The organism is Bacillus cereus group sp. MYBK216-1 (assembly GCF_051916495.1).
In the GTDB taxonomy this organism is placed as follows: Bacteria; Bacillota; Bacilli; order Bacillales; family Bacillaceae_G; genus Bacillus_A; species Bacillus_A thuringiensis_K.
Genome location: NZ_JBQAGT010000001.1, coordinates 748,298 through 805,968, shown reverse-complemented (window position 1 = coordinate 805,968; position 57,671 = coordinate 748,298). Strand labels below are relative to the sequence as shown.

The following is a 57,671-nucleotide window of genomic DNA, read 5'->3' as shown; positions in this document are numbered from 1 at the left end:
ATCGGATATGTTTGGCGATATAAAACGTCAATCTTCGCCCCATCTTTATCGATTAGAGCATCTTTTGTAATTCTAAGTTCTGACATTGGCACTACTTTATTTTCAACATGGCATAACTGACTCAAATACATAGTCGTATTCCAATCCTCAATATGTTCATGATGTGCTGTAAAAACAACATTTGGATTGTCTAATCCCTTTGTCGCTTCCATTACAGCTTTCGTAACACCAGAAGATAGTAATCGTTCTTGATCCGAGTTTGGATCATCATAACCTAGATTTTCACATACTTTCCCATTCATTTGAAAACATTCCACAATAAAAGTTGGTGTATCACTATTAAACTCAAGCATTTTGATTTGGTTATCCTCTGTTACAGCAAAATCAAATCGCGAAATTACAGATTCAGGATAAAGCCCTTTCATTCTAATGAAAGATAAGCTCACAGGAGGAAAACCAAGCTCAAGAAGCTGTTCGTCACTTAAATTACGCAAAAGTCTAGCAGTCTTAAAAAATATTTTTCCCATTCGTTCAGTCGCCAATTGTAATTGTTCCAAAGTCTGATTTGTTATAGAAAAAACATGAAACAAACTATACTCACATTCATATAAATCCGACCAAAAATTTGGATATTTCAAATAAAACTCTTTTCGATCCCTTATGTATTGCGACATATTTTAGCCCCCAAATCCTCCCTTTGAACCGCTCCCAATTCCACCTTTAAATTCAGCAGACGATTGATACGATTTAAACGCCGATGAATTTTTAAAAGAGGATTTATTTTGATAGTATCGCCCACCATAGAAATAATGCCCACGATAACCTGAACTACTATCATCACACTGCCATACCCCAAGTTCATCATCCCAATCCCAATCAGAACAACTATTATCATTCGGTTTTGGGGGAAGATCTTGTGCGCAACCAAATAAAGTGCCAGTCATTAAAGACGTTACGACACCACCTACTAGCCATTTCGTTTTTGTCACTTTCGCACTCCCCTTTTTAATTTCTATTCCTATTATATAGGATAGCATGATAAAGTAGAAGAAAAAGGAAGAAGAGGGATAAAATGCGCTTAGAATATCGACTTAATGATGAAACGAAAGGGTATCCTGCTTTATGGAACTACGCCAATATTTCTAATTCTGAAATTATCGCACGCATGACTTGTGAATATTTTATTAAAGAGAAAAATACTTATGTTGTTACTGCAACTTCGGTTGATCCAGACGGAACAGCAGTTATTTATATTCAAAAAGAAGTTTTCGCCAATGACCCTTCAGACCCTACATACTCCCACATCGGATTTGAAATTAGAGAACTAAGTGAAACGAGTTCAAACATAGTAGATAGTCAAGATGTATGGAACTATGAAGAAATTTTACCATCTCTTCATTCAGATATTATATATATTCAACGAGACGGCATGTCTATGGAATTCTCCTTGGATTCTAGAGAGATTGATGAAGACAGAAAGTGCTACATTTATTACGGAAACTTCACAGGTGAATCAAGATAATATTGATATATCTATACAACAAAAAAACCTTACGTATAAAACGTAAGGTTTTTATATAGCCCCACATATGCCGTTCTCTCTAGATGTCCATAAACCTGCTCTCACAGGTGGATGCTCTCACAAATGTTTGTAACTTCCTTCTTAAAAAGATGGCATGTTAGCTACATTTAAATATTGAACTTCCATATTAAACTTATTGGTTTAAGACATGCATAAGCTACGTACACCGTAGGAATTAGATATAAGGTTAGTTGAAATAAGACCCCCGCACGTGCCGCTCCTCGTAAATGTCCAAAAACCCGCTACTCGCAGGTGGATGCCCTCACAGTTACCGTACATCTTCCTCCACAAGGAAGGCTTGATGATGGTCGCTAAATATTGAGCTTCCGTATAACTAACATCGGTTTTAGACATAAATAAGTTACGCACACCGCAGGATGTATTATTTACTTGTCGTTATATTATCACATTGTTTCTAATGTGTAAAATACAAAGTTTTTCGAGCAATCTCTTGCTTGTGACCTTATTTTAATACAAATTATTTTTGCATGCAAGTGATTAATCTTCTTCTTTTGCAATTTGATTTTCTGGATAAGAAATCCAATCACTCCAGCTACCTACATACAATTTAACATTTTGGAATCCAGCCAATTTTAACGCAATGATATTTGGACATGCCGTAACACCAGAACCACAATATACAATGGTTTCCTTATCTTTCGACAGATTTTGGAATCGTTCTTGTTGCTCAGCTTCATTCTTAAATTGTCCTGATTGTAACATTCCATCCTTCCAAAAATAGTTTGCTGCTGTCGGAATATGACCTGCTTTATGATCGACAAGTTCCTCTACACCAGCATAACGTTTTGGCTCTCTTGAATCAATTAATGTAACATCTGCACCTGCCTGGATATTCTCTCTTACTGTTTCCATCGATACAAGCATATGATCTTGTATGTTTGTTTTGAATGTTCTTCGTATAACAACAGGAATTTCCGTTGTTGTCGGTAGTCCATTCTCTTTCCAAGCCGGGAAACCACCATCTAATATATATACTTTCTCATGTCCTACATAGTTACATAACCACCATAAACGAGCAGCATTTGCACCGGCTTGACTATCATACGCAATTACTGTCGTATGTTCATCAATACCAGCCTCCGAAAGCTTGTCTGCAAACTCCTCAATATTTGGTAAAGGATGGCGGCCACCATGTTCTGCTATAGGACTTGATAAATCTAAATTCAAATCAAAATATAAAGCATGAGGAATATGTCCTTCTTCATACTCTTCTCTACCCCAATTAGGATTCGCTAAATCAAAACGACAATCGATTATACGGACATTCTCATCTTCTATATGCTCACGTAACCATTCGACTGTAACTATCATCTTTAACGACCTTCTTTCTCTTTCAAACGACTTACATACTCCATAACCATTTCTTCTGTAACATATTTACGCTCTAGTGTAACACCATTTTTTGCAAGATCATTAATTTGCTTCGTTACAACATTAATGACATCAACCGAAAATTCTTTCCCATTTGACGCAAGAGATACAGCAGCTTCAATAGCTGCTTCACGCTGTGCATCTAATTGTAAACATGCTTTTACACTTTCATTTTGTTTACGAGAATGTGCTGTAATTGCTTTATGTACTTCCATCTTCTCTTCCCCCTAAATAGTTATACGTTTTTATTCAATTCCATTGCAAGCCGGATCATATCACGACATACAATCCCATTTTCAATAATCTCTTCTTCATAATGCTTCGAAAAGTAATCAAAATCAATAGAAAAAATACGAAATCCACATTTTTGATATAAAGCAAGTTGTGAAACACTAGAATTGCCTGTACCAACTTCAAGTTTTGACATACCATATCCTTTAGCAGTTTCTACAGCATGCCTTAATAGCTTCTTCCCAATCCCTTTTCCTTGTAAATGCTCTGCAACCGCAATATTCATGATTTCCATCGTCTTTGGCCTTGTTTCCAAAAGAACATATACACCGATAACGCTCCCCCCCTGCTTAGCTACATATGTTAATCCTCTTTGTACATATGTAGCTATTTGCCGTTCACTTGGATCAGCAAGTAGCAATAAAGACTTCGGTATAGCCTCTTTTGGAATACGTTCTATTACAACAGACATAAAAAATTCCCCCTTCTCTATTGTTCTAAACCCTCCTTGTCTACCATAAGTAATAGAAAGGAGGGATTCACCATGGACAACAATGAGAAAAAATGCAACGTCATCTCTATTGATGGAAAGAAGAAGAAAAGCGACACGTATTCCTATCCAAAATTAGTAGTTGAAAACAAAACATATGAATTTTCTTCATTCGTCTTATGCGGTGAAACACCAGATGGCAGACGACTCGTTCTTACTCATATGATTTCTACCGATGAATTTGCTGGATTTGTAAAATCTTTAGATACTGTACTGCAAAAGAAAATTGAACGAATCTTTTTCTCATAACGACTATATAACATAAATTTCTTTTTCAATCTCTACTAACTGCTTTTGCAATTGTTCTTTACTTTGCTCATATAGAGATACATCGATCGTTTCAGCCAATGCAAACAATATACTTTCATAATAGTTCATCACATCTTGCTGCATCACTTTTTGGAATAAGTTCCACTTCATATCCCACTCTTGCTTATAATGATGAACAAATAAATCTTTTTCATCAGCTACATAGTTTGATACGAGCGGTTCTAATACAGATTTAGCGTCTTCTTGCATAAAAGCTTTGTCATTCTTTTCAAAAAAGCTTTTCTCATTTTTAAAATGTGCCAGTGCTTTTTTGAAATCTTTTATTTCAACTGAAGGGAACGGTTCTTTATGTGTAATATCTTTATATTCATACTCCACTGTTCCATTCATAGAAATTGATTCATTTTCCACTTTACAGTTCACTACAATTTCGTCCTTTGCACGCTTCATCGCTTCGTCTATCCATTTTTCAAGGCGTAATGATGTCGCACGCATTTCTTGCAATAAATCATGCTGAATAAATGCTACTAATTCCATAACACACTGTTGCAATTGTGTTTTCACATTTCCATCCGTTCGAAGTGAAGCCGGATTAATAAATTCAGTAAACACATCGTTATAGCGTAGGAATAGGCGCTGTTGCACGTAATAAAGCAACTCTTTCACTTCATTTTGCATCGCCTGTTCTTCAGCAAGTACACTATATGATGAAATGATATGAAGTAGTTGATCACGCTCTGCTTCATATTTTTTCGTTTGCTTCTCTTTCTCTTCATTCCCCTGCTTTGCACCCTTTATCATGTTTACTAAAAGCTGATCTGCCCCTTGCAAAGCACCGTATAGAGCATGCACAGAAACAAGCATTAAATCTCTCATCATAAAGGACGTAAATGATTCCTCAAACTTAGTAATCCCAGAGTTTTGTAAAATACCATACTTCTCTTTTTCAACATTCTTTCCTTGTTTCTCTTCAAGCGCACATAAACTTGAAATTGCAAATAAACGCGGATTTCTAATACCGTATTGCAGTAGCTGATCTGCGATATAACCTTTTACCATTTCAAGTTCTTCTTCAGACTCTGCTAAATCCGCCGCATTAATTAAGAAGAACATTTTATCAAGGGCAAAAGTATCCTTTACACGACCAAGTTGAATTAAAAATTCACGGTCAGCACGAGAGAATACATGGTTATAATATGTAACAAATAAAATAGCATCTGCGTTTTTAATATACTGAAATGCAACATCCGTATGGCGAGCATTAATAGAATCCGCTCCAGGTGTGTCTACAAGCGCTACTCCCTGCCTTGTTAAAGCACAATCATAATAAAGTTCCATATACTCAACGAAGCATGATTTCTCTTCATTCGCTACATAATCAGAGAACTCTTCTAATGTAACTTGTACTTGTTCTCCTAAATAAGTAGAAACTGCATCATACCCTTTTTGTACCGCTCGTAAAAAGCTAAATGTTGTTTTTTGCTTCCCAGTTGGTGAAGGATATTTCATAACTTTATCAATTTGTGCTAACGCTTCATCTAACGTAGCAATCTCATAATGAAACAGCTTATAAACAGCTTTCATATCTTCTAATAACGCTTGCTTTGATTTAAACTGAACAATTACTGTTCCATGTGGTTTTTCCTCTGTAACCGGCAAAATTTGATTAATCGTTGCCGTCGTCGGGTTTGGTGATACAGGAAGTACTTTGTCACCGAGTAAGGCATTGGCAAATGATGATTTCCCAGCACTAAATGCCCCGAATAACGCTACTGTAAATTGTTTTGTTTCCACACGTCTTCTTTTCTCTATTACCTCTTGCTGTACATGTTTCAACGCTGGTAATGGCTCTAATATCGTTTCGGCTTTTTTCACTTTCTCTAATATACGTTGAATATTTAAAGCTGCCGTTCCTTTTAGCTCTTCCTCATGAACCGCTACGTTATCGTTTACGATTTCCTGTTCTTGTAGTGTAAATTTCTCACTAACAATTTGTGTCTCCCTTTGCAATATCTCATCTATTTGCAACCCTTCAGGCGTAGCAACATGATCGTGCCAAACATTTCGTAAATAGTCTTCATATGCCTCCAAATTGTTACTGTATTGTAATTGTGTTTCTTTCGCCGTTTGCAACATCGTATATGTTTCAATCTCTTCTTCAATACGAGCAACTGCTTCCCTCACCTTTTGCTTCAAAACGACCGCACTTTTATCAAAAATTTGCTGTGCTTTTATAAAATAACGTTTCTTCAGTTCATTCGCTACATCCGCTGTATAAAGAAGTAAGTAATCACCTGTGAAACCTGCACCTTGTTTAATTACCTCGGCCAACATTTCTGGTCCGAAAGCAATTTCTAACCCATATATGTCTTTCCCAATTTCCTCCGTGAACAATCCTTCTTCTTTTAAGAAGGCTACAATAAATTCCTTCACATGAAAATCAAGTTGCGTTTCAACAGTTTTTTGAAGGGCAGAATAAAACGCCTCTACACGTCTTTGTTTTTCTTGCTCCGTCTTTCCTTTCGAAAATAGCAAACCGACCTTAAATTTTGTTAATTTCGTTTCTAAATATGCATTTGCCAATTCTCTCATTTCAAATGGCATTAAATAAGCATTATCTAATATAGCTTGTAAACCTTTTATAAATTCGTTTCTCACATGAGATTCTTTACTTGCCTCACGATTTTTCGCTTCCGTTAGCTCTTCCTTCTTTTCAACTACCTCTGAAATAGAAAGTGGTGATGCTAACTCTTCCTCATATTTCAAAAGAGCTTTTTCATTTTCAGAAACAATAAACGAGAAATGTTCCCCCATTAAATATTCTGTTTCTCGCTCCATTCCAGTCCTTACACACTGCTCTTTTTCCTTCATAATAGAAGTAATTAACGCTTCTAAGCTTCTAATTTCATTATGTGGATGGTTCATCATTCGTAATGACGTATAATAAACACCATCTACTTCAATATCCCAGTTAGAGAATGATTGTTTTACACTATCTTTATAATTCTCAAACGATAATTCATTTTCTTTATGTTTATCTATTTGATTTACAACGAGATAAACCGTTTTATTACGTTGTTTCAATTCTTTAACAAATTGTAAATTCACTTCCGATTGGACGTGATTATAATCCATCATATAAAAAATGACATCTGCCAGATGAAGTGTCGATTCTGTCGCTAATTGATGGGCATCATCTGTTGAATCGATCCCTGGTGTATCAACTAACATAACCCCTTCAGGAATTGGCGCGTCGTTTCGATAAATATGAACACCAATTACTTCATCGCCGTCTTTACAAATTTGTTTTAATTCTTCTGCTGAATATGCACCGTCATATTCGTACTGCTCTCCAGATTTAACCGTTACAACAACACGATCCATTCCTTTTTCAATTTTGACAACGTTAGCGCTTGTCGGAATTGGACTTGTCGGTAACAACTGCGCTTTATATAGATGATTCATCATCGTTGATTTCCCTGCAGAGAAGTGACCGCAGAACGCTATCATAAGCTGTTCTTGTTTATATTTTTGAATTACCTCAAACAACTTTAAACTATTCTCTGCATCGCCGTGTTTTTGCCACTCTTCATAAAAACAAACAAGTTTTTTCATACCGTTTGTCTGTACTATGTTTGTCATCCCCTTGTTCCCCTTTATCCAAGATGTATATACTTTTCCCCGCTATTTGCGAGCTCATAACCAGTGAGAGTTACACCTACCCAATGATTACAGTTTCACTTTACTATCATACTAAATTTTCAGCATATTCTCATTAAAAATAAAAAATCCCTTTCATTCTTTTTACAAATGAAAGGGATTTTATGTCATATCACTCATTTTGCTGTTCCTACTCCATTTAAAACATACTTCGCAATAACTGCATATACAGCGACTGTACCTGCTACTAATGCATATACCATACTTACGCACCAACCTTTTTTTGATAATGATTATCACTTTTGAATACAGTGTATCATTAAAGAGAATCATTATCAACACTTTTCATAAAGAAAGCTCCTTATAAGAAGGAGCTTTACCGCCTGTTTTGAAGAAGGTTAAAACTTGTTGTGCAATCTTATTATATCTCATCCTACATAACTTAACAGTTTAAAAAAATGGAAATATCCCCTATCCCCTCCATCTTACATTTTGTATAATAAAAGGGAATTACTTAACAAGGAGGAAAAAAATGACACAAAATCTCACACAAGGCGAGAGGATACACTCCATTGATATTATTAGAGGAATAGCTGTACTAGGTATTTTTCTTGTGAATTGGCCTGTTATCGCTGGGGTTGACTCACGTGATCTTTCAGGAATTTACGAAGGGATAGACAGCTACATTCGCCTATTTTACGATATGTTTATTCAAACGAAATTTTATACAATTTTTTCGTTTTTATTCGGATTAGGTTTTTATATTTTTATGAGTCGTGCTGAAGCGAAAACAGATCATCCGAAAATTTTATTTGTTCGCCGCTTACTTATTTTATTATTATTCGGTTTCTTACATTACGTTCTTTTATGGGACGGAGACATTTTACATACTTATGCGATTGCTGGATTTTTCTTATTTTTATTTTATAAGAGAGAACCTCGTACTATTTTAATATGGGCTATCGTTTTATTGAGTATTTTTCAGTTTTTCATGCTAATCGTAGGTATTATGATTGCATTCGTTACAAAGGCAGAATTAGGATTCTCCTTACCTATCATGCCACTTGAAGACTGGGTGTCACAAATCCAAAATCGTTTCCATGCATTTTATGCTGATGGAATTGGACTCAACGTATTCATGCTCCCAGAAACAGTTGGGCTGTTTTTACTTGGTTTATACGCCGGCAAAAAGGATATTTTCCGCCGCGCGAAAGAGTTAGATCCAAAGCTTAAAAAATGGCAAATTATTATGTTCATTTTAACATTACCAATGTGGTTCTTCATGGTCCGTTACTTCTTATCAAAACCATTTTATGAACCAATTTATATGCAGGTCTTTACAATGTTTAGCGGAAAGACATTGTTCATCTTCTACATTGTCACGTTAATGCGTTTATTACAAAAAGAAAAATGGCAAACAGTATTACGTCCATTCCAATACGTTGGACGAATGGCATTAACAAATTACATCTCGCATACAATTGTTATATTGCTTGTATTCGGGCTATTATTTAAAAATGATTATCCTTCTCCATTATGGGTTGGACCAATATTCTGCATTAGTTTCTACACGTTACAAATCTTTATTAGCCGCTGGTGGCTTTCACATTACCAATACGGGCCACTTGAGTACATTTGGCGTCTTGGTACTTACGGGAAAATGATGCCACTTAAAAAGAAAAGCAAGGTCTCATAACGAGACCTTGCTTTTTTACGCTTCTCTTACTGCATTTTGCATAGATACTGGCTCTTCTTCTACTTTCACTTTGCGCTGCGGCACCATATTAAATACGATATTTAAAAGTACTGCTGACGCACTTCCAAGTACAATTCCGTTATCTGTTAAAATACGAATGCTTTCTGGAAGTTGTGAAAATAATGTAGGAACGACTGTTACGCCAAGCCCAATTCCAACAGAACATGCAACGATTAATAAGTTTTCTTGTTTACCAAAATCAACGCTACTTAACATTTTAATACCATATGCCATAACCATACCGAACATCGCTAACATCGCACCACCCAGTACTGATTTCGGAATAATTGTTGTAATAGCTGCGATTTTAGGAATGAAACCAAGAACGATTAACATACCACCACACGTGTAAATAATAACGCGATTTCTTACTCCAGTTAATTGAACAAGTCCTACGTTTTGAGAGTATGTTGTATATGGGAATGCGTTGAAAATGCCACCTAACACCATCGCTAATCCTTCTGCACGATAGCCTTTTGTTAATTCTTTTTCACCGATTTTTTTATTGCAAATATCAGATAATGCAAAGTATACACCCGTTGCTTCTACAATCCCTACACAAGCAACAAGAATCATCGTAATAATTGGTGTTAATTCAAAGGTTGGTGTACCAAAGTAAAATGGTTGAATACCGTGGAACCAATCAGCCTCTCCAACCGCTTGCAAACTTACTTTCCCCATAAACGCTGCAACGATAGTACCGAACAACAAACCTAATAGAATAGAAATGGAACGGATAAATCCATCAAAGAAACGATACATAACGATGATAAATAATAACACTCCAAATGCTAACGCTAAGTTTTCAAGACTTCCGAAATCTTTGCTTCCTACTCCACCAGCCATATCATTAATAGCAGCTGGAACAAGTGTAACTCCAATTACTGTAACTACAGATCCTGTTACAACAGGTGGAAACAGTTTTACAAGTTTTCCAAATAATTTCGCAAAAATAACAACAAATAACCCAGCAGCAATAATTGCTCCATAAATTGAAGACACACCGTATTGTTTTCCAATCGCAATCATCGGTCCAACCGCTGTAAATGTACAACCAAGTACAACGGGAAGTCCTATACCAAAAAAGCGATTTGATAATGCTTGTAAAATTGTCGCAACGCCGCACATTAATAAATCAATTGAGACTAAATATGTTAACTCTTTTTGATTTAAACCAAGTCCGCCGCCCACAATAAGCGGAACGATAATTGCTCCAGCATACATTGCAAGCATATGCTGCATACCAAGCGATGCAATTTTAAATGGATGCTGCTTCATCGTTTATTTCACCTCCGCAGTTTCTTGCTGTACAAATGTAACTGTGCCGTTATCAAATGATGCAATTTCTGCTAGTGATTCAACACGAACTCCTTGTTCACGAAGCTTCTTTCCTCCATCTTGAAATGCTTTTTCAATAACAATCCCAATTCCTGCAATACTGGCTCCTGCTTGCTCTACTAAACTCATTAACCCTAAAGCAGCCTGACCGTTTGCTAAAAAGTCATCGATAATTAAAACGCGATCACTTTCATCAATATGATTTCGAGATAATGAAATTTCATTCGTTTCTTGTTTCGTAAATGAATATACGTTTGCAACGTACATATTATCTTGTAACGTTAACGATTTACGTTTTCTTGCAAAAATTACTTTTACACCAAGCTCTAATGCAGCCATAACAGCTGGTGCAATGCCTGAAGATTCAATCGTCACGATCTTTGTAATGTTCTCTTCTTTAAAACGTTTAGCAAATTCTTTTCCGATTTCTTGCATAAGTACTGGGTCAATTTGATGGTTTAAAAAAGCATCTACCTTTAATACGTCACCAGATAAAACCTTTCCTTCGTTCAAAATCTTTTCTTGTAATACTTTCATGTTTGTTCCCCCTCTTATGCAATAAAAAAACTCCAAAAGCCGCCACCACTCGTTACAAGTGAGAGACGCGCTTTTGGAGTTTCGCAAAAAAGAATGCTAAACAAGCAAATATATTCGTCCTCACTCATAGTCAAAGTATTTACGGTACTTCGGTAGAAACTTGCAGGCCATATCCCCGCGATTATATGAGTGTAGCTAACTATTTATTTTATAGATGGATTATAACGCACTTTTTATACTTTGAAAAGTATTTATTAACAAAACACGTACAAATTTTATCAAAATATCATTTTCGTTCGAGTTTTGTAAACTCTTACATATTATTTCAAAGCGCCGTTAAAACGATTGGCCCATCTTTTGTAATCGCAATTGTATGCTCATATTGCGCTGATAATTTCCCGTCCATCGTTCTTGCAGCCCATCCATTTAAATCTACTTTCGAATATCGCATACCTACATTTACAATTGGCTCAATTGTAATTACCATTCCTTCTTGCAGCTCAGGCCCTTGTCCTTGTTTCCCAAAATGAAAAATTGCTGGTTCTTCATGAATCTCTTTACCGATTCCATGTCCCGTAAAGTCTCTTGCGACAGAAAAACCTTCATTTGTTACATAATTTTCAATTGCATAGCCAATGTCTCCTACATGATTACCAATTACCGCCTGATCAATCCCTTTATACAAAGCATTCTCAGCTACTAACAACAACTTTTCTGCTTCATCAGAAACATTTCCAACTCTATACGTCCAAGCAGAATCTGAAAGACCACCATTTAAGTTTACTACCGTGTCAATTGTTACAATATCGCCCTCAGTTAAAGGTACATCCACCGGAAACCCATGGCACATTTCATCGTTTATAGATGCACATATCGCATATGGATACCCGTTATATCCTTTCTGCTGAGATATTGCACCATGCTTTTCTAAATATGCTTCAACAAACGTATTAATTTCTTTTGTCGTAATACCTGGTTTCATCATTTTTGCAATTTCCCTATGACATGAAGCAAGTAACTTCCCGGATTCGTGCATCAAATCTATTTCATTTTTCGTTTTAATTGTAACCATGCTTACCTCTACCTTCCTTGCTAAACTTACTATTTGCTACTAATACAAATCCTCTTCCAAAACTTCCAATTATAAAAGCTAACATCATTTCTTCTATTTTCCGAATGTAAATTTTTATTTAATTCGTTTTTACATATTACATCTAGTATTTTTTGTTGATGTTTACTTATAAACAAAGTATAGTAACACTATACTATTAAAAGGAGGATTGTTAAAGATGATGCATGCAGGAAGACTACGTCAGCAAACTTTGAACAATAAGTAACTTAATATGTTCAAAGGCTCTGTTTTCATAAAGCAGAGTAAACGGGATTAGTCTGCACATTTTTAATAATCTTCAACGGAAGAATACACTTTCCATATGAAGAAAGGCAGATATACATCTGTCTTTTTTTCGTATATTTTTTTGATACAAAAAGAGACGTTTTTTCATTATATCCTCGTTTACTCTTAACCACAGACAGAAGCCCGTCTGTGGTTTTTTTATGATTACATTTTCTTATATCTTGCTACTTCAATCATATGGATGTAGTTAGAAACAATTCGTAACAGAAAACGTATGAAAACATTGAAATCTAAATAAACATTTGGAGGAAATCAAAATGAATACACTTAAAGTGAAACAATTAGCAAATAAGGAAGGACTAAATATATTAGAAGATTCAATAGAAATCAATGAATCTGGCGTTGACTTTCAAGTAGCACACGTCAAAGAACAAAACGGGGATAAATGGATACTACGAATTCCTCGTAGACGAGAATCTATGAGACATGCTCTACGTGAAAAAGAAGCATTAGAAATCATGAAAAAACATGCAGAATTCCAAGTTCCTGATTGGTCTATATTTTCTGAGGAACTAATTGCTTATAAACAACTAAGTGGCGTTCCTGCCGCTACTATCGATATAGAACAACAAGGTTATATATCGACCTTTAACGAAAAGGATGTACCAACTGAATACTATATTTCCTTAGGAAAAGTTTTAGCGAATTTACACTCATTACCTCAGCAAAAATTTAATAGTATAGGTGTTGAAATTCTTACTGCTAATGAATTAAGAACTTCTATGAAACAAAGGATGAATCGAGTGAAGGAACAATACCACATCAATCAAAACTTATGGGATCGTTGGCAAGCATGGCTAGCTGAAGACTCTTTTTGGCCATCTCACGTAGGAGTAAAGCATGGGGATATCCATCCAGGTCATATCCTGATTGATAATAAAAATAAGGTAACTGGCTTAATCGATTGGACAGAAGTAGGGATAGGTGATGTATCTATAGATTTCACATCGCATTATCTACTCTTTGGAAAGGATGGACTAACAAAGTTAATTCACTCTTATGATAACGCTGGCGGTAAAACTTGGTCAAGAATGGATGAACATATTATCGAACTTCTAACAACGAGTAGTATTACTGTTGCTGAATACGCTCAAGTGTCAGGTTTGAAAGACATGCATGAAATAGCTGTACACATGCTATCAACTGAAAGTTAATGAAGTTGCAAAAAACAGAAGAACCCTCTTCTGTTTTTTGTTATTTTTCACATATATAATTCATTTTCAAAAACTCAAAACAACTACCATTCGTCTTCTGTATAAACGTTCCAACTGCTTCAAATCCTGCCCTTTTATATACTTTAATAGCTCTTTTATTAAATGTCGCTACTGATAACGTTATATAATTGCATCCGTATTTTTCTTTAATAAAAGCTAGTCCAGCATTTACGAACTGTAAACCAAATCCATTTCCAGTTATATCAGGTTTCATTCCAAGACCTATATCAACCGTTCCATTATTTATTTTACAAATAGTAAAAAAACCAACGAGAATGCCATTTTCCTTCACTGAAAATGTATGATTCCCTCTACTCTCATCATGTAAAAATCCAGCTAAATCTTCTTCATCTGCCTCTATATCGTAAAAGGAATATTCCCCTTTATAATGCCAGTTATATGCAATCTCTTCCGCCTCTTCTTGCGTCATTACTGTATATGTATAAACCATTCTTCTATCCCCCTATAAAAAAAAGCTGCAAGTAAGCAGCTCTTTTTTTACAACTCATAAATTTCTTTATACTTCGCTTCTAAATAATCTGCTAAGTAATTTGCATTTAACCCTTCGCCTGTTACATCTTCTAAAATTTCAAGTGGCTTTTTCGTTTTACCATATTGGTGAATATGTTCAGTTAGCCATTCACGAATTGGCGTTACGTTTCCTTCTTCTAATAATGCATCAAAGTTCGGAATATCTTTTAACATTCTTTGCTTAAACTGCGCTGCGTACATATAACCAAGCGCATAAGATGGGAAGTATCCAAATGAACCACCAGCCCAGTGAACATCTTGCAATACACCTTGTGCATTGTTCTCCGGACGAATTCCTAAATATGCTTCCATCTTATCATTCCAAGCCGCTGGCAAATCTTTCACTTGTAATGTACCATCAAATAATTCTTTCTCAAGCTCATAACGAACCATAACGTGAAGCGGATATGTGAGCTCATCTGCTTCTATACGAATGAACGATGGCTTCGATTCGTTAATCGCATCATAAAACTCATCTACTGATATATCATTGAATTGACCATTGCTATACTCTTTTAATAAATCATAATTTTTCTTCCAGAATGATTTATTACGACCGATAAAGTTCTCAAAGAATAACGATTGTGACTCATGAATACCCATAGATGTTCCACTACATAGCGGTGTACCTTCAAATTTTCCTGCAATATTTTGTTCATATACAGCATGACCACATTCATGAATTGTTCCAAACACAGCCATACGGAAATCCTTTTCGTCATAGCGTGTCGTAATACGAACATCCCCTCTATTTAATGTAATCTCGAATGGATGCACCGTTTCATCAAGACGACCTGCTTCAAAGTCATAATTCAACTGCTTTAATAGCTCTAATGTAAAGTTCTTTTGTTTTTCTTTTGAAAAATGTTCTGATAAAGCACTTGTCTTTAATCTCTTTTGTGACTCCGATATTTCTTTTACAAGCGGAACGATACGCTCACGAAGTTGACCAAATACGTGATCTAACACTTCTACTGTAATACCCGGCTCATACATATCTAATAATGTATTATATTTGTATGTTTCGTAACCCCAATATGTAATAAATTTCTTTTTAAATTCAACTATTTGTTCTAAATACGGACGGAACATTTCGAAATCAGATTTTTCGCGGGCTTCTTCCCACACACTTTCCGCTTTCGCTTCTAATTTCACATACGCTTCATATTCAGCTTGTGGAATTTTTTTATTTCTATCATATTCTTTACGACACTCTTCAACCATTTTCTTCGTCGTTTCAGAAAGTTTGTCTTCACTTATTAAAGCTTCAAGCTCTGTTAAATAATTTCCCATCTCATCTGAAGTCGACATAGCAAACACTTCTGATGAAAGCATACCAATTACTTCTGAACGCTGGTCCACACCTTTTTTAGGCGCACCTGTTCTTAAGTCCCAAAACATTAAGCTTAATGCTTCTCCGTAATTTTGTATCTTCTTCACATATGTTAAAAATTGTTTTTCTACTTCATATGTAGCTACTGTCATCGTATAAAAACCTCCCTTTTCTACCTCAAACTTAATTCGACATGAAAATCTAAATTCCTTTTATAATAGAAAAAAAGCTTGGCAAGCGCCAAGCTTTCTCCTTATAATTCTTTACCTTCTACCGGTAGTACGTTTTTCACCGCTTCTATCACTTTCTCATCTTCTGTATCAGATAAGAAGATTGAAATAGCACCTTTATCGTCACTCGTACGAATTAAACGACCGATGCCTTGACGAAGACGTAAAATCATATATGGTACATCTACATCCCAGAACGGATCATTAACATGTTTACGCTTCGCTTCAAACACCGGATCGTTTGGAGGGAATGGTAATGACCAAATGATAACATGTGATAATGATGAACCAGGAATGTCTAAACCTTCCCATAAATGAACGGCACAAAGTACAGTCTCTTCTTCATTTTGGAAGCGAGAAACGAGCTGACTAATTTCTTGATCCCCTTCATATAGGAACGGAACTGACATTTGTTCTTTACTTACATATTCTTTAAACGCTGCAAGCTCTTGCGTTGTACGGAATAGTACAAGTGTACGTCCATTTGTTTTTTGTATATTTTCAAGTGTATATTGACACTTTCTTTCCCATTCATTTTCTTTCGTATGCGATAGTAAGTTTACTGCCATTTGCTCCTCATAATCAAACGGTGAGGCAACTGAGAATGATAAGTAATCTTTTACCCCTAAGCTATTTGCTGTAAACGCGAATGAATCGTTATTAGATAATGTAGCAGACGAGAAGATATACGGGATTTTCTTCGAGAATACTTTCTCTTGTAACACTTCTTCAACTGCACGTGGCATAATGACTAACGTGAAGGCTCCATCACCTTCTTCGCCCCATGTAATTACATTTTTCTCGTGCATGAACAGACGAAGTGAATGTTCTAACACATCTAAATGTTCATCAACGATATTTAAATCATACGTATTTACTGTATGCATTTCACTTTCAAATACTAATGCATCACCGACTTCACCAATTTTCGCATAAAGTCGTTTTGCTTCAGCTGTTACTTTTTCTGTCACAGTAATTTCTAAACGATCCGAACCGGCAATTTCCTTTTTATTTTCTTGTAACACATCAAAGAATCGCTCTGTTTGCCAAATTGTTTCTTCTACTAAATGTGCAAACTCTTCACGAATATCATTTTGTAATAATCTCGTTAATAGTTGCTCCATCATCGTTTGCTTTAAACGGTATGTTAAAGCTTTTTGAGCTGCATATTCTACAAGATGTCCTTCATCGAATACAACGCAGCTACTTTCTGGTAATAACGGAATTTGCCCTTCACGCTTACGAGCATCGTACGTCCAAATATGATCCATATAGAAATCTTGAGAACAAATAATTAAATCTGCTGCTTTACGATAATGTTCACGAGAAAGAGTTTGTCCACAACGATGACGAGAATCACAAGTAAAGCAATCTTGGAAGTAATCCCAATTTACTTTTGACCATTCTTCGTCATTTAAAAGTGGAAATTCTTTTCTGTCACCATAGTGCGTAAAGTTTTGCATCGTACCATGATCGAATACAAACTGTGGTAACTCGTAATATACGTCTTCAATTACTTCTGGAGCTCGTCCACTCATAACATCTTCAAGTTTACGTAAGCATAAATAATTATCCATTGATTTTGCAAGCCTTACATCAACAGATAGCCCTAATGCTTCAGATAACTTAGCAATGTCCCCTTCTTCTTTCACAAGCTGCTCAATTAACGTTTCATCTGCACAAGCAATAATAGCTGGTTTCCCAGTATAACGCGCATAACAAATTGCATATAGAAGATATACAATTGTTTTCCCTGTTCCTACACCCGCTTCTGCGAACATTACTTTCTTTTCTTGGAAAGCACGCTCTAATTGAAACGCCATAAAAATTTGTTCATCACGCTCTTCAAATCCTTTTTCTGGAAGGATGTCGTAAAACACATCTCCAATCCACTCATTCAACTTATCATAAAAATTATCTTGTTTTCCTACTTCAAATGGTAATCTCTTCTCAGTAAACATCCTTAGCCTCCAACCAAAAAGTTTTTCTATAAAAAGATATAGCAACCGCTACTCATTTGTATGCAGTCACTTTCCCCTGTTACAATACATAGAAATGCACGAAAAAAAATTTTCCTTTCGAAAAAGGAAAATTTTCTTCTATATTAATGACTTTAAATACCGTTTATCAATCGCTGTTTCATGTGAAAGAGCTGACAAATATTCTTCTTGTGCTTTTTGTATTTCATCTACAATCACACCTTGGCTATCCACTTCTTTTCCGAGCTCATCATACGTACGGTGAATAGCTTTTTGAATCATTGATAATTGGAAACTATCCATATTAGTTCCTCCTTTACGCATTACATAATAGCCAGTATATGCGTGCTAGAGGAGTTTTATACTATGAATTACGCGGTGGACGTTTTCCGAAGTATTGGTAGTAATCTGTACGGATAAATCCGTTAAATAGTTTACGTTTCTTCGATGCATCTTTTCCGTAACACTTCTCAAATGCTTCGTAACTTGTTAATACATATGCTGACCATGTATCTAACGGACGGAATACTTGTCCCATTTCTTTGTACAATTGTTCAACAAGTGCTTTTTCACTTAAACGTTCTCCGTATGGAGGATTCGTTACAACGTAGCCATAATCCTCTTTTGTTGTGAAATCTTTTACTTGCATTTGTTTAAATGTAATTAAATCGCCTAAGCCTACTTCTTCTGCGTTATCTTGAGCAACTCGAATCATACGATGATCAATATCTGATCCAATGATTTGTAATCGTTGATCATAGTTCGCTAAATCTTCAGCTTCTTGACGAGCTTCACGCCAGTTTTGTTTACCTACCCAGCCCCACTCGTCAGATGCGAAACCACGGTTAAATCCTGGCGCAATGTTTTGTCCAATTAATGCTGCTTCAATCGGAATTGTACCTGATCCACAGAATGGATCAACAAATGGACGATCTGGCTTCCAGTTTGTTAATTTAATTAAAGACGCAGCTAATGTTTCTTTTAACGGAGCTTCCCCTTGATCCATACGGTATCCACGTTTATGAAGTCCAACACCACTCGCATCAATTGTTAATGTTGCAATATCCTTGAGCATTGCAATCTCGATACGGAATAATGGACCATCTTCTTCAAACCAAGTTGTACGTTTATATGTTGTTTTTAATTTTTCAACGACAGCTTTTTTAACGATACGTTGGCAATCCGAAACACTGAATAATTCAGATTTTAAAGATTTACCGATAACAGGGAATTCGCCATTCTCTGGAATATAATCTCCCCAGTTTAATGCTTTCGTTTTTTCAAATAGCTCATCAAATGTTGTTGCTTTAAATTCGCCAACTTTAATTTTTACACGGTCCGCAGTACGTAACCATAAATTCGTGCGACAAATCGCCTTTTCATCTGCTTCAAATGTTACTTTGCTGTTTTCTACTTGACATTCATAACCAAGATCGCGAACTTCTCGGGCAACTAACGCTTCAATACCCATTGCCGCTGTTGCAATTAAAGTAACTTTTCCCATTTGCATTCACCTCTTATGTATATTCAAACAATAATTAATAGCAATTGGTCCTATTAATCATTACATTTTACGAAAAATTTTCTCATTAACCATTTTAACTCATACTTTATAACTTCATACAAATAAAAAGCCCTCCTCTAACAAAGGAGAGCTGAGTTATTTCATAGTTGGTTCATAACGTTCTGTAAGCCATGTTCTGTTCCTTTGTACTACAAACGGCCCACGCCTCGTACTCCGGTGGCAATCATCTATCTACAGGTTATAAAACCTGTCCTTTCCCATCGTTCATTTCCTTGGAAAAGATTCCCCTACCATTATTTGGGTTTCTCGCTCGTGGGGTTTACCTCGTTCCACTCCTATCATTTCTTCAAGGACTTCGTCACTGTGGCACTTTAAAGGTAGTCAAACCATATCCGAAAGGACTTAGGTTTTTTCCCTGCCGTTAAACCAGCCTTACAGCCAGAATACCCTAGCTTATGAATTGGCTAGGCACGAACACTACAGCCATCTCAGGCCGTGCGAGCATGGACTTTCCTCTACAACGTTGGCGTTGCAGCGATTACCCAAACGTTATGACATCCATTAGTATAGTGGAAACAAAAAGATTTTGCAACGTTTTTTTCTATGTAAAATGCTTAAACCTTTTCCCACCTTACATCATTCGTATAACTTACTTCCAAATACAGCTTTTTCTAAGTTAGATAAGCGTTTTAAAATATCCGTATTCGTGTTGTTATAAACTGGTTGTGCAACTGGTGTTTGTACAGGTTGTTGTGGAACTTGCGTTACAGCTAGTTTTTGTTCCTCTAATTCACGCTTTAAACGAGCATTTTGTTGCTTTAATTGCTCAAACTCTTTGTGGAAAGCTTCATAGTCTTTAATGATCATATCAAGAAACTTGTCTACTTCTTCTTGCTGATAACCTCTCATACCTGTTTTAAATTCTTTTTCTAAAATATCTTTCGCTGTTAATTTAATTTTATCCGAAATCATTTTCTTCACCTCAAATTTTTACCAAAACTTTCATTAACTAAATTTTTTCAGAAACAATGCTTTTTGTCAATCATATATACGAGTACTATATTACATATTACTCTGCATTATTCCACTGTTCCTCTTCTATTATATCTTGTAAATCAGAAAAAAGAATGAAATAACTGTGATAATTTTCTATTTCCCCTTTTTTCTTTGCTGATTCTACAATATATTTGGGAGTTCCTGGTTTTTCTTCATCGTATACCGCTAAAAGCGCATCACTTTTTTCAATAAAAAATTGATTTTTTAATTTAAATTGCTCTGGGCTTTCATACTTCCGTTTCGTGATACTATCAACATGGTCTGCTTGAGAAAGAATAAATTCGTAATATTCACGATTATCTTCTTTCCAATTTTCTTCTTGTTCTAAAAACGGAGTGAATACCCCTAATTTTAAATCTGGATATTCTACTTGCATTTCAAAAACAACTTCAGCAGCCCATAATTCTACACCTAATTGGCCGCTTATTATAACCCACTCTAAACCATCTTCTACAAAAGTGAGTAATTTACGGTGTAATGCTTTCTTTATACACTCCACTCCTGGATGATCATTTTTAAATATTCCAAGTTCAAATGGCTTATATCCTGTTACTGAAATAACTTTCATATCAACACTCCAATTACAAAAAAAGAACTAGCATTTCGCTAGTTCTAACATATCATTTACTTTTTAAATATTCCACCAACGTTTGGTCCGATATTTGGACCTACTGGTGATACATTGTTTGGTAAAAACGGTGATACATTTGGTCCTGGTCCAAACGGTGATACATTCGGTCCCGGCCCAAATGGAGATATTTGATGACCGTGGTGATGATGATGATGATGACCATGACCACACGGTCCACATCCGCCGCCGAATCCTGGGTCGATTGGGTCCACAACATTTACATTTGAATTTGTTTGTGGGAAGAAGTTTTGGTTTTTAATTTGTTGATGATGTACATGTGTTGTATGTGTTGGGAAAATGTGTGGCACCACCGTTGTTGAAAAAGAGTGTGTTACGCATTGTTTCGTCGGATGAATGACAGGAGCAGTCGTACAAATAGGTCCTGTAGGCTTATGCCCTCCAAAGCAAGGATGACAATGATGCATAGTTTTTTCTCTCCTCTCTCGTTAAAAAAAATCTGATTACACTTTACAGTATGAGAAAAGAGAGAAAGCCGTTTGTTATATATACCCATTTATTACAAGGAAATTTGTCTAGTCCTTTATTTCATCTACATTGTTTTTATAGACAATCCTTCAACATTACTTACCAAAAAAGCCTCCAACTTGCTTTACAATACCTGTCACTTGATTCATCGCATTCATCATTTGTCCAGCTGTATTCATCATTTTATTTACATCATAGTTACCATCTGATGTTTTAAATTGAGAAACAAAACTAGAAAACTGACTTGGCTGTTGTTGCTTTTGCTTACCCTGCGTCGGATACGGTTGTTTTGGTGGATAAAACATCGCTTGTTGATTAGCATACGGCGATGGTGGTGGTGGCATATAATATTGCGAATTCATATAAGGCTGCTGCTGTTGTTGATTCATGTATGGTTGCTGAGCTTGTGGTTGTTGAGCTTGATTCACATAAGGTTGCTGCTGTTGTGGTTGTTGAGCTTGATTCATAAAGGACACTTCAAACGGTTGATAATAATTTTGATTTCCATAATAAGGCTCGAAAGGATACATATTATACCGTAAATATGTATCCGTATTATATTGGTACATATTTTGCTGTACATATGGATTCGTTTGCTGATATACGTTAGGTTGTTGAAACATGCATTCTCTCCTCCTTCACATAAGTTTCTACATATATAATATGTACCTATAAAATAATATGTGTGATGGAGTATCTGTCTATTTTTGTCGGAAGTTTAAATTTTTAAAAAATTAAAAAAGAAAACCCTTCCATGCTATGATAATGAAGAAGAAGATTCTCATGGGGGAGGAATCAACATGGTATTAGGGGATTTAAAACAAGCGTTTTCTCAAAAAAAGGGGTATTGCACAGAGAATGTAAATGAATTATTAGACTTTGCGAGACATTGGTATCTCGAAGGAAAAATATGCATATCAGATTATCGAACATTAATAAAAGAATTAGAAATAAACGGCGCAACAAAACCCACAACAATGACAGAAGCATAAAAATAACAAGAGGGCTCTCCCTCTTGTTATTTACATTGCTCAACTATATTTTGCAAAGTATACGAAATGGCTTGGTGTGTTTCAAAGAATCGTTTACCTTTACCTTTATTTACAAAGCATTGTAACACATTCGTTTGTAAATTATCGTATACTTGATCAATTTGCTGTACATGTATATATTTTGGCTTTTCTTCTTTAATCCACGTATAAGCTAATTCTTTCCACTTCTTTAATTCCTCATCTACCATATCTACAAACGGTTTCATATCCTTATAAAAGTCGTATTCGGTTAGTTCTCTCTTTTTTACATTCGCTTCATTATTATACTGCATGAGTTTTTCTGAAGACTGTATTAACGCTTCATTCTTCATTACTTTCCCACCTTATTATGCACTCACTACGACGTTTTGAAATGCCTTTACCCAATTCCCTTTCTCTTCGTGATGCACTAATTTATTTTCCATATGTTCAATATGCATTTCTGTTATTTCTATCTTATTGCATATTTTTTCACTCGCATCCTTTAATGCATGATTCATTCTAATCCCTATATTCATTTCCAGCAAATCGAGAGAACTTAACATTTGATCCATTTTTTTCATTACATCTTCCTTTTGAACCATCGCCATATACAAAACGCCTCCTTCTTTGCTTTTCCTTTGTCATGTATTTTCGCCGAATGATTCACCACTCCTGCCCACATGACAAAACTAGTTGTTATTCGTCAAAGAAATCATTTCGTATGTCATTTATAGAAATGGTAACAATACAAAAAGGAGGTGTATTACAATGGCAAAGAACAAAAATGAAAAAAAGAAAAACCAAAACAAACAACAAAATAAACCCGAGACTGGCAATCCAAAGCTAGATGGTCCAAACTTCCCTGCTACATAAAGCGAGACTTTATTACGAACAGTTAAATTTCAAGTCACCCTTAATCTCCTACTAGCATTACGTTTTGAGATTAAAGTTGTAGCACACATAGCAGGATTGTTTCAAATTAAGAAGTCCCGTCTTCAAAATGGAAGACGGGACTTCTTTTTTATTATATCATGAACTCATCCATCCTTTTAGCAAAACGATTTACGATAGATAGCCTATAGATTTGTTCTCTCTTTCTTCTATACCATTCTGTTATATTAACTTCCCCTTTAGGTTCTTCAAGTACAAATAGCACATTCATTTTCATATTTGCACAAAACCAATCTCTCATTTTTATTTCTTCATGTAAAATAACAGGATAAATATCTCTAAGTGTTGGCGTATAAGACTTTCGAGTTTCCTTTGCGTAAACTTCATAATCTTCTCTAGACCCAGTATGTGTAGTTTGCAATGCAAACTTATAAAACGAACCATTATAAATTGGATGAAACAATAACCATGCTAATTTTTTTCCTAGTTCTATACGCTGTTGTAACGTTTCAAATTGATAAACCGAAAATCCATACATTCTCCCTTCAATTGTTGGGAAGATAACTGCACTAATATGAAATCTTTCTTGTACTTTAAAAAGTGCAGTATGGAATACATGTTTTTTAAAATATGTGTTCTCAATGACTGGTTTTTGAATTTTATTTTGTTCATTTATAATAAGCGCTGTCATAAGCCTATTTATATCTCTTCTTTCCCAGAAAAATAGCCATTCTTTTTCCATAAAAATTGATACGCTGAAATATTGCAACAAATGAAAGAGAGGTGCACGTCTCTTCTTACTTTCCTCATACAATAATAGCTGTGGAAATGCATCTAAAAAAATAATCCAATTAGCCTGTTCGTACAGAATAAATAAATGTTTTTTTACCGTTTTAGGTAAAACAGTAGCATAATATCTCCCTTCTAAATCAGTCATATTCCAGCCCGCATTTCTCGAAACCATACTCGCTAAAAAGGCCCACCTGATTTCACTATTTCTTAAATAATATTCTTGATAAGATTGTGTTCGAGAAATATTGTCCACATTAGCTATTTCTGTTTTCTTTTTAATATTGCGAATGATTGCTCTTTCTTCCTCTGTACAAAACTTTTTTTCTCGATTTTGTTTAATTTTCATATAATCATTCCATGTAAACATAAATAAGTCATCATACCTTTCATCAAAAAGGTCACATCTTTTTTCATTTTTTGATATAATCACCTTTGTAAGTAATTCTTAGCAAGTTGGGAGTGGACACACTATGACCATTCGTTACCCAAATGGAAAAAGGTATAATCAAGCTTCACAACCTCAAAAAACACCTATAAAAACACATACTTATAGTAATAGAGGTATGTCCCTTGAAGAGGAATTGAATGAAACAAATCAATATTACTTAACCCATAATATTGCATGTGTACATAAAAAGCCTACACCTCTTCAAATTGTAAAAGTAGATTACCCCGCTCGAAGTGCTGCAGTGGTAAAAGAAGCGTATTTTAAACAACCTTCTACAACAGATTACAACGGTGTATACAAAGGGAAATACATCGATTTTGAAGCAAAGGAAACAAAAAATAAAACTAGTTTCCCACTTCAAAACTTCCACCTTCATCAAATTGAACATATGAAGCAAGTGGTTGCTCATAATGGAATTGCATTTGTTATTATTAAATTTACACTTTTTGATGAATTTTATTTACTAGATGCAAAACATATTATTGCATTTTGGAATCGTCAAAATACTGGTGGACGCAAGTCGATTACGAAAGAAGAAATAGAAGAGCATGGATCCTTATTATCATGCGGTTATCACCCTCGGATTGACTATATCCGTGTACTAGACATGGTTTATTTTTCGTGATAGAGTCATCACTAAGGCTCTTTTTTCGACTTTTGGGGGAGAGAATGAAAGGTAGGAGAAAGTATAATGTCAGATAATTATCGTTCTCGTACAGAACGAAATCATGTGAAAAATCAAGAGAAAAAAACACATAAAGAAGAAAAACCAAAGAAAAAAGGCTCCTTTTTCAAGAAATTCCTTATAGGTTGTCTACTTCTTGGTATCGTTGGTCTTGTAGCCGGCGTTTCCGCTTTCTTTGTTATGGTAAAGGACGCTCCAAAATTAGACAAATCCAAACTTGTTAATCCTTTATCAACAAAGTTTCTTGATAAAAACGGAAATTTCTTCTATGAATACGGTGCTGAAAAACGAACACATGTTACTTATGATCAAATTCCAAAAGTAGTTGAAAATGCATTCCTTGCAACTGAGGATTCGCGTTTCTATGATCATAATGGAATTGATTTTAAACGAACTACAAAAGCAGTTATGGAAAATGTCACTGGTGGTTTCGGTTCCCAAGGTGGTAGTACGATTACACAGCAAGTCGTTAAAAACTACTTTCTAACGATGGATAAAACCGCTAAGAGAAAAGTACAAGAATGGTACTTATCTTACAAATTAGAGCAACAATACTCTAAACATGAGATTTTAGAAATGTACTTAAATAAGATTAATTTAGGTAACCGTTCATACGGTATTGCGACAGCAGCGCAAAAATATTATGGTAAAGATTTAAAAGACTTGCAATTACATGAAGCTGCTATGCTCGCTGGTTTACCCCAAGGTCCAAACATTTATGATCCAACCAAAAAGGAAAATGTTGAACGAGCAACAAATCGTCGTAATGTCGTATTGTCATTAATGAATCGACATGGTTATATAACAAAAGAAGAAATGAATAATGCAGTTAAAATCCCAGTAACAGAGGGCCTTCAACCGTCTTCAGAAATAACTGAGATGAAGTATCAAGCATTTTTAGATGCAGTTGTAAAAGAAGTTGAAAAAGAATATCCTGATGTAAATATCGGTTCAGATGGTTTAACGATTCATACAACGCTTGATCAAGATGCTCAAGATTATGCTGAAAAAATTATGGATGGCAATCTTATTAAGTATCCAAACGATCAATTCCAAGGATCATTCGTATTTATGGATACACAATCTGGAGAAGTTCGAGCAATTGGTGCTGGACGTAAAGAAAATAAGTCCACTTTCAAAGGTCATAATATGGCAACTGATTTAAAACGCCAAGTTGGTTCAACAATGAAACCAATTTTCGACTACGGTCCAGCGATTGAGAATCTTCAGTGGTCTACTTATCATCAATTAAATGACTCTGAATATACTTATTCTGATGGCACAAAGATTAAAAATGCTACAGGGAGTTTTAAAGGTGACGTTTCACTTCGTGAAGCATTGAAGAAGTCATTAAACATCCCGGCTTTAAAGACAGCTCAAACAGTTGGACTTAATAAATCAAAAGAGTTTGCTGAAGGTTTAGGCATGACATTTGAAAATGGAGTACATGAATCTACTGCAATTGGTAGTAACGATAGTTCTCCCTTAGCAGTAGCAGGTGCATATGCAACCTTTGGTAATAGTGGTAACTACAATAAACCACACTTCGTAAAAGAAGTAACCTTCCCGGACGGGAAAAAGAAAAGCTTTAAACCGAAAGAACAACGTGCTATGCAAGACTATACAGCTTACATGGTAACTGACGTTCTTCGTGACGTAGTAAAACCTGGTTCTGGTGGTACAGGACCAACAGCATATGTTTCAGGTGTTGACGTAGCGGGTAAAACTGGAACGCAAAACTTTGATGCAAAAGATTTAAAGAAATACGGCATTCCAGCTGATGCAAACAGAGATAGCTGGTTCGCTGGATATACACCACAATATACGATGGCTGTATGGACGGGTTACGTAAAGAACGGTCCAGAAAACTACATTAGTGATCGTTATACTAAAATTGCACAGCAAATGTTCCAAGTAATGATGAGCAAATTCGCTACAGATAAATCACGCTTTGAACGTCCTTCTTCTGTTCAAGAAATAAACGGAGAATTATATGTAAAAGGTGCGAAAAAAGATGCAATTAAACAAATTAAAGTAGATGCCCCTAGTGGTCTGAATGTCACTTTTGATGGCGCTAGCACAGTTACACTAAACTGGTCTGGACCAGCAGAAGTTGATGCATATGCAGCCAGCTATAAAGCAACTGACGGTTCAAGTGGCAGCCTATCAGTAAGTGGTACGACAGCTACTCTTGGTGGTATTAAACCAGGTGTTACTTATAGCTTCTCTGTAGTAGCGAAAAAAGGCACTGGCACAAGCCCAGCAGTTGGTGCATCCTTCACTGCGCCTGGCGGAACTCCAGATGCGAAAAAAGCTGAAGAAGAGGCTAAGAAAAAGGCCGATGAAGAAGCTAAGAAAAAAGCTGATGAAGAAGCCCAGAAAAAGGCTAATGAAGATAAAGTAAAACAAGACGAAGCTAAGAAAAAGGCTGAAGAAGAGGCTAAAAAACAACAAGAACAGCAACAAGAACAACAACGTAAACAGCAAGAAGAAGCTCAGAAGAAAGCAGATGAGGAAGCTAGAAGGAAAGCTGAAGAAGAAGCTAAGAAACAAGCTGAAGAAGAAGCTAAGAAGAAAGCTGAAGAAGAGGCCAAGAAAAAAGCTGAAGAAGAAGCTAAGAAACAACAAGAACAGCAACACCAAAATACCGGAGGAGATACACCTCACGCAGACGGTGCTGTTGTTACAACAGAGTCCTAATATACAAAAAAAGAAGTCCGTTTCTCTTAACGAGAAGCGGACTTCTTTTTTGTTATCATTTTCTTTACATACAGCTTTTCTATTTCGATATACAACTGCGCTAATTGAATATAAGAATGATAATTACTCGGTTTCTTTATAATGAATGAATATCTTTCCATAAAATTAACAGGTTGTACTTTTAATTTATTCGTATTTATTTGCATTTCATTCAAACTATGAACAGGTTGTTCATTTAGCCAATAGACAACCGATAACAAGTGAGCTGCAAAAAGAATCATTGGTCCCTCAGCCTCTTGCTTATTTCTATTTCGAAACAGTATAGCAATGTCTTCATGCTTATTTTTCCATACATTCAACATCGCTGGAATACTGTTTTCAATTTCCTTCCATGGCTCATACTGTCTTTCAATATCAAATATAAAGTAAGTATTTTGTATTATCTCTTCAAAAGAATTGTCTGTATGATACTTAATTAAATTTACACTTTCTTCAAAAAATGGTAAACAGTGAAATTCTTTCGGTATTTCTATAACTCGCTCCATCCTTTATTTCACCTTCATTCGCTTCTTTCCTTCACGACATACTTCTAACAGTCTGCACTCCTCACATTGCGGTCGTTGTGCTTTACAGTGATAACGTCCAAAGAAAATCATACGATGATGTGTAACTCCCCACTCATCCATCGGTACTTTTTTCATTAATGTTTTTTCTACTTCTAACACAGAGTCTTTCCATCTACACATAGCTAATCGTTTACTCACTCGCTCCACATGTGTATCAACAGCAATTGCCGGAATTCCAAACGCTACGGAAACTACAACATTCGCTGTTTTCCTTCCTACACCTGGTAATTTCGTAAGTTCATCTCGATCGCTCGGTACTTCTCCATTATAGTCATCTAATAACATTCGGCATAATTTTTGAATGTTTTTTGCTTTATTTCTATACAATCCGATAGAGCGTATATCTTGTTGTAATTCTTCTAGAGAAACACTTAAATAATCTTCTGGTGTTTTATATTTTTGAAATAAATTTCTTGTCACTTTATTTACAAGTACATCCGTACATTGTGCAGATAACGCCACCGCGATTACAAGTTCAAATGGATTATCATGAACCAATTCACAATGTGCTTCTGGATACATATCCGCCATTGTGTCTAAACAATAACGGATTTGCGTTTTGTTAAGCATATTTTTCCTCCTATATTACTGCTCCAACCAATTATAAAAAGGCACTTTTCCAGTAAATTTCGTCTCTTGTTTTGTCATTTGTTGTGTTCTTTGTTGATTCGCTCTAAATTTTTGACCTTGATTTTGAGCCTGATCTACCGTTTTAATTCCATTCTTTTTCCACTCAAATAAAATACGATCAATATATCGGAAATTTAGTTTTCCACTCATTACAGCTTCTCTAAGAGCCGCTTGAATTAAATTTGGATGATGTTGATCTTGGTCCTCCCACATTCCTAACGTTTCACATTCGAACGGCGAAAGTGGTCTTCCAAATTCTTTTTCAAATACTGTATATAAATTTACTTGCAGCTGTTTTTTTTCTTTTTGCTCTTCCTCTATTGATTCATCCATTAAGAAATGTAATATTTTTTCCCATAACGGTTGTAAAGAATAACTTTCGCACATCATCGCTTCTGATCTTTGTCCACCTTCTAGTGATAAAAACCCTTTTTGAATCAATACTTGAATTACTTCCATACATTTCATTTCCGTTATCGTCATCCGTTCAGAAATCTCTGAAGGAGTCGGAAACGAATTACCTGATTCTAAAAATGTGTGTACATGAAGTACCACCATAAATTCCGTCTCATTTAAACCTAATTTTTTATAATGCATCATAAGCAATTTTGGAATTGCAATGCTTCCCTGCTCAAACCACTGTAACATTATTTTCTTTTTCATCACCAAACACCTCGCTCTCTAGTATAACACACCTTTAGCTATTTCTTTTTGCCACAATTCGTCAAAAAAACCTCCCCATTAATAGGGAGGTTTTTTATATTACATGAATGAAATATAAAATTAAGCTTGCACTTTACTTTTCATAAATGTATGGATGCGCTCTAATGCTTTCTCTACTTGTTCAAGAGATGTCGCATATGATAAACGAACATTATTTGGAGCCCCAAATCCTGTACCGGGTACAAGAGCCACTTTTTCCTCTTCTAATAGAGCTTTTGCCCACTCATCAACTGTTGCATATCCTGATAAAGCTACAGCTTCTTTTACGTTAGGGAATAAGTAAAATGCACCTTGCGGTTTAATACAAGTAAAGCCAGGGATTTGAATTAATTTATCATAAATGATGTTTAATCTCTCTTCAAAGGCTTGACGCATTGTTTCTACAGGTTCTTGTGAGCCTGCATATGCCGCAATTGCGCCGTATTGAGCGATTGAAGTAGGGTTTGACGTACTATGACTCGCTAAGTTCGTCATCGCTTTAATAAGCTGCTTATTCCCTGCTGCATATCCAATACGCCATCCTGTCATAGAATGAGATTTAGATACACCATTAATAATAAGTGTTTGTTCTTTTAATGCATTAGAAAGCTGGGCAATTGAAGTATATTCTACGCCACCATAAATTAATTTTTCATAAATTTCATCAGAAACGATTAAAATATCATGTTCTAAACACACTTCTCCAAGCTGTTGTAATTCTTCTTTGCTATAAATCATTCCTGTTGGATTGCTCGGTGAATTAATAATAACCGCTTTCGTTTTCTCTGTAATTGCCTCACGCAGCTGCTTTGCTGTAATTTTGTACTCATTGTCTTCTAAACCTTCTACATAAACCGGCTTACCGCCAGCAAGCTTCACTTGCTCTGGATAGCTTACCCAGTAAGGAGTTGGGATGATAACTTCATCTCCCTCATCAAGTAATACTTGGAATAATGTATATAATGCATGCTTTGCACCATTACATACAATAATTTCAGATGGATCATACGCAATACCTTGATCGCGAGTAAACTTTTTCACAATTTCTTGTTTTAACGATTGTAATCCACCTGTTGGTGTATACTTCGTATGCCCTTCTAACATCGCTTTATGTGCAGCATCCATAATATGCTCTGGTGTATTAAAGTCAGGTTCCCCTGCCCCTAATGCAATTACATCATGACCCTCTGCTTTTAATGCTTGTGCCTTTGCTGTAATTTCTAAAGTTGAAGACGGTGTTAAAGCAGCTACTCGCTTTGCTAATTTCATTTGTAGTTCCCCCTACATCTATTTTTCAATGCTATATCGTCTTAAAAATTTTCCATCTTTAAATTCAAGATAGTAATAGCTATAACGATTGTCATCATCAATATATGTAACTTCCCATAGTGGTACATCATTTTCAAAGCCTAATTTCACTTTCATAATCTCTTTCGGCTTACTTTTTGATTCCTTACTTTCATTGCCGACTTGCTCTATTGTTCTTTGTATAGCCTCTTTTTCAGAAATACCTTCGCTCTTTTTCCTTACTACAGTATCCCCTTTTTTCTCAGGCACCCAAACGATAAGTTGTTCTCCCTTTTCATCTGTACCTTGCACGACTATATATGCAGATTTTCCATTGTAATAATCAACAGATTTGACCTTTGTAAGCTTTGCTTTTTCTTTAGCAATTTCTACAAATTTCGACTCTTTGGGAATTTTCTTTCCCATCGCTTTATTATAAACATACGCCCCATATATTCCGCTAGCAACGATAACAATAATGATTGCAAAGATCCACTTTTTCATTGTATCACTACGTTCTGTAAATCGTAAATACAGCTGTTTCTTTATCTTTTTCGTCTAATGCTAGTCCGAACATGAGGTCCTGCTCTTTTAACGTACGATTCAAACTATCAACAATTTTATACAAATCAGACGAATATTTAATACGTGTCGTTGATAGTACTTCGATTTTCTTCTCCATGAAAAAACTCCTCCGTTACACAAAAATTTCTAATTATAGAAGAACGCAATGCGGTTACAATAAGAGTACATTCTTTACAACCCCTGCTTCATCACCCATCTATTATAGCAGGACATGTACAGCAAAAAAAGGTTTCAAGTCGAAAACCAACACATTTTGTATACAAGAAGTAAGAAAAATAAAATTCCTCCTACCCACATTTTTTACGCCCGAAGTTTATAAATACTTCAGGCGTATTTTTCTTCCATTTTTATTCATTTGGTGGTTCTTCTAATTGTACTAATAATTCTTCTAATGGTCCTTCATAAAGAGGTACGTTAGGAATCGATTGTAGAAATCGTTTTCCATAAGAAGAACTCGTCAAACGACGATCTAACACTACTACCGTTCCTGTGTCTGTATTCGTTCGAATTAAACGGCCAAATCCTTGTTTGAAACGTAATATTGCTTGTGGGAGCGCTAATTTAGCGAATACATCTTCACCTTGATTTTTTAGCCACTCACCTTTCGCTTCCATCATCGGCTGATGAGGAGGTGTAAATGGTAGACGGACTATAACAAGACAACTTAAGGCATCTCCTGGAATATCTATTCCTTCCCAGAAACTGCTCGTCCCTAATAAAATTGATTTGTCGAACTCTTGAAACTTTCGAATTAAACGGCTTCTACTTCTATTATTCACACTTTGTGTGAGTAATAAATAACCCTCTAATTCATCATTATTTTTTAAATTCGCATACGCTTCTTTTAACATTTCATACGAAGTGAATAAAACGAGCATTCTGCCTTTTGTGGTTTTCGCTATCTTTGCAATATGTTCCGATACAGATTCAATATATCGTTCATTACTTACTTGCTTAATAAAAGGTACATCCGTTGAAACCATTAATTTCATCTGTTCATCATAACGAAATGGTGACGGAACCTTTAAAGTATTTGGAGCGAAATCATGTAAACCAAGTTCCTCTTTTATATAATCAAACGTATCGTTAATTGTTAGTGTTGCAGATGTAAAAATAACACTCTTTTTTTCTGTTAAAAATTCATCCGCAAATCTTTCACCAATATGAACAGGCTGTGCATATAGAACTGTTGAATGAATCGTCCCTTTCGTTTCAGTCTCCATCCAAGTTACATACGAATTCTTTTCTAATATGAGTAATTGTAATGATTCTGCCATCTTTCTCAGCAACTCAATTAAATGCATAAATTCACCTGTTACAACATGCATCTCCCATTCTAACTTACTTTGCAATATATTCACTTGCTTCTCAAGAGCAGTTACTACCCTTCTTAATTCATATATAAAACGATTTGTTAATTCGACAATACTATCCCACAACTTACCTTTTTCTAGTTCTGGGTTATACCTATAGATGAGCGGCATATTATTCGTTCCTTGTTCTTGCTTTGTTTGTTTAAATATAAAAGTACGTAACATTTGGAAGAGTTCATCCGCATCAAACTTAAGTTCCTTCAAACTATAACTTATCATACGGAAAGTTGAACGAGATGCTTGCTCTGATTTTTTCATCATTTTATATACTTTGGAGAGTACATCTTCTGTTTCTAGCGTCCCAAGACGAGATATAACCAATTGAAAATACATACAAGAGAACTGTTCACCCAATGTTCTACTCGCAGCTTCTTCAATATGGTGAGCTTCATCAAAAATAATATGTTCGCATGAAGCAAACAACGGTTCTTCACTTGAAAAATCTTGAAATAATAACGCATGATTTGTAATAACGATATCTGCAAATAAAGCTTTATTCTTCGCTCGCTGGTAAAAACAACGACTATACCAATTACTTTGCATACCGCCTGGACTATACGCATCGCTACAAATCCGATTCCAAAGTAACTTTCCACCCTCAGGAATATTTAATTCGTCTCGATCACCTGTTTCAGTTTGCAATAGCCAAACTAAAATCTTCGCTTTCGTAAGTGCCATATCATAATTTTTTTCTTCCTCTTGCAAAGCATACTCAAATTTATGTAAGCATAAATAATGCTTTCTTCCTTTTAGAAGAGCTACCTCAAATGAAAATGGCATTATTTTTTGTAATAACGGAATTTCTTTTTCTAATATTTGTTGTTGGAGTTGTACCGTTTGTGTACTTATAATGACAGGTTCTTCATTTCTCTTTGCAAAATAAAGACTAGGAAGCAAATAAGCAAGAGTCTTTCCTGTTCCTGTACCGGCTTCAATTAGTGAAAAACGAGAATCTCTTAACGCCGTATATATCTCTTTCATCATCAATTGTTGACTTTCTCTTCTTTCAAACTTTGGCATATGTGATTCCAATTTATCCATCGTTTTATTCAAGAAAGCATCAAACTTTGATGAACACGTTTCTCCAAGGTTTAAGGAATAGTTCCGCTTTTTCAGCGCAATATTTCGATGTATTTCATACTCCGCTATATCTTCTTTACCGTGCATTACTTTCTTTAAAATATTTTCAGAAAGCACATCAGCTATATCACTTTGGAACACATCGCTTAATTCATAAAGCGATTGCAACGTGACAAGTGGTAACTTTTCAATTTCATTTAAAAATTGTAAAAATAATTCCGCTGTTGCAAGAGCATCACTATCCGCACGATGTGGTTGATCGTGCTCTAGTTCATGCTTCTTAGCTAAATCACGTAATTTATAACTATCGGCTGTCGGCAAAAGAATTTGAGCCAATTCAACCGTGTCGATTTTCGGACAATGTATTTCTGTATATCCAGCTTGCCTTAATTCTTCATTTAAAAAATTCCAATCAAAGTGAACATTATGCGCAACGAAAGCCGCACCTTGTAATAGCTCAACAATCATCGGGGCTACATCTTGAAATAACGGGGCTTGTTTTACAAGACTTTCATCAATCCCTGTTAATTCTGTAATAAATGGTGGGATCTCTCTCTTTGGATTAACAAAAGACGAAAAAATCTCCAATATCTCTCCATCTTCTACTACAACAGCTGCAATTTGGGTAATTTTATCCTTCCCATCTTTCCAGGAGTTCCCTGTCGTCTCTAAATCAACAACGACATAACGCTTACTCATATATGTAACACCTCAATTTCTTACCTTTCAAACAACAATAATTTATATAATGTTACTATACCACGTTTTATCTCATCTTAATGAAAAGATGCACAAAAAAGCTATCTCCGCAATGGAGATAGCTTTTCTACTTATAATATCGTACCCGCTTTTTCAGCACCTAACATTTCAATAATTTGATTATTATCGTCTAGTACTGCAATTTTTGGTTCTTGTTTATGAATCTCTTCTTCCGTAACTAGCCCATAACAAATAATAATTACTTTGTCCCCTGGTTGTACAAGCCTTGCCGCAGCACCGTTTAAACAAACAACACCACTACCGCGTTCCCCTTTAATAACATATGTCTCTAAGCGAGCACCATTATTATTATTTACAATTTGGACTTTTTCGTTTTCTACAATATTTACCGCATCCATTAAGTCTTCATCAATTGTAATACTACCTACATAATTTAAATTTGCCTCCGTTACAGTTGCACGATGTAACTTTGCTCTCATCATTGTGCGAAACATAGATGCTCCCCCTTATTTAACCGTTAATGTTATATTGTCAATTAATCTTACATTTTCAAACTTAACTGCAATAGCTAAAATGATCCTTCCTTCGACTTTCTCTACCATTGTTAATGACGGATATGCATATAAATCCACATAATCTACAGTGCCTTTCGTATGCGTCTCAATATACTCTTTCACAAGATTTGTAATGATTTCCGGATTACGTTCACCTGCCTCAATTCTTTCTTTCGCTATACATAGGCTTCGGTATAAATGAAGAGCTTCTTCACGTTCATCTTGTGATAGGTACACGTTACGAGAACTTTTCGCTAAACCATCTTCTTCCCTTACAATATCAACTGGTACGATTGTAACTGGAATATTGAAATCAGTTACAAATCCTTCAATGACAGCAACTTGTTGAGCATCTTTCATACCGAAATAAGCACGCATTGGCAGCGTAATATTAAATAGTTTCATTAGTACAGTTGCAACACCAGCAAAATGACCAGGTCTTTGTTTGCCACATAATACATCGGTACGCTTTACAACTTCAACTGTTGTCGTTTGTTCTGCTGGATACATTTCTTCTACACTCGGATAAAATAAATAATCTACACCGTTTTCTTTTGCTACATTTTCATCTCTATCAATATCACGAGGATATCGATCTAAATCTTCATTTGGGCCAAATTGTAGTGGGTTTACAAATACACTTAAAACTACAATTTCATTTTCTTCTCTTGCCTTACGTAATAAAGTAGCATGGCCTTCATGTAAATAACCCATTGTTGGAACAAAACCAATACTCTTTCCACTTGCACGAAGTTCGTTTGTAATTTGCTGCATCTCTTGCACTGTAGTTACGATTTTCATTATTGTTTTCCTCCGTATAACGCTAAGCATTCTTCCTCTTTCATTGTGAACGAATGTTTTTCTTCAGGAAATTTCCTTGTCTTTACTTCAGTAACATATTGTGAAATCCCGCGTACAATCTCCTCTTGAACAGACGTATATTGCTTCACAAATTTCGGAACACGATTTACGCCGTATGAGATAAGATCATGATAAACAAGCACTTGCCCATCTACTTTTTGTCCTGCACCAATCCCAATTGTCGGTATTGTTAGTTGCTCTGAAATAAGTTCTGCTAGCTGCATTGGTACACATTCTAACACAAGCGCTATTGCACCAGCTTCTTCACATTTCTTTGCATCTTCTATTAATTTTTTTGCACTCTCCGCATCTTTTCCTTGCACTTTATATCCACCCAACACTCCTACAGATTGAGGGGTTAAACCTAAATGCGCTACAACAGGAATTCCTGCGTTCGTCAAATATTGAATCGTCGATATAACTTCTCCAGCACCTTCTACCTTCAGTGCGTGTGCCCCGCTCTCTTGAACGATGCGGCGTGCATTCACCATCGTTTCTTGTAATGATACGTGATACGACATAAATGGCATATCAGTTACAATAAACGTCTCTTTCGCTCCACGGCGTACAGCTTTCGTATGATGAATCATATCCTCTACTGTTACAGGTACTGTTGAATCGTATCCGAGTACAACCATTCCAAGAGAATCTCCAACTAGAATCATATCAACTTCAGCTTCTTCTGCTAATTTAGCAGATGGATAATCATACGCCGTTAGCATTGTAATCGGCTCACCTTGCTCTTTCATCTTCAAAAAATCTGTTTTTGTTTTCAAAAACTACTCCTCCTTTATGCAGGAGAGAGGAGATGGCCGAAATCATATAAAAAACCCCTCTGGCCATAAAAGGGCAGAAGGGTTGTGTGTTAGTCGGCATTATTCATCCCTCTGTCCCAGTCCGTTATTGGATCAAGGCAGAATCCAAGTTATTATTTTTCGTATGACTTCGAATCATGGTGCAGTTCGCTCTGATACTGCCCACATTCGAACTAATTATAGCAAACTACAAAAAGGAATTACTACATTTTTTTGAAAAAATAATTTTTTATTCTTATTACGGTATATGAAATTTAATACGAGAGTATATATGCTATACAGTTTTTATGGATAATTCAATCCTGAAAAGATACATGTTTTTCAACGCATGTTAAAAAAAGTCCAAGTTAATTTTTTCTGTAATCCATTTAACTGTATAGTATAACTCTTAAACTAATGATGCAGGTTAATTGAAGAAAGCACTTAAAAAAGGAGAATTGCAGATGAAAAGAATTTATTATCATGTTACAAATTCAACTCAAAACTATTGAAATAAAAAGAAGTTCCAAAAGAGGAACTTCTTTTACTTAATTTCGATATCTGCAGAATGAATATGATGTACTTTTCCTTCATGGTCTTCTAGAAGCAATACACCATCCTCTGTAATTCCTTTTGCTACACCCGTAATCGTCTCTCTCATTGTTCGAGCGGTAATTTCTTTCCCGATGCTCACAGCGTAACTTTCCCAAAGAATTTTAATGACAGAGAAACCATTTTGTAAATACTCTTCATATAATTTTTCTAGTTGTAAATAGATTTGTTGCATAAGTTCTGCACGAACAATCGGCTTACCTGATTCAATCGCTAATGAAGTAGCAATGTGCTGAATTTCTTCATCAAAATGTTCTTGCTTTTGATTCGCATTAATACCGATGCCCATAATGACAGCATTAATTTTATCAGGATCCGCTTGCATTTCTGTTAATATACCTACAGCCTTTTTACCTTGAATTAAAATATCATTTGGCCATTTTATTCCTACGTTTACACCTGTACATTTTTCAATTGCCTGTGCAACACTAACAGCCGCTAACAAAGTAAGTTGCGGTGCATGATGAACTGGGATTGATGGGCGTAAAATAATACTCATCCAAATCCCTGTTCCTTTTGGTGAATGCCATTTTCTGCTTAAACGACCTCTTCCCGCTGTTTGTTCTTCTGCTACAACGACAGTTCCTTCTTCTGCACCTTCATAAGCAAGTTTTGCTGCAATGTGCTGCGTTGATTCAACAGTTTCTTCAAAATACACTGTTCTACCAATTCGCTTCGTTTGTAGCCCTAACTGAATTTCATTAGCAGTCACTTTGTCTGGCTTACTTGCAATTCGGTAACCTAATCGGCGCACAGCTTCAAGTTCATATCCCTCACTCCGGAGATCCTCCATATGTTTCCACACAGCAGTTCTTGAACAACCAAGTTTATCACTAATTGTTTGGCCGGATACAAACTCGCCATCCGCTTCAGAAAAAACTTGCAATAACTGCTTTCTTATAGTAGATTGCATCCTTGCAGCCACTCCCTTATACGCTCTTTCTCATTAACTACGTTTCCTTGTACGATTGCTTCTTCGATTTTCTGAAGCATTTCAGCAACCCACGGACCAGGCTTTTTGTTTGCCCAGTTTAATAAATCATTACCAGTCACATTCATTTCTTGACGCTCCTGGATTGGCAATGCATGAAACATTGATTGTACTCGTTCAACAGATGTAGGATCATAGCTTTCAATCATCGCTTCATATACTCTCTCTGCCATTTCAGCGATATGAATTCCCGTTTTATAAAGAAGGACTGTATCCCAATCCTTCTCCTTTCTAGTACGAATTGCCAATAAAACTGCAACAATATCTTTTATTTTTTTATTCGAAAACTTCCATTGACGTAAAAAGACAGATGGATGTTCTTCTCCGATACAATATAAGAAAAATGCCCACGCCTCAATATCCGTTTCGAAAGAATCCCATTTATACTGCGTAGCTTTTAACAGTCTCTCTTCTGACATTTGTAAATATGGCAAATGAGAAAATAGCTTCGTCTCTACTAATTCTTTGAGACCTTTCACACAATATGTACCAGTTAACAGTTTCTCAAACTCTACTGTAATACGCTCAATTGCTATATGTTCTAGCAAATGCCCATGCGTTTCAATCGCTTGCTTCGTTTTCATTTCTAATGAAAAACCTAACGTGCTTACAAACCGAATACCACGCATCATTCGCAGGGCATCTTCTTGAAAACGATCCGCAGCATTTCCAACTGTCACAATTTCTCTCTGTTGAATGGCTTCCTGTCCAGCAAATAAATCAACCATTTTGCCTTCTTCTGTCATAGCAATTGCATTCATCGTGAAATCACGACGTTTTAAATCCTCTTCTAATGAACGAACAAATTGAACACTACTAGGTCTTCGAAAATCTTCATATTCGCTTTCTGTTCGAAAAGTAGTTACCTCATAAGGCTCACCATTTTCTACAACAATTACAGTTCCATGCTCAAGACCAACAGGAACATTTCTTGGGAATATAGCCATCACTTCTTCTGGTAGAGCGGATGTCGCAATATCAATATCTCCAATCGGCCTATCGATAATAAGATCTCGTACGCTCCCACCAACAAAGTAAGCCTCATGTCCTTGTTGCTTTAATGTCTCAATAATAGAACTAGCTTTTTTAAATCTTTCCATTTTTGTCATCCCTTAGTACGTCATAGTAAATCGTTTCATATTGTGAAACAATTTTTTCTGAGCGAAATTGCTCATAAACACTTTCTCTTGCTCGCTCTCCCATATTACGGTGAAGTTCCTCGTCCTTTAATAGCTGAATAGCTTGATTTGCCACTCCTGTTGTATCGCCAACTTCACATAAATATCCTGTTTCCCCGTGTTGAATAACCTCTGGAATACCTCCAACCCGCGTTCCGATACAAGGTACACCACACGCCATTGCTTCTAATAAAACAAGACCAAAACTTTCCTTCTCTGATAGAAGCAACATTAAATCACTCATCGCGAGTAGTTCTGCAACATTATCTTGCTTCCCTAAGAATAAAACGCGATCTTCAATATGTAAATTTTTCACTATCTGTAAAATCGTACAGAATTCTGGTCCGTCTCCAACAAGAAGCAACTTCGCATCTACTTCTTTAACAATTTTAGCAAATGCCTGAACAACATCCTGCACACGTTTCACTTTACGGAAATTCGAAATATGAATAAGTACTTTTTCACTCTCACTTATACCATATTCTTTCTTTAATTGAGACATATTACGCTTGAAATATACACGTTCGTCTATAAAGTTATATACCGTTTGAATTTCTTTACTTGGTTTTACAAGCTCATGTGTTTCATTAATTAATGAATGCGAGACAGCAGTGACAACATCTGATTGCTCAATACCAAAACGAATTAAATTATTTAACGAAGGGTCGGAACCTAACACAGTAATATCTGTTCCATGTAAGGTTGTAACAATTTTAATACGCTCTCCGATCATTTGTTTTGCTAAATATGCACAAATTGCATGTGGTATTGCGTAATGCACATGTAAAATGTCTAAGTTTTCTCTTTGTGCAACCTCGGCCATTTTACTTGCTAACGCTAAATCGTATGGTGGATGTTGAAATACAGAGTATTGATTTACCGTCACTTCATGAAAATAAATGTTTGGATATACTTTATTTAACCGGAATGGTAAACCCGATGTAATAAAGTGAATTTCATGCCCACGTTCCGCCAATTGCTTTCCTAATTCTGTTCCAACAACTCCAGAACCACCTACAGAAGGATAACATGTAATACCTATTTTTAATTTCATTTACATCCCCCTAATAAATCAGCATGTAATAAAACCGGTTTCTTACTCATAAATCCCTCGGCATACAAGACTCCAACTTCTTTTCCAAACATCTTCTCACGAGCGATCACAGTTTCAACGTAACCTTCTGTTAACGGTGTCTTAACACCATCGCTCCCTGTTGAAAACTGACTTTCATACGCTTCTAATGCTTCCACCTTTATAGAGAGGTACTCACTTATATCTATACAAAAATTCGGTTTATGAAAACCATTAATCATATAATTATAAAAAGACTCCACACGATGTGGTGAAAGTTCCGGCATATATTTACGGATTCCTGCTGAAAAAATAGCCTCTTCCACAAGCTTTGCACAATTTGCATGATCTGGATGGCGATCTTCATAGTACGGCGCAAAAACTAGTTTTGGTTTATATGTACGGATCACCTTGACAATTTCACGTATATACTCTTCTTTCATATACAAACCACGGTCTGGCATCGCTAAATTCAGCCTCGTTTTTACTCCCATTATACGAGCTGCGACCTTCGCTTCTTCTTTTCTCAACTCTATCGTTCCATTTGAAGAAAGATCAGCTTCTGTTAAATCACAAATACCTACTTCATACCCTTGCTTTGTATATTTAGCGATGGTACCAGCCATGCCGATTTCAACATCATCGGCATGAGCACCAAACGCTAATATATGTAATCCACTCATAATTGTTCCCCTCATTTTCTTAACTTACGATAATCTAAATCTCCTCGCTCTAATGCGTGCATTAACATTTCAGCACTTGCCATATTCGTTGCAAGTGGAATCGCATATACATCACATAAACGAAGCAATGCATTCACATCCGGTTCATGCGGCTGTGCTGTTAATGGATCGCGGAAGAAAATCACCATATCTAAATCGTTCTTTGCAATCATTGCACCAATTTCTTGATCTCCACCAAGAGGGCCAGATTGATATCTTGTTACAACTAATCCAGTCGCTTCCATAATACGAAGCCCTGTCGTTCCTGTTGCAAATAATTCATGTTGTTCAAAAATTGGTTTATATGCGTATGCAAACGAAACCATATCATTTTTCTTTTTGTCATGTGCGATTAAGGCAATTTTCATCCGTTGTCTCCCCTTTAGTCGATAATATTTTCTAAACCGTACACAAGATGATCAAGGTTCATTACTGTCTCAATTGATAGTTTTACACCTGACATAAATGATGCACGATTGAATGAATCATGACGAACTGTTAACATTTGTCCATCTCCACCGAACATTACTTCTTGGTGTGCAATAAGCCCTGGCAAACGTACACTATGAATGTGAATACCGTCTACATTTGCACCACGTGCACCTGCTAGTTGCTCTACTTCATTTGGATGACCTTGCTGCTTTGATTCACGATTTTGACGAATTAACTCTACCGTTTTTACAGCTGTACCAGATGGTGCGTCTAATTTTTGATCATGATGTAATTCAATTACCTCAACATCTTGGAAATATTTCGCTGCCATTTGTGAGAATTTCATCATAAGAACTGCACCAATTGCAAAGTTTGGAGCAATAATTGTTCCTACTGCTTTTTCTTTTGCATTCTCTGTTAAACGTGCCAATTCTTCTTCTGTAAATCCAGTTGTACCAATAACCGAACGAAGTCCACGCTCAACTGCAAGTGTAACGTGTTGTTTCCCCACTTCTGGTGTTGTTAAATCTAACAACACATCTGCTTCTACTTCATCTAAACAAGTATGTAAATCAGCGTAAATCGGTGCATGTAATGCTGGCATGCCAGGTAAATCAGAAATCTTCTCACCACCATGCTTATAATCCACTGCTGCTACTAAATTAAAATGTTCCGTTCTTTCCATAAGAAGAACTGCTTCATGTCCCATACGTCCTCTTGGTCCGGCGATAATTACTTTAATTTCTTTCATTATTCTTTCTCTCCCTCATCAATACGTGTCCAGCGATCTTTATCACGTGTATTAAATTTATTCATTACAATGTTATGTGCTGTCTCTAAATCAATATTTAAACTATTTGCCATACAAATCATAACAAATAATACATCTCCAAGCTCTTCTTCAATACTTCTTTCTTTTTCAGTTGTTTTCTTCGGTTTCTCACCATAATAATGATTTACCTCTCTTGCAAGCTCTCCCATTTCTTCCGTTAAACGAGCCATCATTGCAAGCGGACTGAAATAACCTTCTTTAAACTGACCAATATATGCATCTACTTCTTTCTGCATATCTTTCATCGTTTTTGCTTCCATACTATTCACCTCTAATCCTTCCTCTTTCATGTTAGCCAATTCATCGCGATTTGACAAATATTATTCCCCGCCAAACACCTATTTGCGACCCATTTTTGGATAGACTATAATAAAGTGAAACTTCTTTTGCGTTTTTTTGCAAAAGATTAGTTGAACTAATCGGGTTCCTACGGCTGGTTCGCCTTTCTTCAGAGCTTTATCTCCTACCAGCCGTTGGTACGGGGTAAAGTGAAACTTCTTTTGCGTTTTTTTGCAAAAGATTAGCCCGTACCAATCGGGTTCCTACGGCTGGTTCGCCTTTCTTCAGAGCTTTATCTCCTACCAGCCGTTGGTACGGGGTAAAGTGAAACTTCTTTTGCGTTTTTTGCAAAAGATTAGCCCGTACCAATCGGGTTCCTACGGCTGGTTTGCCCCTCTTCTTTGCTTCATCTCCTATCAGCCGTTGGTGCAGGTTCTTACTATTTTCACTAGCAATTAGAAATTACTTATTATTATGGTTTACCGTTTCAGCGGAGCAATGCAATCATTACATAATTAGGGGGATTTCTATATGACATCAAAATTGAAGATGCGAAATATTATTTTTATTTTAATTGGTTCCGCTATATTTTCTTTCGGTATTGTCAATATCAATATTGAAAATCACCTTGCAGAGGGTGGCTTTACTGGTATTACACTATTATTGTATTTTTTATTTAAGTTTGATCCTTCCTACTCAAACTTAATTTTAAATATCCCTATATTTTTTATTGGTTGGAGGTTACTTGGCAGAGCGACATTTTTATATACATTAATTGGCACCTTTAGCGTATCTTTATTTCTATGGATTTTCCAGCGTTACGAAGTACTCAACTTACATTTAAACTTGCAAAATGATATGACACTCGCAGCTTTATTCGCCGGGGCATTTATCGGTATCGGCCTTGGAATAATATTTAAATATGGCGGGACTACTGGCGGTGTAGATATTATCGCACGACTAGCTCACAAATATGTTGGCTGGAGTATGGGGAAAACAATGTTTATGTTTGATGCTGTCGTTATCGTCGTCTCTATTCTTACCTATTTATCATACCGCGAGGGCATGTATACGCTAGTTGCTGTTTTTATCGGGGCTAAAGTCATTGATTTTATGCAAGAAGGAGCTTATGCTGCCAAAGGAGCGACTATTATTTCAGAGAAAAACGATGAAATTGCTGCCAAAATTTTATCTGAAATGGAGCGCGGAGCAACCTTTTTAAAAGCTGTTGGATCGTATACAAAAGTGGAACGTAACGTATTGTATTGCGTTGTTGCTAAAAATGAAATCGTGAAATTAAAAAATATCATTACTTCTGTAGATCCTCATGCTTTTGTCGCTGTATGTGATGTACATGATGTAGTTGGTGAAGGATTTACGTTAGATGAAAATAAAAACCCTTTACATAATTAAATGTAACTAGAAAAGCGCCTTAGCTTTTCTAGTTTTTTATTACAAGTCTTTTAAGCTTCTCTAAATCCTCATAAATAAGCTCCAATAAACCCCGATTATAAAAAATGGAAGCTGGATGAAAAGTCGGAAAAACTTCGTATTCTTTCTCTGACCATGTAAACTCTGCACTTTGCATATCCTTTAATTTTTGAATGGGCTGTTTTAATAATTGCCCGTGTACATCTGTGATTTTTTTATTTTTTCCTGTTAAACGTTGAAGACCGATATTTCCAAGCGTGACGATAAGCTTCGGATTTATTTTCTCTAATTCATAATCTAACAAAGGCGCATGGGCAACTATTTCTCCCTGATTTGGCGTTCTATTATATTTTTTTTGCATGACTTCACCATTTCGTTCTTTTTTCTCTCGCCATTTATAAGGTCTACTCCGAACAGCGCTCGTAATATATACTTCTTCCCTTGTAACATCAATACGCTCTAAAAAATCCATTAATTGTTTCCCCGCCCTCCCGCTAAACGGAATCCCATTATGAATTTCTGTTTCACCAGGCGCTTCTCCTAATAACATAAATTTGGGATTTTCAGGACCTTGTCCACTTAAAAAACCTTCTAGTTGATAAGGAGCACTGCGCTCTTGCACTTGTTTTACTAAATGGTCTGGATATTTCATTTCCCCCCACCGCCTTTCCGCATTACTTCTATTATTTCTATTTGCAATACATTATATAATTCAATCCATACAACAAAAAAAGACTATCAAAATTGATAGTCTTTAGTCGTCGCTACGCTGCATACCAGTATACATTAATACGAGACGTAATAATTCAAATACCGCTACAGCTGCAGCTGCTACATATGTTAATGCTGCCGCATTTAATACTTTACGAGCTTGCCCATATTCATCTGTTGATACAATACCTAGCGCTTCAATTTGTTGCATTGCGCGCTTTGACGCATCAAACTCAACTGGCAATGTAACGAGCTGGAACACAACACCTGCTGCCATTAAAATGATACCTAATAACAACAAACCAGACATTTGTGCAAATATACCGATTAGGACGAAAATCCAAGACATATTCGAACCAAAGTTTGCAACTGGCACTAACGAATGACGAACGCGCATAAATTTATAATCTTTTGCATCTTGAATTGCGTGTCCTACTTCGTGTGCTGCAACTGCTGTACCAGCAACTGAATGTCCATAATAGTTATCTGTTGATAATCGAACCGTCTTAGCGGTTGGATCATAATGGTCTGATAAATGACCTGGTGTTTCTTCTACAGCTACGTTGTATAATCCATTTTCATCTAAAATTTTTCGAGCCACTTCCGCTCCTGTCATACCTGATGTTGAATAAACTTGTGAATACTTGCTATAGGCACTACGTACTCTTGACTGTGCATACAACGGTATGATCATTATGATCGCGAAGTAAATTAAATAAAACATCATGAACCTCCATTGAAGTTTTAATTATAGTACTTCTCATTCTATTTTCTTCTGCCACTATTGTCAATGAATAAACCTTACAATCCATATCTTTATTTATTGCATTATCTATTTTTAGAATGTACATTACTTTTTCTTTTCTCTCTCTCTCCTTTATACTTTCTCCATCCAACATAAGTTAATGTGAATAAAATAAGTCCCCCAGTAATTGTCATAAACCAAATGAGAGAGGGTGCAATTTCATCTTTTTTTACTGTGTGAAATATCTTTTGCAAATCCCCTTTAATAATCCCTAATTGCATTTGGCCGCCTTTCGTTTTTAACATAACGTTACGAAATTCATCTAAATAAGATAAATGAACATTTACACGCTGAACCTCGTTTTCTGGCAAAGCAATCATTAAGCTTGGATAAATAATATTGAATTCATTTAAAAACGTATTTAACGTTTGTTGAAACTGCCCAGCATCTTCTTTTTCCATCGCTTTTTCCATTTGAGAAAAGGCATCCATTACTTTCCTTTCTCTTTCCATCCAAAGTGGTTGATATTTCGATACTTGTGCATCAACAGCAAGTTGTAATGCCAGCACATTATCAATTTTAGCTTGCTTACCTAAACCTTCTTCAGAGAGCGATTGTTGCGCCTTATCGTAAGCTAAAGAAATAACTCTAACTTGATCTGGTGTTACTTCCTGCTTCTTTTCATTCCCCTTTATTAAAAACTGCTCCGAGAAATGTTGTAATACTTGTACCGCTTTTTCATCTTCATTACGCTTCACTAACTGTAACGAATCGTCTAACAACCCTGTTAGCTCATTCCACTCTTCAGCATATATACGTAACGGAAACATTATAATTAGAAATGCTATCAATCCAATTAATGTTCTCTTCATCCCGGTCCCCCCTATAACTACTAGTACAAAATATGTTAATTTGGACAAGAATAGAACAGAACTAGACCGAAAAATATATTATCATTTTACAAAGAAAAAAATTCTCTTTAAGCAGAGAATTTTTTCTGTGACATCCTTTTCTTTTTTACGAAATATCTATATAAACTGTAACAAAGTATACTACCACCTAAAATGAATAATAAAATAGCACACGCAGCATGCATAAAGAACTCTTCTGGTAACATTAATATAATTGGATCCTTTTCAGGATCAAAAACCCAATAATCATTACTAAATAAAAGCTTATGGAATAATACAAAACTCTTTTCAAAATTAATAGCAATTGGTAACATAAGCGCTATCGGAAAAATGATTGTTAAAATCGATCCGTGCAGTAAAAACTTTTCATTTTTCTTTTTTAATAAATAAATTCCGCCTATCACTGCAATCATAATTGTCGCATACATCACATATTGAATGTTTACTAAAATATTTTTAACATCTACAAAATGAATACGGCCATTTGTAGACATACCTAATGTTGGCAAATGTAATGCTCCGTCATAAAACGGGGATAAATATGTAATAAGCACATCGTAATTTCTTTTAATTTCATCCTTCGTCATATCCGCTAAATCAGGAATATTTAAAAAATCAATTTCAAAATAATACAGCCATTTTCCATATACAACTGCCATTGTTGAGAGTGCAAAAATAGAAAATGCTATGCTATATGAAACAACTAAAGTAATCAATCGATCCAATATTTTTGTACCACTCTTATTTTTCTCCATGTTCTCCCCCCTAAAATGTTCTAACCATCATAAAGAAAATTGTTTCCTTTGCTCACTTAAACAACAATAATATGTAATACATAATACAGCAATGCTTAACCAAAACGTAAAATAACCAATTTCCTCTACAAACAAATGCATAATTCCATATCGCGGCATTTGCCAAAATAAATAATCAATTGCATCGTTATGCAACGTCCACACAGCTGCTACTATAAAATGCCATTTTTTTATACGATAAAATGGGGCATATAAAAATCCTTGTACTGCCATCGCAAAGTGCGAAAGCATTAACATGTAGCCCATAAGGCCAATAGGCCCTTTTACGTAAATCATAATCCCGTTTACAACAACAGCCCAAATACCATATTTTATTAAAGTTACAATCGCTAACGCTTCTATTAATCCCCAGTTTCTCTTTGCCAAAAAAGCAATTAAAACAAAGACAAAAAAGAGACTCGCCATAGGACTATCTGGTACAAACGGCCAAAATATAGGTGACGTTTCTTTCAATTGATTTCCGTACCATATAAATCCGTAAATTGTACCTAATATGTTAACAATTAATAAAAATAATAATACCGAGCGTTGTCTTAACATTGCATACAAGTACACCAATCCGTATGTCCAACACCTTTCAAGCAAAGTAATTCATTCATTAAATCCTACTCTATTATAACAAACTTCATCCAACTAAATAGAAAAGCTGACTACAAATTTTGTAGTCAGCTTTTTATTATTTTTTATTATACTTTGCAATGAATTCCGAAAGCTTCTTCAGTTCCTCATCCGTACCTTTAAATACACCTTTAGGCATTGAACCTTTTCCCTCTTTCGCAATTTTAGCAATTTCTTCTGGCTTTAAAGTTAAGTTTTGCAGTGCCGGTGCTGCTGCCCCGCCCTGTAAATTGTCACCATGACATGTTAAACAAGTATTTTTTTGCATTAATTTATAGCCATCATCATTTTTATCAACTGGCGCTGTTTTTACAATTGCTCCTTGTTTTTTTGCAGCTTCCCAGTCGTGGTGTGCTACAGATTCCCAAGTTAAAAAAATAATCGATGCAATTGCTAAAAGCATAAATCCAGTTGCCACAGGACGCTTCAATGGACGTCTTTCTGGACCTCGATCAAGAAATGGAGCTAACAGTAATGCTCCAAACGCAATCCCTGGCATAATAAATGCTCCAATTACAGTAAATGAACCGGAAGCATAAGAATACTTTAATAATTGATACAAGAATAAGAAATACCAATCTGGAAGTGGTATATATCCAGCATCAGTTGGGTCCGCCATTCTCTCAAGCGGCGACGGATGCGCCACTGTTAAACATAAATAACCGATTAAAAAAACTGCACCAACCATCCATTCTTTTAACAAGAAGTTCGGCCAAAATGCTTCTGTTTTCCCTGGGTATTCAGAATAGTCTTTTGGAATATTTGGTTTCCGAGCTACTGGTACCCGAGAATCTCCTACAAACTTCATCCCTTTACCGCGATGCATAATCTCCCTCCTTTAGTTCTTTCCCCTTTAATTTAGCAATCTCTTATAGTGGACCGGAAATACCTTGTTTGCGAATCATGATGAAGTGGAAGGCCATTAAACCTAGAAGTGCTGCTGGTAAGAAGAAGACGTGAATAGCAAAGAAGCGAGTTAATGTTTGAGCGCCAACAATTTCGGAATGACCAGCGAGTAATGTTTTAATATAAGGACCAATGAGCGGTGTTTGCTCTGCAATTTGAATCCCTACTTTTGTAGCAAATAAAGCTTTCATATCCCACGGCAATAAATATCCGGTAAAACCAAGACCTAACATAACAAAGAAAATAAGAACACCAACAATCCAGTTTAACTCACGGGGCTTTTTATACGCACCTTGGAAGAAAACTCTGAGTGTATGTAAAAACATCATTACAATTACGAGACTAGCACCCCAGTGGTGCATACCACGAACAATTTGCCCATAAGCAACTTCATTTTGTAAATAGTAAACTGATTCCCAAGCATTTTTAATATCAGGCACATAATACATCGTCAAAAACATTCCAGATAAAATTTGAATTACAGTAACGAAAAAGGTAAGTCCTCCAAAGCAATAGACGAATGCAGAAAAGTGATGTGCCGGGTTTACATGTTCAGGTACTTCATGATCAGCGATATCACGCCATATTGGTGTAATATCCAATCTTTCATCCACCCAATCATAAATTTTATTTAACATCTACTTTGCACCCCCTCTTGGCTTCGCTTTTCCTAGATACAGCGTTCCATCTTTCACTTTAGACTCGTACACATCAAGCGGAGCAAGGGGTGGCGTACCTTTAATGTTAATCCCATCTTTTGTATAACGCCCCCCGTGACATGGGCAAAAGAATTGATTCGGATGTGCTTTGTCCGAATTCCAGTTAACTGTACATCCTAAATGTTTACATACTGGAGAGAACGCAACAATGTCTCCGCTTTCATCTTTATGAACCCAAGCCGATTTTGGTTCTTCAGACTTGTACCAACCATCAACCTGCTTCACTTTAAAATCGAAACGCTTCGGCTCTGTTGTAATATCCTTTACTTGCGCAACAGCAACCATATCTGTTCCCGCTTCTTTTCTTAACACCGGATCAAGCGCAAATCGCGTCATCGGCATTAAAATACCGGCAGCCATAAAGCCTCCTACCCCTGTGAGTGTGTAATTTAAAAATTGTCTTCTTGACACGCGATGTTCTTTGTCGCTCACGAAAATTTCCCCCCTCTATCAGAAATTGTCCCCTCGTGATAAATTATATAAAAAATAAAAACTAGGACACTATCATGATATAATACGCTCATGCACAGGTCAATATCATACTACTCATAATAATAAGAACTTTCTGTTTATTGCGAGTTTCCCCATTTCTCTTCCAACATCACCATTATATTTTTTATATGCGCATGAATAACTTCTCTTTTTGCTTGATCACTAAATTGTTCTAACGCTAATGAAGGAAACCAAAATAAATCTCCCTGTAACTCTTGCATATCCTCTTTCCATGAAAAATCACTTGTAACATAAGCAATATGCTTAAAACCTTCACTTCGTAAATGATTTGTCCATTCTTGCAAACGACCTTTTTCATTCTTTTGACTTTCTACCAAATACGTAAACGCAGGCAGTAAAAGCACTCTTCCTTTATACTCTCTTTCCAATTCCGTGCTCAATAATTCGATAAATTCACCTTGTTCTACAATCATTTTCATTTCTTTTGCTGCTGAAATTGATAACAGCGGTATTACTCCTGTATCAACATACTCTCTTGCTTGCTCAAACTGTTCTACATCTTTTACAATCCACTTCAAATCCCTTCCCTCCTTCACTTACAAATGACAGAACTTTCACTTTATATATATTAAACCACACTAAAAGAGGTAAAAAAAGAAAAACTACCTAATATAGGTAGTTTTTCTTAATAAAAGTCTGAAATTTGTAAAAATTAATTAATCCAAATAAATTCTATAAAGTCTTTAACTCTGCCGTTAATCTATGAAACGCTTCCTTATCTTGCTTATCTAACGCTTCATCAATTTGTTTCAAAAGGCGTTCTCTCCTAAACGAAAATACACTTTCTTCCAAAAACCTTTCTGCAAGTAAACGATCTTTTTCATTTACTTCAATATGCTTTGGTAGATATGGATTTTCTTCTAATACAGCTACATAATTCGCATTTTGAAACGATGATTTAAAGTTGAGTTGAATATAAATATCCTCATCTCGATTTAAACGAATATCATGAAACGATTTTTCAGCATCTGTTGTCATAACATTTTGTTTAAAAAAGTGAAACGGTGTGTCTTTCACACAATTCGCTGACATTACTAAGCCACGCGGACAATATTTTGCATGCTCTACGAAGTGGACTTTATGCATCAATTGGTCGTGACTCATTAAATAATTCAGAATCCATACACATTCACGCTGTTTCAGTTGGTAATTATTCAAAAACCATTTTACAAAATCCTTCTTCTCGTTTACAGAAACAGGGGTATTCATAGCAATTAAGTCCCTCCTCTGTCTTTCTCTTTTCTTTTTAGATTCAAGAAGCGGCATTCAGTTTCCTTCCAACTTATGAAAAATCCTCTAAATTATATAACAACTCTTCAATATGAATTTGTGTCGGGTCTAGTTGTAATAACTGGGTAAATACTTCTTTCGCCTCTTTTCGTTTTCCTTCTTCCAATAAGAAATAACCGTACTCTTCTAAGAAGTCTGGATGATTCTTAAAAGAAGTATATGCACTTTCATAGTGTTTTAATGCATCCGAATACATTTCTAATTGTTTTTTTGCATACGCAAGATCCCAAAGTAGTTGTGTATCTGGTTCTCCACTATCAATAGCACGCTCTACAATTGCAATTAACTCTTCGTACTTTTCTTGTTCTTTTAAGATATATGCATATTTTAATGTTGCACCTAAATGCCCTGGATCTAACTCAAGCGCTTTTTGAAGAACTTCCTCTGCTTCTACTATTTTTCCTAATTTCGCCGCAATGTTCGCTAACTCTACATAAAATGGAACTGAAAGCTCATCTACTTTAATTCCTTCATGAAGCGTTTCATAGCTTTCTTGAAGCATTCCTTCTTTTTCATAGCTTTTCGCTAAATACATGTACAGTGATGCGTACTCAGGGTCTAATTCTTTTAGTTCTTGCCAAGCACCAATTGCTCTCTGATATTCTTCACCTTGGTATAATGTAAAGGCATATCCAAATAATGAGTGAATATCTTTTTGTTCCTCTAGGCCTGCTTCATAATAAGAAATCGCTTCTTCCCAGTTTCCGATCGCGCTTAACGTTTCTGCGAGGCGAAGTGCAATCACAACACCACCCATTACTTTATGTTCCGCTAATAGCGATTCATAATAAGTAATTGCCTTTTGTTCTTCACCTTTACTACTATATAATTCTGCTAACCCAAACGTAATAACAGGTTCATCAGGCATCATTTCTTTCGCCTTTAATAGTTTTTGCTCTGCTACATCATCAAAACCTTGCATTTGGAATAAATCTGCAACAAGTAATAACGATTGAACATATAAATCGTCATTTTCTGGAATATCATGAAGCACTTCAATCGCTTCATCTTCTTTATCTAGATCAATATATAATTCTGCTAAAAATACAGTGAATTCACTTTCTTCTGGATACAGTAAACGTAAGTCTTCAGTAATTGCTAATGCCTCATCTGTAAATCCAAGCGTATGATAGTAACGAGCGATATCATACTTCTCTTCATCATTCGCAATTTTTAATTGTTCTTTTAATAATTGTAATCCTTTTTCCGCTTCACCATTTTCAATATATGAAACAGCTTGTTCAAACTTTTGCATAAACGTCTCCTTTAATTCTAAAAAATATTCTCTTCTGTTCATTTACCCCGCTATTAACGGGCAGTAAGACCCCCACCTCAAAATTCAGCTAAGGCAAAGAAGTTAGTTTGGGGATCAACTGCCCGTAAAAGCCCGATTGGTTCAACTAATAATCAGCGGGGGATAAACATCCCCCCACTGATTAAAGTTTCACTTTATCATAAGCAACTCACTGTTAGAACGCAACCTTTAGAATGAGCATGCATCTTCTTATACTTCTTCTTACAGAGTAGGTAATTGTTCAAACGGTTCGAATATGACACCGATACCTTATCCTCATCTTCTATTGTACCGCTTTCTTTTATGACCGTGCAAATAACTTCTCTCACTAATTATCGAGCCATACAAACTATGGTTTACAGAACAACTTAATTAGCAGTCTTCAACCTTTATTTTTAATGCGATAAAAAAGGCTCCTATACTAGGAGCCTTCACAATCTCTTAAGAATATGTTTCTTCTTTCTGTACTTGCTCATTTACAAGCTCTTTCAGCAACTCTATAATTTCATCATTTTCTTCCTTCAAACCGACAGTAATACGAATACCATCATCGATACCAAATGCAGCACCAGAACGAACGATATATCCTTTTTTCATTAATCGTTCGAAAGCTTCATTACCCGGTATACCAAGTTTTAAGAAAATGAAATTTGTTTGAGATGGATAATAGAATACGTTATATTCTTTACAAAATGCATAATACTGATTTAAACCTTCAGCATTCTTTTGCACACAATCTTGTAAAAAGGCTTGATCTTCTAATGCAGCGAGTGCTACAGATTGAGCTACAGTTGACGTATTGAATGGTAACCTAGCTACTTCTAACTGTCCGATTAACTTCGCATCCCCAATCACATATCCAATACGAAAAGCAGCTAAACCATATGCTTTTGAAAACGTGCGTAAAACCATAAGATTTTCATACTTTTCAAGAAGTGGTAATGTTTGCGGATAATCTTCTGCTTCCGCGTATTCATAATATGCTTCGTCCATAATAACGAGAGCCGACTTAGGAACTGATTCTAAAAATGAAAGTAATTTTTGTTTCTCAACATATGTACCTGTTGGATTATTCGGATTACAAATCCATACAATTTTCGTTTTCTCATCTACTTGCTCTAGCATTGCATCTAAATCGTGAATACCATCTTTAAGTGATACTTCACGAACTTCTGCTCCTTCAATAACAGCATGGTGATGATATTGTGAAAACGTAGGATTCGCCATTACAACGTTTGTTCCTTCATGTAGTAACGCTCGGCTAATCATTTGAATGACTTCATCTAATCCACTACCAAATAGTAGTTGTTCTGCTTTTACACCTAAATGTTCCGCTACTTTTGTCCGAAGTTCAAAGGCATATCCATCTGGATAAAGGGCATATTGGCTCGCTAAAGAAGTTAATGCTTCTGTCACACGTGCTGAACAACCGAATGGATTTTCGTTGGATGCTAATTTCACAATTTTTGATAAACCATATTCCCTTTTTACTTCTTCAATGTTTTTCCCAGGCACATACGCTCTCAAAGTTAACAATTGCTCTTTCACTCTCATTTTTCTTCCCCCAGTCATTTCATTCAATTTGATTACAATACGGTTATAGCCCCTTACTGTAATCTTTTGTCATAACCGTCACTATTACGAGAATACCTCTAAATGAGCACTTCACAGCACTTCGCTATCATTTTAAACCATATCTTTTTGAAATGCCTCTAACGCAATATGAACAGTCTCATCTGAAATAGATACGACATTCACTACCCCATATTCCTGCATAAGCACCATATGAATTGCTCCTGCATTTGCTTTCTTATCTTGTTTCATCAATTGAACGAGGCGCTCTACATTCAAATCTCTTGGCATTTTTGGATAGCCGTATTTCAAGAACCACTGCTTCATATCTTCATAAGCAAGATCAACCTTGTACACTTGCTCACTTAAAAATATGGCGAATAACATTCCAACCGCTACACCGTCACCGTGAGTAATATTTCCATACCCTAGCTCTTTTTCAAGAGCATGTCCTAACGTATGTCCAAAGTTCAAATGAGCACGTATACCCTTCTCTGTTTCATCTTGTGACACAACATTTGCCTTTACAGGAATCGCCTTCGTTAATATATGGATTAACTTCTCATCATGAAGATCCGCTAATGTTTGCACTTCTTCTTTTAACCAATGGTATAGCTCCACATCACCGATAAGAGCATGCTTTATCACCTCTGCATAACCTGAACGCCACTCTTTTTCAGGAAGAGACTGTAAAAACGGTGTATGATATACAACTGCTTCTGGCTGATGGAATGCACCAATCATATTTTTACCTAACGGATGGTTAATCGCTACTTTCCCACCCACTGCGCTATCGTGCGCTAATAAAGTTGTCGGAACCTGCACAAAGCGAATACCACGCATAAACGATGCAGCAACAAAACCAGCTAAATCTCCAATCATTCCGCCTCCAAGTGCAAGAATTAAAGAATTTCTATCTAATTTATTTTCAAGAGCTGACGTATGAGCCGCATAGAAATTTTCGAAAGACTTCTCTTTTTCGCCACTTGGTACAACAAACGAAAACACGTGCTGCTCTACTTGTAATGCATCGATAACTGTCTGTAAATGTAGTGATGCAACAGCTTCATCTGAAATGATCATTACGTTAGATACCGCTGGCTGCATATTTTGAACGATCATTGTTAAGTTTGACAACGCTTCTTTACCAACATGTACATCATATTCTTTTGATTTCGTTTGAATATGTATGTTTCCCATTAAAATCCCCTCGCATATTCATTATGTTTCTCAATATTTTCACGAATTAGTTCCATACGATCTAATCCGAATTGTTCTATTAAAGCTGTCGCTAATTCCCAAGCCACAACCGCTTCTGCAACGACACTAGCTGCTGGCACTGCACAACTATCTGAACGTTCAATACTCGCTGTAAAAGGCTCTTTCGTATCAATATCTACACTTTGAAGAGGTTTATAAAGTGTAGGTATCGGTTTCATCACACCGCGCACAACAATTGGCATTCCAGTCGTCATACCGCCTTCTAGTCCACCTGCATTATTTGTTCTTCGTGTATATCCATGCTCCTCATCCCACAGAATTTCATCATGAACTTCACTTCCTGGTCTATGCGCTGCTTCAAAACCAATTCCAATCTCGACACCTTTAAAAGCATTAATACTCATAATTGCAGCTGCTAATTTCGCATCCAGTTTTCGATCATAATGCACGTAGCTACCTACTCCAATTGGCATCCCTTCCACAATTACTTCAACGATTCCACCAATTGAATCACCATTTGCTTTCGCATCATCAATCGCTTTCATCATTTGGTTACCAGCTTCTTCATCTAAGCAACGTACAGAAGATGCTTCTGTAATACTCTTTAATTCTTCAATTGAACTATACGTAATCTCCTTAGCTTGTACACCGCCAATTTCAATTACATGGCCCGCCACTTTAATACCAAGTTCTGCTAACACCTTTTTAGCAACCGCACCAGCAGCAACACGTACCGTCGTTTCGCGCGCTGACGAGCGTTCCAGTACATTCCTCATATCTCTATGACCATATTTAATCGCACCATTTAAATCAGCATGCCCAGGCCTTGGTTTTGTCACTTTCCTTTTCATCTCTTTTTCTTCTTGCTCAGTTAAAGGCTCCGCCCCCATAATTTTTGTCCAGTGTGCAAAATCACGATTTTCAACAACAAGTGCAATAGGGGAACCTAATGTTTCTCCATGTCTAACACCACTTAAAATTTGCACTTGATCCGTTTCAATTTGCATGCGTCTACCGCGCCCATATCCCTTTTGCCTTCTAGCTAACTCTTCGTTTATATCATCTGCTACTAAAGACAATCCTGCCGGAACACCTTCTATAATCGTTGTAAGTTGTGGACCATGAGATTCACCAGCTGTAATATATCGCATACGTTATTCCTCTTTTCGTATATGTATTTATCTCACTATATTAACTTTTATCATTCTAAAAATATTAAAGAAATTATATCATAAATCGACCATTTTCTTATTCTATATTTCCGATAGGCCTAATTTAAATATCAACATATCATAACAGCTCAAACTTCGTAACTAACTGAAAATAAAAAAAGTGCAAGAAGAATACC

The 57,671-nt window shown here is 35.9% G+C and carries 62 protein-coding genes, 3 other RNA genes and 1 riboswitch (1 of these 66 cut by a window edge); of the genes, 10 read left to right on the top strand and 55 right to left on the bottom strand.

Features of this window, described 5'->3' with window-relative positions:
• Together ACTFRH_RS04340 and ACTFRH_RS04335 are read right to left on the bottom strand one after the other, a co-directional pair.
• Positions 1 to 674, bottom strand: the 5' portion of a protein-coding gene (locus tag ACTFRH_RS04340) for a glutathionylspermidine synthase family protein (protein WP_000084945.1). Its footprint begins 565 nt before the window's first position; only the first 674 of its 1,239 coding nucleotides appear in the window; its start codon is at positions 672 to 674; its stop codon lies beyond the left edge, outside the window.
• Between the two features lie 3 nt (positions 675 to 677).
• Positions 678 to 989, bottom strand: a complete 312-nt coding sequence (locus ACTFRH_RS04335) for a hypothetical protein (protein ID WP_000169028.1) — start codon at positions 987 to 989, stop codon at positions 678 to 680.
• An 83-nt stretch (positions 990 to 1,072) separates the two neighbouring features.
• Between ACTFRH_RS04335 and ACTFRH_RS04330 the strand changes: the two genes are divergently transcribed.
• On the top strand, positions 1,073 to 1,522 hold the full coding sequence (locus tag ACTFRH_RS04330; protein WP_001235519.1) for a hypothetical protein: 450 nt from the start codon (positions 1,073 to 1,075) through the stop codon (positions 1,520 to 1,522).
• 54 nt (positions 1,523 to 1,576) lie between these two features.
• Here the strand turns inward: ACTFRH_RS04330 and ssrS (ACTFRH_RS04325) are convergent.
• The 5 genes from ssrS (ACTFRH_RS04325) to ACTFRH_RS04305 all read right to left on the bottom strand — a co-directional run bounded on the left by ssrS (ACTFRH_RS04325) (position 1,577) and on the right by ACTFRH_RS04305 (position 3,677).
• Positions 1,577 to 1,760: non-coding RNA, 6S RNA (gene ssrS / locus ACTFRH_RS04325), on the bottom strand.
• Between the two features lie 21 nt (positions 1,761 to 1,781).
• A non-coding RNA gene (ssrS, locus tag ACTFRH_RS04320) (6S RNA) lies at positions 1,782 to 1,964 on the bottom strand.
• 116 nt (positions 1,965 to 2,080) lie between these two features.
• Positions 2,081 to 2,914 (bottom strand): sulfurtransferase, encoded by an 834-nt coding sequence (locus ACTFRH_RS04315; protein ID WP_000637536.1) that lies wholly within the window; start codon positions 2,912 to 2,914, stop codon positions 2,081 to 2,083.
• A 2-nt stretch (positions 2,915 to 2,916) separates the two neighbouring features.
• Positions 2,917 to 3,189 (bottom strand): YpbS family protein, encoded by a 273-nt coding sequence (locus tag ACTFRH_RS04310; protein ID WP_000451815.1) that lies wholly within the window; start codon positions 3,187 to 3,189, stop codon positions 2,917 to 2,919.
• A gap of 20 nt (positions 3,190 to 3,209) precedes the next feature.
• On the bottom strand, positions 3,210 to 3,677 hold the full coding sequence (locus ACTFRH_RS04305) for a GNAT family N-acetyltransferase (protein WP_000117689.1): 468 nt from the start codon (positions 3,675 to 3,677) through the stop codon (positions 3,210 to 3,212).
• 72 nt (positions 3,678 to 3,749) lie between these two features.
• On the opposite strand from ACTFRH_RS04305, the gene ACTFRH_RS04300 reads away from it, so the two are divergent.
• Positions 3,750 to 4,004: a DUF3931 domain-containing protein gene (locus tag ACTFRH_RS04300; protein WP_000369740.1), complete on the top strand. Its 255-nt coding sequence runs from the start codon at positions 3,750 to 3,752 to the stop codon at positions 4,002 to 4,004.
• A 3-nt stretch (positions 4,005 to 4,007) separates the two neighbouring features.
• On the opposite strand, the gene ACTFRH_RS04295 is transcribed toward ACTFRH_RS04300, so the two are convergent.
• Entirely contained in the window at positions 4,008 to 7,667 is a 3,660-nt protein-coding gene (locus ACTFRH_RS04295; RefSeq protein WP_000182133.1) for a dynamin family protein, read from the bottom strand.
• A gap of 168 nt (positions 7,668 to 7,835) precedes the next feature.
• On the opposite strand from ACTFRH_RS04295, the gene ACTFRH_RS04290 reads away from it, so the two are divergent.
• Positions 7,836 to 7,991, top strand: a complete 156-nt coding sequence (locus tag ACTFRH_RS04290; protein ID WP_157405304.1) for a hypothetical protein — start codon at positions 7,836 to 7,838, stop codon at positions 7,989 to 7,991.
• Between the two features lie 226 nt (positions 7,992 to 8,217).
• Entirely contained in the window at positions 8,218 to 9,381 is a 1,164-nt protein-coding gene (locus ACTFRH_RS04285) for a DUF418 domain-containing protein (protein WP_000193188.1), read from the top strand.
• Positions 9,382 to 9,396: 15 nt separating this feature from the next.
• Here the strand turns inward: ACTFRH_RS04285 and pbuX are convergent, their stop codons facing one another.
• From pbuX to ACTFRH_RS04270, 3 genes are all read right to left on the bottom strand, one after another.
• Positions 9,397 to 10,719 carry a xanthine permease PbuX gene (gene pbuX / locus ACTFRH_RS04280; protein WP_000809234.1) on the bottom strand — a complete coding sequence of 441 codons (1,323 nt, stop codon included), beginning with the start codon at positions 10,717 to 10,719 and terminating at the stop codon, positions 9,397 to 9,399.
• Positions 10,720 to 10,722: 3 nt separating this feature from the next.
• Entirely contained in the window at positions 10,723 to 11,316 is a 594-nt protein-coding gene (locus tag ACTFRH_RS04275) for a xanthine phosphoribosyltransferase (protein ID WP_000866486.1), read from the bottom strand.
• A gap of 107 nt (positions 11,317 to 11,423) precedes the next feature.
• Positions 11,424 to 11,525, bottom strand: a riboswitch (purine riboswitch).
• Positions 11,526 to 11,641: 116 nt separating this feature from the next.
• Positions 11,642 to 12,388, bottom strand: coding sequence for a type I methionyl aminopeptidase (locus ACTFRH_RS04270; protein ID WP_000256351.1), 747 nt, complete (start codon positions 12,386 to 12,388; stop codon positions 11,642 to 11,644).
• 602 nt (positions 12,389 to 12,990) lie between these two features.
• On the opposite strand from ACTFRH_RS04270, the gene mphL reads away from it, so the two are divergent.
• Complete coding sequence (mphL, locus tag ACTFRH_RS04265) at positions 12,991 to 13,887, top strand: macrolide 2'-phosphotransferase MphL (RefSeq protein ID WP_440048766.1); 897 nt, start codon at positions 12,991 to 12,993, stop codon at positions 13,885 to 13,887.
• Positions 13,888 to 13,927: 40 nt separating this feature from the next.
• On the opposite strand, the gene ACTFRH_RS04260 is transcribed toward mphL, so the two are convergent.
• From ACTFRH_RS04260 to ACTFRH_RS04215, 10 genes are all read right to left on the bottom strand, one after another.
• Positions 13,928 to 14,398 carry a GNAT family N-acetyltransferase gene (locus ACTFRH_RS04260; protein WP_000263213.1) on the bottom strand — a complete coding sequence of 157 codons (471 nt, stop codon included), beginning with the start codon at positions 14,396 to 14,398 and terminating at the stop codon, positions 13,928 to 13,930.
• Positions 14,399 to 14,445: 47 nt separating this feature from the next.
• Positions 14,446 to 15,963, bottom strand: coding sequence for a carboxypeptidase (ypwA, locus tag ACTFRH_RS04255; RefSeq protein WP_000215094.1), 1,518 nt, complete (start codon positions 15,961 to 15,963; stop codon positions 14,446 to 14,448).
• Between the two features lie 101 nt (positions 15,964 to 16,064).
• Positions 16,065 to 18,002: an ATP-dependent DNA helicase gene (locus ACTFRH_RS04250; protein ID WP_000493698.1), complete on the bottom strand. Its 1,938-nt coding sequence runs from the start codon at positions 18,000 to 18,002 to the stop codon at positions 16,065 to 16,067.
• A gap of 138 nt (positions 18,003 to 18,140) precedes the next feature.
• Positions 18,141 to 18,323 (bottom strand): DUF3921 domain-containing protein, encoded by a 183-nt coding sequence (locus tag ACTFRH_RS04245; RefSeq protein ID WP_000376898.1) that lies wholly within the window; start codon positions 18,321 to 18,323, stop codon positions 18,141 to 18,143.
• 61 nt (positions 18,324 to 18,384) lie between these two features.
• On the bottom strand, positions 18,385 to 19,524 hold the full coding sequence (locus tag ACTFRH_RS04240) for a THUMP domain-containing class I SAM-dependent RNA methyltransferase (protein ID WP_000521224.1): 1,140 nt from the start codon (positions 19,522 to 19,524) through the stop codon (positions 18,385 to 18,387).
• A 180-nt stretch (positions 19,525 to 19,704) separates the two neighbouring features.
• Positions 19,705 to 20,095, bottom strand: an RNA gene (rnpB, locus tag ACTFRH_RS04235) — RNase P RNA component class B.
• An 86-nt stretch (positions 20,096 to 20,181) separates the two neighbouring features.
• Entirely contained in the window at positions 20,182 to 20,517 is a 336-nt protein-coding gene (gene gpsB, locus ACTFRH_RS04230; protein ID WP_000622431.1) for a cell division regulator GpsB, read from the bottom strand.
• A gap of 97 nt (positions 20,518 to 20,614) precedes the next feature.
• Positions 20,615 to 21,169: a DUF1273 domain-containing protein gene (locus ACTFRH_RS04225; protein ID WP_000864833.1), complete on the bottom strand. Its 555-nt coding sequence runs from the start codon at positions 21,167 to 21,169 to the stop codon at positions 20,615 to 20,617.
• Between the two features lie 56 nt (positions 21,170 to 21,225).
• The gene (locus ACTFRH_RS04220) at positions 21,226 to 21,657 is read right to left on the bottom strand and encodes a CotD family spore coat protein (protein ID WP_000546272.1); all 432 of its coding nucleotides are present in this window, start codon (positions 21,655 to 21,657) and stop codon (positions 21,226 to 21,228) included.
• A 156-nt stretch (positions 21,658 to 21,813) separates the two neighbouring features.
• The gene (locus ACTFRH_RS04215) at positions 21,814 to 22,341 is read right to left on the bottom strand and encodes a YppG family protein (protein WP_000487630.1); all 528 of its coding nucleotides are present in this window, start codon (positions 22,339 to 22,341) and stop codon (positions 21,814 to 21,816) included.
• A gap of 177 nt (positions 22,342 to 22,518) precedes the next feature.
• Between ACTFRH_RS04215 and ACTFRH_RS04210 the strand changes: the two genes are divergently transcribed.
• On the top strand, positions 22,519 to 22,710 hold the full coding sequence (locus tag ACTFRH_RS04210; protein WP_000242653.1) for a YppF family protein: 192 nt from the start codon (positions 22,519 to 22,521) through the stop codon (positions 22,708 to 22,710).
• 26 nt (positions 22,711 to 22,736) lie between these two features.
• Here ACTFRH_RS04210 and ACTFRH_RS04205 read toward each other — a convergent pair whose 3' ends face one another.
• Both ACTFRH_RS04205 and ACTFRH_RS04200 read right to left on the bottom strand, forming a co-directional pair.
• Positions 22,737 to 23,081: a YppE family protein gene (locus ACTFRH_RS04205; protein ID WP_000786940.1), complete on the bottom strand. Its 345-nt coding sequence runs from the start codon at positions 23,079 to 23,081 to the stop codon at positions 22,737 to 22,739.
• 15 nt (positions 23,082 to 23,096) lie between these two features.
• A complete protein-coding gene (locus ACTFRH_RS04200) occupies positions 23,097 to 23,339 on the bottom strand; it encodes a hypothetical protein (RefSeq protein ID WP_001252035.1) in 243 nt (80 codons plus the stop codon).
• Positions 23,340 to 23,424: 85 nt separating this feature from the next.
• On the opposite strand from ACTFRH_RS04200, the gene ACTFRH_RS04195 reads away from it, so the two are divergent.
• Positions 23,425 to 23,604, top strand: coding sequence for a hypothetical protein (locus tag ACTFRH_RS04195; protein WP_001987054.1), 180 nt, complete (start codon positions 23,425 to 23,427; stop codon positions 23,602 to 23,604).
• A 151-nt stretch (positions 23,605 to 23,755) separates the two neighbouring features.
• Here ACTFRH_RS04195 and ACTFRH_RS04190 read toward each other — a convergent pair whose 3' ends face one another.
• Entirely contained in the window at positions 23,756 to 24,781 is a 1,026-nt protein-coding gene (locus ACTFRH_RS04190) for a DUF2515 domain-containing protein (protein WP_000495647.1), read from the bottom strand.
• A gap of 103 nt (positions 24,782 to 24,884) precedes the next feature.
• Here ACTFRH_RS04190 and recU point away from each other — a divergent pair, with 103 nt between their 5' ends.
• The gene (gene recU / locus ACTFRH_RS04185; RefSeq protein WP_000155598.1) at positions 24,885 to 25,487 is read left to right on the top strand and encodes a Holliday junction resolvase RecU; all 603 of its coding nucleotides are present in this window, start codon (positions 24,885 to 24,887) and stop codon (positions 25,485 to 25,487) included.
• 66 nt (positions 25,488 to 25,553) lie between these two features.
• Positions 25,554 to 28,247, top strand: coding sequence for a PBP1A family penicillin-binding protein (locus tag ACTFRH_RS04180; protein WP_046945512.1), 2,694 nt, complete (start codon positions 25,554 to 25,556; stop codon positions 28,245 to 28,247).
• 26 nt (positions 28,248 to 28,273) lie between these two features.
• On the opposite strand, the gene ACTFRH_RS04175 is transcribed toward ACTFRH_RS04180, so the two are convergent.
• The 17 genes from ACTFRH_RS04175 to ACTFRH_RS04095 all read right to left on the bottom strand — a co-directional run bounded on the left by ACTFRH_RS04175 (position 28,274) and on the right by ACTFRH_RS04095 (position 43,558).
• Positions 28,274 to 28,792 carry a YpoC family protein gene (locus tag ACTFRH_RS04175; RefSeq protein WP_000442648.1) on the bottom strand — a complete coding sequence of 173 codons (519 nt, stop codon included), beginning with the start codon at positions 28,790 to 28,792 and terminating at the stop codon, positions 28,274 to 28,276.
• A 3-nt stretch (positions 28,793 to 28,795) separates the two neighbouring features.
• On the bottom strand, positions 28,796 to 29,443 hold the full coding sequence (gene nth / locus ACTFRH_RS04170; protein WP_000933037.1) for an endonuclease III: 648 nt from the start codon (positions 29,441 to 29,443) through the stop codon (positions 28,796 to 28,798).
• A gap of 15 nt (positions 29,444 to 29,458) precedes the next feature.
• Complete coding sequence (gene dnaD / locus ACTFRH_RS04165; RefSeq protein WP_000727172.1) at positions 29,459 to 30,166, bottom strand: DNA replication protein DnaD; 708 nt, start codon at positions 30,164 to 30,166, stop codon at positions 29,459 to 29,461.
• A gap of 120 nt (positions 30,167 to 30,286) precedes the next feature.
• A complete protein-coding gene (aspB, locus tag ACTFRH_RS04160; RefSeq protein ID WP_000761561.1) occupies positions 30,287 to 31,474 on the bottom strand; it encodes an aspartate transaminase AspB in 1,188 nt (395 codons plus the stop codon).
• 18 nt (positions 31,475 to 31,492) lie between these two features.
• The gene (locus ACTFRH_RS04155) at positions 31,493 to 31,996 is read right to left on the bottom strand and encodes a cell wall elongation regulator TseB-like domain-containing protein (RefSeq protein WP_000758739.1); all 504 of its coding nucleotides are present in this window, start codon (positions 31,994 to 31,996) and stop codon (positions 31,493 to 31,495) included.
• Positions 31,997 to 32,003: 7 nt separating this feature from the next.
• Positions 32,004 to 32,174 carry a YpmA family protein gene (locus ACTFRH_RS04150; protein ID WP_000412179.1) on the bottom strand — a complete coding sequence of 57 codons (171 nt, stop codon included), beginning with the start codon at positions 32,172 to 32,174 and terminating at the stop codon, positions 32,004 to 32,006.
• Positions 32,175 to 32,424: 250 nt separating this feature from the next.
• Entirely contained in the window at positions 32,425 to 35,229 is a 2,805-nt protein-coding gene (dinG, locus tag ACTFRH_RS04145; protein WP_000044963.1) for an ATP-dependent DNA helicase DinG, read from the bottom strand.
• 131 nt (positions 35,230 to 35,360) lie between these two features.
• A complete protein-coding gene (gene panD, locus ACTFRH_RS04140) occupies positions 35,361 to 35,744 on the bottom strand; it encodes an aspartate 1-decarboxylase (RefSeq protein WP_000490182.1) in 384 nt (127 codons plus the stop codon).
• Positions 35,745 to 35,756: 12 nt separating this feature from the next.
• Positions 35,757 to 36,605 carry a pantoate--beta-alanine ligase gene (gene panC, locus ACTFRH_RS04135; RefSeq protein WP_000707012.1) on the bottom strand — a complete coding sequence of 283 codons (849 nt, stop codon included), beginning with the start codon at positions 36,603 to 36,605 and terminating at the stop codon, positions 35,757 to 35,759.
• On the bottom strand, positions 36,605 to 37,441 hold the full coding sequence (gene panB, locus ACTFRH_RS04130) for a 3-methyl-2-oxobutanoate hydroxymethyltransferase (RefSeq protein WP_000851107.1): 837 nt from the start codon (positions 37,439 to 37,441) through the stop codon (positions 36,605 to 36,607). The genes panC and panB overlap by 1 nt, the downstream gene beginning before the upstream one ends.
• A gap of 562 nt (positions 37,442 to 38,003) precedes the next feature.
• Positions 38,004 to 38,984, bottom strand: coding sequence for a biotin--[acetyl-CoA-carboxylase] ligase (locus ACTFRH_RS04125; RefSeq protein ID WP_001192064.1), 981 nt, complete (start codon positions 38,982 to 38,984; stop codon positions 38,004 to 38,006).
• A complete protein-coding gene (locus ACTFRH_RS04120) occupies positions 38,969 to 40,162 on the bottom strand; it encodes a CCA tRNA nucleotidyltransferase (RefSeq protein ID WP_000439317.1) in 1,194 nt (397 codons plus the stop codon). Before ACTFRH_RS04120 ends, ACTFRH_RS04125 begins: the two co-directional genes overlap by 16 nt.
• The gene (gene bshA / locus ACTFRH_RS04115; protein WP_000768292.1) at positions 40,149 to 41,294 is read right to left on the bottom strand and encodes an N-acetyl-alpha-D-glucosaminyl L-malate synthase BshA; all 1,146 of its coding nucleotides are present in this window, start codon (positions 41,292 to 41,294) and stop codon (positions 40,149 to 40,151) included. Before bshA ends, ACTFRH_RS04120 begins: the two co-directional genes overlap by 14 nt.
• Complete coding sequence (gene bshB1 / locus ACTFRH_RS04110; protein ID WP_000015673.1) at positions 41,291 to 41,995, bottom strand: bacillithiol biosynthesis deacetylase BshB1; 705 nt, start codon at positions 41,993 to 41,995, stop codon at positions 41,291 to 41,293. Before bshB1 ends, bshA begins: the two co-directional genes overlap by 4 nt.
• Positions 41,996 to 42,006: 11 nt before the next feature.
• Entirely contained in the window at positions 42,007 to 42,402 is a 396-nt protein-coding gene (mgsA, locus tag ACTFRH_RS04105) for a methylglyoxal synthase (protein ID WP_000684765.1), read from the bottom strand.
• Positions 42,403 to 42,416: 14 nt separating this feature from the next.
• Positions 42,417 to 43,217, bottom strand: a complete 801-nt coding sequence (gene dapB / locus ACTFRH_RS04100) for a dihydrodipicolinate reductase (protein WP_000658810.1) — start codon at positions 43,215 to 43,217, stop codon at positions 42,417 to 42,419.
• Entirely contained in the window at positions 43,217 to 43,558 is a 342-nt protein-coding gene (locus ACTFRH_RS04095; protein WP_002108639.1) for a nucleotide pyrophosphohydrolase, read from the bottom strand. The genes dapB and ACTFRH_RS04095 overlap by 1 nt, the downstream gene beginning before the upstream one ends.
• A gap of 550 nt (positions 43,559 to 44,108) precedes the next feature.
• On the opposite strand from ACTFRH_RS04095, the gene ACTFRH_RS04090 reads away from it, so the two are divergent.
• The gene (locus ACTFRH_RS04090) at positions 44,109 to 44,990 is read left to right on the top strand and encodes a YitT family protein (protein WP_000202119.1); all 882 of its coding nucleotides are present in this window, start codon (positions 44,109 to 44,111) and stop codon (positions 44,988 to 44,990) included.
• Positions 44,991 to 45,018: 28 nt separating this feature from the next.
• On the opposite strand, the gene ACTFRH_RS04085 is transcribed toward ACTFRH_RS04090, so the two are convergent.
• The 14 genes from ACTFRH_RS04085 to aroC form a co-directional block, all read right to left on the bottom strand.
• Positions 45,019 to 45,660: a uracil-DNA glycosylase gene (locus ACTFRH_RS04085; RefSeq protein ID WP_000876872.1), complete on the bottom strand. Its 642-nt coding sequence runs from the start codon at positions 45,658 to 45,660 to the stop codon at positions 45,019 to 45,021.
• 102 nt (positions 45,661 to 45,762) lie between these two features.
• Complete coding sequence (locus tag ACTFRH_RS04080; protein WP_058839490.1) at positions 45,763 to 46,446, bottom strand: zinc metallopeptidase; 684 nt, start codon at positions 46,444 to 46,446, stop codon at positions 45,763 to 45,765.
• A 101-nt stretch (positions 46,447 to 46,547) separates the two neighbouring features.
• On the bottom strand, positions 46,548 to 47,336 hold the full coding sequence (gene ypjB / locus ACTFRH_RS04075) for a sporulation protein YpjB (RefSeq protein WP_000831584.1): 789 nt from the start codon (positions 47,334 to 47,336) through the stop codon (positions 46,548 to 46,550).
• A gap of 107 nt (positions 47,337 to 47,443) precedes the next feature.
• Positions 47,444 to 48,130: a lipoprotein intramolecular transacylase Lit gene (gene lit / locus ACTFRH_RS04070; RefSeq protein ID WP_000414380.1), complete on the bottom strand. Its 687-nt coding sequence runs from the start codon at positions 48,128 to 48,130 to the stop codon at positions 47,444 to 47,446.
• A gap of 27 nt (positions 48,131 to 48,157) precedes the next feature.
• Positions 48,158 to 48,748, bottom strand: a complete 591-nt coding sequence (locus ACTFRH_RS04065) for a DUF1405 domain-containing protein (RefSeq protein ID WP_116777454.1) — start codon at positions 48,746 to 48,748, stop codon at positions 48,158 to 48,160.
• A gap of 118 nt (positions 48,749 to 48,866) precedes the next feature.
• Positions 48,867 to 49,634 carry a menaquinol-cytochrome c reductase cytochrome b/c subunit gene (gene qcrC / locus ACTFRH_RS04060; RefSeq protein ID WP_000554602.1) on the bottom strand — a complete coding sequence of 256 codons (768 nt, stop codon included), beginning with the start codon at positions 49,632 to 49,634 and terminating at the stop codon, positions 48,867 to 48,869.
• Between the two features lie 43 nt (positions 49,635 to 49,677).
• Positions 49,678 to 50,352 carry a menaquinol-cytochrome c reductase cytochrome b subunit gene (gene qcrB, locus ACTFRH_RS04055; protein WP_000932700.1) on the bottom strand — a complete coding sequence of 225 codons (675 nt, stop codon included), beginning with the start codon at positions 50,350 to 50,352 and terminating at the stop codon, positions 49,678 to 49,680.
• The gene (qcrA, locus tag ACTFRH_RS04050; RefSeq protein WP_001280593.1) at positions 50,353 to 50,865 is read right to left on the bottom strand and encodes a menaquinol-cytochrome c reductase iron-sulfur subunit; all 513 of its coding nucleotides are present in this window, start codon (positions 50,863 to 50,865) and stop codon (positions 50,353 to 50,355) included.
• 137 nt (positions 50,866 to 51,002) lie between these two features.
• Positions 51,003 to 51,464, bottom strand: coding sequence for a YpiF family protein (locus ACTFRH_RS04045; protein ID WP_000871305.1), 462 nt, complete (start codon positions 51,462 to 51,464; stop codon positions 51,003 to 51,005).
• A 154-nt stretch (positions 51,465 to 51,618) separates the two neighbouring features.
• Positions 51,619 to 52,155 (bottom strand): ReoY family proteolytic degradation factor, encoded by a 537-nt coding sequence (locus ACTFRH_RS04040; protein ID WP_001095925.1) that lies wholly within the window; start codon positions 52,153 to 52,155, stop codon positions 51,619 to 51,621.
• Between the two features lie 73 nt (positions 52,156 to 52,228).
• Complete coding sequence (locus tag ACTFRH_RS04035; protein ID WP_001168671.1) at positions 52,229 to 53,491, bottom strand: tetratricopeptide repeat protein; 1,263 nt, start codon at positions 53,489 to 53,491, stop codon at positions 52,229 to 52,231.
• Between the two features lie 480 nt (positions 53,492 to 53,971).
• Positions 53,972 to 55,084 (bottom strand): histidinol-phosphate transaminase, encoded by a 1,113-nt coding sequence (hisC, locus tag ACTFRH_RS04030; RefSeq protein ID WP_001264025.1) that lies wholly within the window; start codon positions 55,082 to 55,084, stop codon positions 53,972 to 53,974.
• Between the two features lie 132 nt (positions 55,085 to 55,216).
• Positions 55,217 to 56,302, bottom strand: coding sequence for a 3-dehydroquinate synthase (aroB, locus tag ACTFRH_RS04025; protein WP_000526810.1), 1,086 nt, complete (start codon positions 56,300 to 56,302; stop codon positions 55,217 to 55,219).
• Positions 56,302 to 57,474: a chorismate synthase gene (gene aroC, locus ACTFRH_RS04020; protein ID WP_001269388.1), complete on the bottom strand. Its 1,173-nt coding sequence runs from the start codon at positions 57,472 to 57,474 to the stop codon at positions 56,302 to 56,304. Before aroC ends, aroB begins: the two co-directional genes overlap by 1 nt.
• Between the last annotated feature and the right edge of the window lie 197 nt (positions 57,475 to 57,671).

Bases quoted from the DNA above. Each gene is read 5' to 3' on its own strand.
- recU (WP_000155598.1), top strand. From the start codon at position 24,885: ATGACCATTCGTTACCCAAATGGAAAAAGGTATAATCAAGCTTCACAA.
- ACTFRH_RS04210 (WP_000242653.1), top strand. From the start codon at position 22,519: ATGGTATTAGGGGATTTAAAACAAGCGTTTTCTCAAAAAAAGGGGTAT.
- ACTFRH_RS04190 (WP_000495647.1), bottom strand. From the start codon at position 24,781: ATGTTTACATGGAATGATTATATGAAAATTAAACAAAATCGAGAAAAA.
- qcrC (WP_000554602.1), bottom strand. From the start codon at position 49,634: ATGCATCGCGGTAAAGGGATGAAGTTTGTAGGAGATTCTCGGGTACCA.
- aroC (WP_001269388.1), bottom strand. From the start codon at position 57,474: ATGCGATATATTACAGCTGGTGAATCTCATGGTCCACAACTTACAACG.
- bshA (WP_000768292.1), bottom strand. From the start codon at position 41,294: ATGAAATTAAAAATAGGTATTACATGTTATCCTTCTGTAGGTGGTTCT.
- ACTFRH_RS04220 (WP_000546272.1), bottom strand. From the start codon at position 21,657: ATGCATCATTGTCATCCTTGCTTTGGAGGGCATAAGCCTACAGGACCT.
- ACTFRH_RS04175 (WP_000442648.1), bottom strand. From the start codon at position 28,792: ATGGAGCGAGTTATAGAAATACCGAAAGAATTTCACTGTTTACCATTT.
- bshB1 (WP_000015673.1), bottom strand. From the start codon at position 41,995: ATGAGTGGATTACATATATTAGCGTTTGGTGCTCATGCCGATGATGTT.
- ACTFRH_RS04305 (WP_000117689.1), bottom strand. From the start codon at position 3,677: ATGTCTGTTGTAATAGAACGTATTCCAAAAGAGGCTATACCGAAGTCT.
- ACTFRH_RS04250 (WP_000493698.1), bottom strand. From the start codon at position 18,002: ATGTTTACTGAGAAGAGATTACCATTTGAAGTAGGAAAACAAGATAAT.
- ypjB (WP_000831584.1), bottom strand. From the start codon at position 47,336: ATGAAGAGAACATTAATTGGATTGATAGCATTTCTAATTATAATGTTT.
- ACTFRH_RS04290 (WP_157405304.1), top strand. From the start codon at position 7,836: ATGAAAGGGATTTTATGTCATATCACTCATTTTGCTGTTCCTACTCCA.
- nth (WP_000933037.1), bottom strand. From the start codon at position 29,443: ATGCTTAACAAAACGCAAATCCGTTATTGTTTAGACACAATGGCGGAT.
- ACTFRH_RS04150 (WP_000412179.1), bottom strand. From the start codon at position 32,174: ATGGAGAAGAAAATCGAAGTACTATCAACGACACGTATTAAATATTCG.
- ACTFRH_RS04270 (WP_000256351.1), bottom strand. From the start codon at position 12,388: ATGGTTACAATTAAAACGAAAAATGAAATAGATTTGATGCACGAATCC.
- dapB (WP_000658810.1), bottom strand. From the start codon at position 43,217: ATGAAAGAAATTAAAGTAATTATCGCCGGACCAAGAGGACGTATGGGA.
- ACTFRH_RS04245 (WP_000376898.1), bottom strand. From the start codon at position 18,323: ATGGATAGTTTCCAATTATCAATGATTCAAAAAGCTATTCACCGTACG.
- ACTFRH_RS04120 (WP_000439317.1), bottom strand. From the start codon at position 40,162: ATGGAAAGATTTAAAAAAGCTAGTTCTATTATTGAGACATTAAAGCAA.
- ACTFRH_RS04090 (WP_000202119.1), top strand. From the start codon at position 44,109: ATGACATCAAAATTGAAGATGCGAAATATTATTTTTATTTTAATTGGT.
- ACTFRH_RS04285 (WP_000193188.1), top strand. From the start codon at position 8,218: ATGACACAAAATCTCACACAAGGCGAGAGGATACACTCCATTGATATT.
- aroB (WP_000526810.1), bottom strand. From the start codon at position 56,302: ATGGGAAACATACATATTCAAACGAAATCAAAAGAATATGATGTACAT.
- ACTFRH_RS04200 (WP_001252035.1), bottom strand. From the start codon at position 23,339: ATGGCGATGGTTCAAAAGGAAGATGTAATGAAAAAAATGGATCAAATG.
- ACTFRH_RS04040 (WP_001095925.1), bottom strand. From the start codon at position 52,155: ATGAATACCCCTGTTTCTGTAAACGAGAAGAAGGATTTTGTAAAATGG.
- ACTFRH_RS04080 (WP_058839490.1), bottom strand. From the start codon at position 46,446: ATGATGTTTTATTTAATTTACTTCGCGATCATAATGATCATACCGTTG.
- dnaD (WP_000727172.1), bottom strand. From the start codon at position 30,166: ATGAAAAAGAAAATAATGTTACAGTGGTTTGAGCAGGGAAGCATTGCA.
- ACTFRH_RS04035 (WP_001168671.1), bottom strand. From the start codon at position 53,491: ATGCAAAAGTTTGAACAAGCTGTTTCATATATTGAAAATGGTGAAGCG.
- pbuX (WP_000809234.1), bottom strand. From the start codon at position 10,719: ATGAAGCAGCATCCATTTAAAATTGCATCGCTTGGTATGCAGCATATG.
- hisC (WP_001264025.1), bottom strand. From the start codon at position 55,084: ATGAGAGTGAAAGAGCAATTGTTAACTTTGAGAGCGTATGTGCCTGGG.
- ACTFRH_RS04300 (WP_000369740.1), top strand. From the start codon at position 3,750: ATGGACAACAATGAGAAAAAATGCAACGTCATCTCTATTGATGGAAAG.
- ACTFRH_RS04310 (WP_000451815.1), bottom strand. From the start codon at position 3,189: ATGGAAGTACATAAAGCAATTACAGCACATTCTCGTAAACAAAATGAA.
- ACTFRH_RS04125 (WP_001192064.1), bottom strand. From the start codon at position 38,984: ATGCAATCTACTATAAGAAAGCAGTTATTGCAAGTTTTTTCTGAAGCG.
- lit (WP_000414380.1), bottom strand. From the start codon at position 48,130: ATGGAGAAAAATAAGAGTGGTACAAAAATATTGGATCGATTGATTACT.
- panD (WP_000490182.1), bottom strand. From the start codon at position 35,744: ATGTTTCGCACAATGATGAGAGCAAAGTTACATCGTGCAACTGTAACG.
- dinG (WP_000044963.1), bottom strand. From the start codon at position 35,229: ATGAGTAAGCGTTATGTCGTTGTTGATTTAGAGACGACAGGGAACTCC.
- panC (WP_000707012.1), bottom strand. From the start codon at position 36,605: ATGAAAATCGTAACTACAGTGCAAGAGATGCAGCAAATTACAAACGAA.
- ACTFRH_RS04240 (WP_000521224.1), bottom strand. From the start codon at position 19,524: ATGGGAAAAGTTACTTTAATTGCAACAGCGGCAATGGGTATTGAAGCG.
- ACTFRH_RS04215 (WP_000487630.1), bottom strand. From the start codon at position 22,341: ATGTTTCAACAACCTAACGTATATCAGCAAACGAATCCATATGTACAG.
- mphL (WP_440048766.1), top strand. From the start codon at position 12,991: ATGAATACACTTAAAGTGAAACAATTAGCAAATAAGGAAGGACTAAAT.
- ACTFRH_RS04085 (WP_000876872.1), bottom strand. From the start codon at position 45,660: ATGAAATATCCAGACCATTTAGTAAAACAAGTGCAAGAGCGCAGTGCT.
- ACTFRH_RS04095 (WP_002108639.1), bottom strand. From the start codon at position 43,558: ATGGAAGCAAAAACGATGAAAGATATGCAGAAAGAAGTAGATGCATAT.
- ACTFRH_RS04225 (WP_000864833.1), bottom strand. From the start codon at position 21,169: ATGAAAGTTATTTCAGTAACAGGATATAAGCCATTTGAACTTGGAATA.
- gpsB (WP_000622431.1), bottom strand. From the start codon at position 20,517: ATGATTTCGGATAAAATTAAATTAACAGCGAAAGATATTTTAGAAAAA.
- aspB (WP_000761561.1), bottom strand. From the start codon at position 31,474: ATGAAATTAGCAAAGCGAGTAGCTGCTTTAACACCGTCTTCAACTTTA.
- ACTFRH_RS04205 (WP_000786940.1), bottom strand. From the start codon at position 23,081: ATGAAGAATGAAGCGTTAATACAGTCTTCAGAAAAACTCATGCAGTAT.
- ACTFRH_RS04260 (WP_000263213.1), bottom strand. From the start codon at position 14,398: ATGGTTTATACATATACAGTAATGACGCAAGAAGAGGCGGAAGAGATT.
- ACTFRH_RS04180 (WP_046945512.1), top strand. From the start codon at position 25,554: ATGTCAGATAATTATCGTTCTCGTACAGAACGAAATCATGTGAAAAAT.
- mgsA (WP_000684765.1), bottom strand. From the start codon at position 42,402: ATGAAAATTGCCTTAATCGCACATGACAAAAAGAAAAATGATATGGTT.
- qcrB (WP_000932700.1), bottom strand. From the start codon at position 50,352: ATGTTAAATAAAATTTATGATTGGGTGGATGAAAGATTGGATATTACA.
- ACTFRH_RS04315 (WP_000637536.1), bottom strand. From the start codon at position 2,914: ATGATAGTTACAGTCGAATGGTTACGTGAGCATATAGAAGATGAGAAT.
- ACTFRH_RS04155 (WP_000758739.1), bottom strand. From the start codon at position 31,996: ATGAAAAAGTGGATCTTTGCAATCATTATTGTTATCGTTGCTAGCGGA.
- ypwA (WP_000215094.1), bottom strand. From the start codon at position 15,963: ATGACAGTAGCTACATATGAAGTAGAAAAACAATTTTTAACATATGTG.
- ACTFRH_RS04330 (WP_001235519.1), top strand. From the start codon at position 1,073: ATGCGCTTAGAATATCGACTTAATGATGAAACGAAAGGGTATCCTGCT.
- ACTFRH_RS04275 (WP_000866486.1), bottom strand. From the start codon at position 11,316: ATGAAAGTATTACAAGAAAAGATTTTGAACGAAGGAAAGGTTTTATCT.
- ACTFRH_RS04295 (WP_000182133.1), bottom strand. From the start codon at position 7,667: ATGACAAACATAGTACAGACAAACGGTATGAAAAAACTTGTTTGTTTT.